43 protein-coding genes and 2 pseudogenes are annotated in these 56,456 nt (G+C 71.8%); 20 read left to right on the top strand and 25 right to left on the bottom strand.

Annotated features, from left to right (window positions below):
* The 4 genes from ACWD68_RS32930 to ACWD68_RS32915 all read left to right on the top strand — a co-directional run.
* Nucleotides 1–1,013, top strand: a 1,013-nt coding sequence (locus ACWD68_RS32930) for an alpha/beta hydrolase (RefSeq protein WP_451810114.1), incomplete at its 5' end; no start/stop codon positions are given.
* 74 nt (nucleotides 1,014–1,087) lie between these two features.
* The gene (locus tag ACWD68_RS32925) at nucleotides 1,088–2,101 is read left to right on the top strand and encodes an NADP-dependent oxidoreductase (RefSeq protein ID WP_451810113.1); all 1,014 of its coding nucleotides are present in this window, start codon (nucleotides 1,088–1,090) and stop codon (nucleotides 2,099–2,101) included.
* A 129-nt stretch (nucleotides 2,102–2,230) separates the two neighbouring features.
* Complete coding sequence (locus tag ACWD68_RS32920) at nucleotides 2,231–2,827, top strand: TetR/AcrR family transcriptional regulator (protein ID WP_451810112.1); 597 nt, start codon at nucleotides 2,231–2,233, stop codon at nucleotides 2,825–2,827.
* A gap of 109 nt (nucleotides 2,828–2,936) precedes the next feature.
* Nucleotides 2,937–3,230 carry a hypothetical protein gene (locus tag ACWD68_RS32915; protein ID WP_451810111.1) on the top strand — a complete coding sequence of 98 codons (294 nt, stop codon included), beginning with the start codon at nucleotides 2,937–2,939 and terminating at the stop codon, nucleotides 3,228–3,230.
* A gap of 26 nt (nucleotides 3,231–3,256) precedes the next feature.
* Here ACWD68_RS32915 and ACWD68_RS32910 read toward each other — a convergent pair.
* Together ACWD68_RS32910 and ACWD68_RS32905 are read right to left on the bottom strand one after the other, a co-directional pair.
* A pseudogene (locus ACWD68_RS32910) lies at nucleotides 3,257–3,637 on the bottom strand (Tn3 family transposase); the annotation flags it as partial.
* Between the two features lie 906 nt (nucleotides 3,638–4,543).
* Nucleotides 4,544–5,947, bottom strand: a complete 1,404-nt coding sequence (locus ACWD68_RS32905) for a condensation domain-containing protein (protein WP_451810110.1) — start codon at nucleotides 5,945–5,947, stop codon at nucleotides 4,544–4,546.
* A gap of 777 nt (nucleotides 5,948–6,724) precedes the next feature.
* Between ACWD68_RS32905 and ACWD68_RS32900 the strand changes: the two genes are divergently transcribed.
* Nucleotides 6,725–7,426 (top strand): chaplin, encoded by a 702-nt coding sequence (locus ACWD68_RS32900; protein WP_451810109.1) that lies wholly within the window; start codon nucleotides 6,725–6,727, stop codon nucleotides 7,424–7,426.
* Nucleotides 7,427–7,828: 402 nt separating this feature from the next.
* Here ACWD68_RS32900 and ACWD68_RS32895 read toward each other — a convergent pair whose 3' ends face one another.
* Genes ACWD68_RS32895 through ACWD68_RS32870 form a run of 6 tightly spaced genes read right to left on the bottom strand, consistent with a single transcriptional unit; the run spans nucleotide 7,829 to nucleotide 14,926 of the window.
* Nucleotides 7,829–8,572: an antibiotic biosynthesis monooxygenase gene (locus ACWD68_RS32895; RefSeq protein WP_451810108.1), complete on the bottom strand. Its 744-nt coding sequence runs from the start codon at nucleotides 8,570–8,572 to the stop codon at nucleotides 7,829–7,831.
* A 50-nt stretch (nucleotides 8,573–8,622) separates the two neighbouring features.
* The gene (locus ACWD68_RS32890; protein WP_451810107.1) at nucleotides 8,623–10,110 is read right to left on the bottom strand and encodes an FAD-dependent monooxygenase; all 1,488 of its coding nucleotides are present in this window, start codon (nucleotides 10,108–10,110) and stop codon (nucleotides 8,623–8,625) included.
* A complete protein-coding gene (locus ACWD68_RS32885; protein WP_451810106.1) occupies nucleotides 10,097–11,308 on the bottom strand; it encodes an FAD-dependent monooxygenase in 1,212 nt (403 codons plus the stop codon). The genes ACWD68_RS32890 and ACWD68_RS32885 overlap by 14 nt, the downstream gene beginning before the upstream one ends.
* Nucleotides 11,305–12,264 carry an aromatase/cyclase gene (locus ACWD68_RS32880; protein WP_451810105.1) on the bottom strand — a complete coding sequence of 320 codons (960 nt, stop codon included), beginning with the start codon at nucleotides 12,262–12,264 and terminating at the stop codon, nucleotides 11,305–11,307. The genes ACWD68_RS32885 and ACWD68_RS32880 overlap by 4 nt, the downstream gene beginning before the upstream one ends.
* Entirely contained in the window at nucleotides 12,261–13,841 is a 1,581-nt protein-coding gene (locus ACWD68_RS32875) for an FAD-dependent monooxygenase (RefSeq protein WP_451810104.1), read from the bottom strand. Before ACWD68_RS32875 ends, ACWD68_RS32880 begins: the two co-directional genes overlap by 4 nt.
* A 56-nt stretch (nucleotides 13,842–13,897) precedes the next feature.
* Nucleotides 13,898–14,926, bottom strand: coding sequence for a methyltransferase (locus tag ACWD68_RS32870; protein ID WP_451810103.1), 1,029 nt, complete (start codon nucleotides 14,924–14,926; stop codon nucleotides 13,898–13,900).
* Nucleotides 14,927–15,258: 332 nt separating this feature from the next.
* Here ACWD68_RS32870 and ACWD68_RS32865 point away from each other — a divergent pair, with 332 nt between their 5' ends.
* Nucleotides 15,259–15,876: a mycothiol-dependent nitroreductase Rv2466c family protein gene (locus tag ACWD68_RS32865; protein ID WP_451810102.1), complete on the top strand. Its 618-nt coding sequence runs from the start codon at nucleotides 15,259–15,261 to the stop codon at nucleotides 15,874–15,876.
* Nucleotides 15,877–15,921: 45 nt separating this feature from the next.
* Here ACWD68_RS32865 and ACWD68_RS32860 read toward each other — a convergent pair whose 3' ends face one another.
* The gene (locus ACWD68_RS32860) at nucleotides 15,922–16,800 is read right to left on the bottom strand and encodes an NmrA/HSCARG family protein (RefSeq protein ID WP_451810101.1); all 879 of its coding nucleotides are present in this window, start codon (nucleotides 16,798–16,800) and stop codon (nucleotides 15,922–15,924) included.
* Nucleotides 16,801–17,194: 394 nt separating this feature from the next.
* Entirely contained in the window at nucleotides 17,195–17,923 is a 729-nt protein-coding gene (locus ACWD68_RS32855; protein WP_451810100.1) for an SDR family oxidoreductase, read from the bottom strand.
* Nucleotides 17,924–18,260: 337 nt separating this feature from the next.
* On the opposite strand from ACWD68_RS32855, the gene ACWD68_RS32850 reads away from it, so the two are divergent.
* The 3 genes from ACWD68_RS32850 (at nucleotide 18,261) to hemG (ending at nucleotide 22,941) form a co-directional block, all read left to right on the top strand.
* Nucleotides 18,261–19,781 (top strand): FAD-dependent monooxygenase, encoded by a 1,521-nt coding sequence (locus ACWD68_RS32850; protein ID WP_451810099.1) that lies wholly within the window; start codon nucleotides 18,261–18,263, stop codon nucleotides 19,779–19,781.
* Nucleotides 19,782–19,792: 11 nt separating this feature from the next.
* Nucleotides 19,793–21,349 carry an FAD-dependent monooxygenase gene (locus ACWD68_RS32845; RefSeq protein WP_451810098.1) on the top strand — a complete coding sequence of 519 codons (1,557 nt, stop codon included), beginning with the start codon at nucleotides 19,793–19,795 and terminating at the stop codon, nucleotides 21,347–21,349.
* Between the two features lie 113 nt (nucleotides 21,350–21,462).
* On the top strand, nucleotides 21,463–22,941 hold the full coding sequence (gene hemG / locus ACWD68_RS32840) for a protoporphyrinogen oxidase (protein ID WP_451810097.1): 1,479 nt from the start codon (nucleotides 21,463–21,465) through the stop codon (nucleotides 22,939–22,941).
* A gap of 112 nt (nucleotides 22,942–23,053) precedes the next feature.
* Here the strand turns inward: hemG and ACWD68_RS32835 are convergent, their stop codons facing one another.
* From ACWD68_RS32835 to ACWD68_RS32825, 3 genes are all read right to left on the bottom strand, one after another.
* The gene (locus ACWD68_RS32835; protein WP_451810096.1) at nucleotides 23,054–24,805 is read right to left on the bottom strand and encodes an FAD-dependent monooxygenase; all 1,752 of its coding nucleotides are present in this window, start codon (nucleotides 24,803–24,805) and stop codon (nucleotides 23,054–23,056) included.
* A 265-nt stretch (nucleotides 24,806–25,070) separates the two neighbouring features.
* Nucleotides 25,071–27,491, bottom strand: a complete 2,421-nt coding sequence (locus ACWD68_RS32830) for an ABC transporter permease (RefSeq protein ID WP_451810095.1) — start codon at nucleotides 27,489–27,491, stop codon at nucleotides 25,071–25,073.
* Nucleotides 27,488–28,180 (bottom strand): ABC transporter ATP-binding protein, encoded by a 693-nt coding sequence (locus tag ACWD68_RS32825; protein WP_451810094.1) that lies wholly within the window; start codon nucleotides 28,178–28,180, stop codon nucleotides 27,488–27,490. Before ACWD68_RS32825 ends, ACWD68_RS32830 begins: the two co-directional genes overlap by 4 nt.
* A gap of 158 nt (nucleotides 28,181–28,338) precedes the next feature.
* On the opposite strand from ACWD68_RS32825, the gene ACWD68_RS32820 reads away from it, so the two are divergent.
* The 3 genes from ACWD68_RS32820 to ACWD68_RS32810 all read left to right on the top strand — a co-directional run bounded on the left by ACWD68_RS32820 (nucleotide 28,339) and on the right by ACWD68_RS32810 (nucleotide 32,185).
* On the top strand, nucleotides 28,339–29,625 hold the full coding sequence (locus ACWD68_RS32820; protein ID WP_451810093.1) for an RNA-guided endonuclease InsQ/TnpB family protein: 1,287 nt from the start codon (nucleotides 28,339–28,341) through the stop codon (nucleotides 29,623–29,625).
* Between the two features lie 167 nt (nucleotides 29,626–29,792).
* Entirely contained in the window at nucleotides 29,793–31,172 is a 1,380-nt protein-coding gene (locus ACWD68_RS32815; protein WP_451810092.1) for a sensor histidine kinase, read from the top strand.
* Nucleotides 31,173–31,489: 317 nt separating this feature from the next.
* A complete protein-coding gene (locus ACWD68_RS32810; protein WP_451810091.1) occupies nucleotides 31,490–32,185 on the top strand; it encodes a response regulator in 696 nt (231 codons plus the stop codon).
* Nucleotides 32,186–32,214: 29 nt separating this feature from the next.
* Here ACWD68_RS32810 and ACWD68_RS32805 read toward each other — a convergent pair whose 3' ends face one another.
* From ACWD68_RS32805 to ACWD68_RS32765, 9 genes are all read right to left on the bottom strand, one after another.
* A complete protein-coding gene (locus ACWD68_RS32805; protein WP_451810090.1) occupies nucleotides 32,215–33,195 on the bottom strand; it encodes an SGNH/GDSL hydrolase family protein in 981 nt (326 codons plus the stop codon).
* A 249-nt stretch (nucleotides 33,196–33,444) separates the two neighbouring features.
* A complete protein-coding gene (locus tag ACWD68_RS32800; protein WP_451810089.1) occupies nucleotides 33,445–33,903 on the bottom strand; it encodes a pyridoxamine 5'-phosphate oxidase family protein in 459 nt (152 codons plus the stop codon).
* On the bottom strand, nucleotides 33,900–35,162 hold the full coding sequence (locus ACWD68_RS32795) for a threonine aldolase family protein (RefSeq protein WP_451810088.1): 1,263 nt from the start codon (nucleotides 35,160–35,162) through the stop codon (nucleotides 33,900–33,902). The genes ACWD68_RS32800 and ACWD68_RS32795 overlap by 4 nt, the downstream gene beginning before the upstream one ends.
* Nucleotides 35,163–35,168: 6 nt before the next feature.
* A complete protein-coding gene (locus ACWD68_RS32790) occupies nucleotides 35,169–36,902 on the bottom strand; it encodes an aldehyde dehydrogenase family protein (RefSeq protein WP_451810087.1) in 1,734 nt (577 codons plus the stop codon).
* A complete protein-coding gene (locus tag ACWD68_RS32785; RefSeq protein ID WP_451810086.1) occupies nucleotides 36,899–37,924 on the bottom strand; it encodes a hypothetical protein in 1,026 nt (341 codons plus the stop codon). The genes ACWD68_RS32790 and ACWD68_RS32785 overlap by 4 nt, the downstream gene beginning before the upstream one ends.
* 13 nt (nucleotides 37,925–37,937) lie before the next feature.
* A complete protein-coding gene (locus ACWD68_RS32780) occupies nucleotides 37,938–39,779 on the bottom strand; it encodes an asparagine synthetase B family protein (protein WP_451810085.1) in 1,842 nt (613 codons plus the stop codon).
* The gene (locus tag ACWD68_RS32775; protein ID WP_451810084.1) at nucleotides 39,767–40,780 is read right to left on the bottom strand and encodes an alpha/beta hydrolase; all 1,014 of its coding nucleotides are present in this window, start codon (nucleotides 40,778–40,780) and stop codon (nucleotides 39,767–39,769) included. Before ACWD68_RS32775 ends, ACWD68_RS32780 begins: the two co-directional genes overlap by 13 nt.
* Nucleotides 40,777–42,183, bottom strand: a complete 1,407-nt coding sequence (locus tag ACWD68_RS32770; RefSeq protein WP_451810083.1) for an MBL fold metallo-hydrolase — start codon at nucleotides 42,181–42,183, stop codon at nucleotides 40,777–40,779. Before ACWD68_RS32770 ends, ACWD68_RS32775 begins: the two co-directional genes overlap by 4 nt.
* Nucleotides 42,183–43,550 (bottom strand): formylglycine-generating enzyme family protein, encoded by a 1,368-nt coding sequence (locus ACWD68_RS32765; protein ID WP_451810082.1) that lies wholly within the window; start codon nucleotides 43,548–43,550, stop codon nucleotides 42,183–42,185. The genes ACWD68_RS32770 and ACWD68_RS32765 overlap by 1 nt, the downstream gene beginning before the upstream one ends.
* A gap of 321 nt (nucleotides 43,551–43,871) precedes the next feature.
* Here ACWD68_RS32765 and ACWD68_RS32760 point away from each other — a divergent pair, with 321 nt between their 5' ends.
* Nucleotides 43,872–44,660 (top strand): phytanoyl-CoA dioxygenase family protein, encoded by a 789-nt coding sequence (locus ACWD68_RS32760; protein WP_451810081.1) that lies wholly within the window; start codon nucleotides 43,872–43,874, stop codon nucleotides 44,658–44,660.
* A gap of 84 nt (nucleotides 44,661–44,744) precedes the next feature.
* Here ACWD68_RS32760 and ACWD68_RS32755 read toward each other — a convergent pair whose 3' ends face one another.
* Nucleotides 44,745–45,986: an ATP-grasp domain-containing protein gene (locus ACWD68_RS32755; RefSeq protein ID WP_451810115.1), complete on the bottom strand. Its 1,242-nt coding sequence runs from the start codon at nucleotides 45,984–45,986 to the stop codon at nucleotides 44,745–44,747.
* 114 nt (nucleotides 45,987–46,100) lie between these two features.
* Between ACWD68_RS32755 and ACWD68_RS32750 the strand changes: the two genes are divergently transcribed.
* Together ACWD68_RS32750 and ACWD68_RS32745 are read left to right on the top strand one after the other, a co-directional pair.
* Entirely contained in the window at nucleotides 46,101–47,414 is a 1,314-nt protein-coding gene (locus ACWD68_RS32750; RefSeq protein WP_451810080.1) for a hypothetical protein, read from the top strand.
* Between the two features lie 75 nt (nucleotides 47,415–47,489).
* Nucleotides 47,490–48,914 (top strand): nucleotide disphospho-sugar-binding domain-containing protein, encoded by a 1,425-nt coding sequence (locus ACWD68_RS32745; RefSeq protein ID WP_451810079.1) that lies wholly within the window; start codon nucleotides 47,490–47,492, stop codon nucleotides 48,912–48,914.
* Nucleotides 48,915–48,988: 74 nt separating this feature from the next.
* Here ACWD68_RS32745 and ACWD68_RS32740 read toward each other — a convergent pair whose 3' ends face one another.
* Complete coding sequence (locus tag ACWD68_RS32740) at nucleotides 48,989–50,542, bottom strand: alpha/beta fold hydrolase (RefSeq protein ID WP_451810078.1); 1,554 nt, start codon at nucleotides 50,540–50,542, stop codon at nucleotides 48,989–48,991.
* A 166-nt stretch (nucleotides 50,543–50,708) separates the two neighbouring features.
* On the opposite strand from ACWD68_RS32740, the gene ACWD68_RS32735 reads away from it, so the two are divergent.
* Nucleotides 50,709–51,062 (top strand): VOC family protein, encoded by a 354-nt coding sequence (locus ACWD68_RS32735; protein ID WP_451810077.1) that lies wholly within the window; start codon nucleotides 50,709–50,711, stop codon nucleotides 51,060–51,062.
* Between the two features lie 66 nt (nucleotides 51,063–51,128).
* On the opposite strand, the gene tnpB is transcribed toward ACWD68_RS32735, so the two are convergent.
* Complete coding sequence (gene tnpB / locus ACWD68_RS32730) at nucleotides 51,129–52,580, bottom strand: IS607 family element RNA-guided endonuclease TnpB (RefSeq protein WP_451810076.1); 1,452 nt, start codon at nucleotides 52,578–52,580, stop codon at nucleotides 51,129–51,131.
* Nucleotides 52,581–52,952: 372 nt separating this feature from the next.
* On the opposite strand from tnpB, the gene rfbB reads away from it, so the two are divergent.
* The 4 genes and pseudogenes from rfbB to ACWD68_RS32710 all read left to right on the top strand — a co-directional run.
* The gene (rfbB, locus tag ACWD68_RS32725) at nucleotides 52,953–53,933 is read left to right on the top strand and encodes a dTDP-glucose 4,6-dehydratase (RefSeq protein ID WP_451810075.1); all 981 of its coding nucleotides are present in this window, start codon (nucleotides 52,953–52,955) and stop codon (nucleotides 53,931–53,933) included.
* A complete protein-coding gene (locus ACWD68_RS32720) occupies nucleotides 53,930–55,318 on the top strand; it encodes an NDP-hexose 2,3-dehydratase family protein (RefSeq protein ID WP_451810074.1) in 1,389 nt (462 codons plus the stop codon). The genes rfbB and ACWD68_RS32720 overlap by 4 nt, the downstream gene beginning before the upstream one ends.
* A 345-nt stretch (nucleotides 55,319–55,663) precedes the next feature.
* A complete protein-coding gene (locus tag ACWD68_RS32715; protein WP_451810073.1) occupies nucleotides 55,664–56,038 on the top strand; it encodes a hypothetical protein in 375 nt (124 codons plus the stop codon).
* 5 nt (nucleotides 56,039–56,043) lie between these two features.
* Nucleotides 56,044–56,238 (top strand): annotated as a pseudogene (locus ACWD68_RS32710) (nucleotidyl transferase AbiEii/AbiGii toxin family protein); the annotation flags it as partial.
* Nucleotides 56,239–56,456: the final 218 nt, after the last annotated feature.

The raw sequence follows: 56,456 nt of genomic DNA, 5'->3' as shown, positions 1-56,456 counted from the left end.
CCCGTATCCGCCTGACCGAGCCCACCTCGACATCCGGTCCGCAAGCGGCCCGGATGCTGCCGCCTGCCCTCCCGAACCTCGATTTTCCGATCAGCCTCACCATGGGAATCAGTACGGAAGCACAGCAGTTCGCGCAGTTCCTCGAAAGCGTGCGCGCGAAGGCGTCGACACCGGGCCTCGATCTGGCCGTCGTCCGCGACATCGCCGACACACACGCTTCGGCATCGACCGAGCCGGAAGGCGTCACCTACGCCGACGTGGACGCCGACGGCGTCCCCGCCCTGTGGGCCATCCCCGAGGGCGCCGACCCCGACAGGGCGCTGCTCCACTTCCATTTCGGCGGATCGGTCGCCGCCTCGATCTCATCGGACCGCAAGGCCGCCGGCCACATCGCCAAGGCGGCCGGAGTCCGCTCACTCGTGGTGGGCTTCCGCCTGGCGCCCGAGCACCCCCACCCGGCGCAGATCGACGACGCCGAGACCGCCTACCGCTGGCTGCTCGCGCAGGGCTACGAGCCGCGGAACATCGGCAGCACCGGCCACTCCATCGGGGGCACCCTGGCGGTCATGCTGCCGCTGCGCCTGCTCGCCAAGGGTGAGGCGACCCCCGGGGCGATCGTCAGCATCTCGCCGTGGACCGACCTCACCATCAGCAACCCGAAGGTCGACGAGAACGAGGAACACGACAAGATGCTCAGCCGGGGCATCCTCGAGCAGTTCCGGGCAGCCTGGCTGCAGGACCCCGCCGTGGACTTCACCGACCCCGACATCAGCATCGTGAACGCCGACCTGACCGGCCTGCCGCCCACGGCCCTCCACTACGGCGAGTACGAGGCGCTTGCCGGCGAGGGTGCCGACTTCGGCCGCCGACTCGCCGACTTCAAGATCATCTCCGAGGTCCGCCCGCTGCCCGAGGGCCAGCACTCGTTCATCCTGGGCGCGGGGCGCGTGCCCGAGGTGGACCGGGCGATCGGGCAGATGGGTCAGTGGCTTCGCTGGCACCTCGGCAGCTGACGTGGAAGCTGCCCGGACATGCGCGTCGTCCGCCGAGTAGGCAACCGAGAAGATCACGCGAAGGGATGGCTGACATGAAGGCATTCGTCGTCGAGAAGTACGGCAGGGACGGCCTGCGCGCCGCAGACGTTCCCGAGCCCACCGTCGGGGACGGCGACGTCCTGGTCCGGGTGAGCGCTGCCAGCATCAACCCGCTGGACAAGATGGTCCGCAACGGGGAGTTCAAACGACTCCTGAAGTACAGGCTTCCGTTCGTGCTCGGCCACGACGTCGCCGGCATCGTGACGCAGGTCGGGTCGGCCGTGCGCAACTTGACAGTCGGCGACGAGGTCTACGCACGTCCCCGCGACCTGCGGATCGGAGGCTTCGCCGAGTTCATTGCGATCGACCAGGACGACGTCTCGCCCAAGCCGGAGTCACTCACCCTCCGCGAGGCGGCCGCGGTGCCCCTGGTGGCCCTGGCCGCCTGGCAGATCCTCGTCGACCGCGCCCACGTGATGCCGGGTCAGAAGGTGCTCATCCACGCCGGTGCCGGTGGCCTCGGATCGACGGTCATCCAGCTCGCCAAGCACCTCGGTGCCACGGTGGCGACGACCACGAACACCCGCACCGAGAAGTTGGTCAGGAGCCTCGGCGCCGACATCGTCGTCGACTACACCAAGGAGGACTTCTCGCAGGTGCTGTCCGGCTACGACCTGGTGCTGGACTCCCTTGGTGGGGCGAACCTCGAGAAGTCGCTGACTGTGCTGAAGCCGGGCGGCCTGGCCATTGGCGTCGCCGGCCCGCCAGACTCCGCCTTCGCCAGGCAACTCGACGCCCCCTCGTTCATGGGCGTGGCCATGAACGCGCTCAGCCGCAAGGTGCGCAAGCAGGCCAAGGCCCTGGGTGTGCGCTATCAGTTCTTCTTCATGCAGGCCAGCGGCGCCCAGCTCCGTCAACTCGGCGCCCTGTACGACAACGGACGGCTCCGCCCGGTCATCGACCGCACTTTCCCCTTCGACCAGACGCTCGAGGCGATGGCGTACGTCGAGCAGGGGCGTACCACGGCCGGAAAGGTCGTGATCTCGATGGTGCCCGGCAACGACTGAATCGGGCTGGCCGCAAAGAAGGCGTGGCGGTGCTCCAGATGCCGATCGCCTACCATTGGAGTGCGTTCGTAATCCAATATGATGACGAAGCCGGCAGGCGACCCTTCCGGCGCACAAAGGAGCGAGCGCGTGGCGCGTTACGGGAAAGAGCACAAACAGGCGACCCGGCAGCGGATCATCGAGACCGCCGGCCGCCGGTTCAAGAAGGACGGTATCGACGGCTCGGGCATCTCGACGCTGATGACGGACGCCGGACTGACCAACGGCGCCTTCTACGCCCACTTCGATTCCAAGGACGACCTCGTGGCCGCCGCGGTCGCGGACCAGTTGCGCGCGCAGTACGCGAACGTCATCGAGCAGGCGGCCCCCGGGATCGCCGGACTCGAGCAGATCGTACGGTGGTATCTGTCGCCCCAGCACCGCGACAGTCCCGACGACGGCTGCCCCTCCGCCGCACTCCTCGATGAGATAGGGCGCCGCGCGGACGAGACCAAGCAGGCGTACACCGACGGCGTGCTCGCCGTCATCGACGGTATCGCCGCTCGCCTGGCGCCTGCCGATCCGCACTCGGTGCGCACGAAGACCCTCAGCGTCTACGCCATGATGGTCGGGACGCTGCAGCTCTCCCGCGCCCTGGCCGACCGGCGACTCTCCGACGAGCTCCTCGAAGAGGGCATCCGCAACGCCCTCACTCTGCTCAGCGCACAACCACCGGGCAGCGGCTGAAGGTGCTGTTCGACGGGGACGAGGTGCCCTCCTACCACTGCCCGGTGCTCTCCCGGGAAGGCGCCGTCTGCCGAGCATCCGCCCGCTGGCCGGGGATGACCGCGGCCGGGTGGAGGTCGAGCCGGTTGCTCTTGTCCAGCTCGAACCTGCCGTAGGGGTTGACGTGGGTCCAGAACAGCGGGGACAGCGCGCGCCGGTCGACCTGCTCGACCGCATCGCTGAAGCAGAACGGGAGGGCTGGCTCGGCGAAGTCGAAGGACTCAAGGTCAGTCTCGCCGGGGCCCGCCAGAAGCTCGCCGAACTCGGCGAACGTGACCGTCGGGCCGCCACCGTGAACCTCGGCATTCCCGCATTCCGCGACATCGCCGGCCGCACCGTCCCAGCCGCAGAGGACCGGACGTGACTGTCAACCACGGGCTCGGCCGCCGATTCCAGAAGTTCAGAGAACACGTGGACCAGGGCGGCCTGCAGCAGGTGCAGGGCCAGCATCGAGATCTCCTGGCTCTCCCGGTCGGCGCCGGTCAGGTTCCCGTCCTTGCCGTAGAACAGGTCGTGGTTGGCGGAGTTCCAGTTCTCCACCACCTGCAGGCCCTCGTGGATCTCCCGCCGCAGCTCCGGGTCGGCCAGGTAGTCGCAGACGAACGCCGTCCGCGCCGCCCGGCCAAGCTCTTCGATCGCCCGGTAGGTCGGGTGTTTCGGGCCGCCGCGGGTGAAGCGTCGCAGCACCTGGTCGGCCTCCGCCGTGCCCAGGCGGAGCGCGGTGGTGTATTGAATCCTCCCCCAGCTGAAGCAGGGGGATTCCTGGCTCACACTGCCTGCGGGTCAGCGACCCAACAGGTCTTCCGCGATCAACACCAGCCGGGTTGAAACCAGCCCGGTTTGATACAGCAAAGCTTGAACGTGCAGGTGCTGTCTTGGCTCTCGATCAGCACGGTGTGCGCGCTTGGTTCTCGCACCGCACGGCGTGCACCCTACCCAATCAGGGGGACGGTGTTTCGCCCTGGAGGCGAAATCCCGCTTCCTGCCCTGCTCCGCAGGAATCCGATTCCTCCCCGGCCCGAAGGCCGAGGCATCCTCGGAGGAACCCGGTGACCATGCCTTGATCGGCAGACGGCCCTCCCCGTTGCCGTTGGTCTCGAAGCCGGGAGGGCCGTTCGGATGCGCCCGGAGGCGCTTTGATCACGGCAGAGGCGAACGCCGTCGATGCCGAACGGCGGCTGGTCGCAGGCGAGTTGGAGTGCTCGGGGTGCGGCGGGACGCTGACGCCGCGGGGATGGGGCCGCGGGGGCTACGAGGGCCGGAGATGGGTCGGCTGGAGGTGCGGCCGCGCCGTTCACGGTGCTCGGCATGCGGGATGACGCATGTGTTTGATTGACAGCTCGATCACCGGACTGTCGCTCTGCTCGGCGTTGACGTGAGCCGGACGGTTTCGCCGAGGCGCTGCGCAACCGGTGACAGCGGGTCGTGGCCGAATCGGGCATGCTTTCGTCGTTGACGAGCTGGTGCCAGTCGAGCCGGTCCTCCAGCCCGTCGCAGCAGCCGGGGAGGAAGGTGACGCCTGTGGACGGGTCGGTGACGCACAGGCCGCCGGCCGCGAAGAGGCTGTCGAAGGTCAGGAGTCCGTGAAGGAACGAGTTGGGAACGAGTCCAGTTCACCGGCCGGACAAGACGGGTGATCGCCGTCGATGCCGGCGTCGTTGCAGCCGACGGTGCGCATCATCGCCCTACGGCGGTTGAAAGGGTTGCAGGGCAAACTGAGACGATCAGCTCTCGGAGCTTCTCGATATACAGGCGTACGTTCTTGGAAGCGATGTCTGTGTCCGGGTGGCGGCATGCGATCCACAGTCCCTCGTGCAGCCGGTTGACCCAGGCGCACACCTGATCGCCGTACGACACACGGAGCAGCCCGTACGCTTTTTGTTCGCTCCAGTAGGCCGAACCAGGAATGAGGCGGGCATCCACATACGAGATGATTGAGTACAAGTCGGGTGACGTGGGGCGGAAGTCCTCGCCCAGGAGGCGTAGTACTCGGGCCAGAGGAATGCGCGCCAACGGCCGATTGGCCTGCAGCTGGGCCCGGACCGAGGCGAGCGCGGCGTCGAAGTCCCGTGCCGCGGGTACTTCGATCGGCGCGCCGCCGACATACCAGCCCACTGAGTCTGACCACACGGACTTCAGTCGGGTGTGGAACGGCACGACCGTGCGGTAGACCGGTTGCCCGCCGAGTTCGTGGACGATCAGACTGGTCGCGGCCAGGACGCCCACCAGGCTGCCGCCGTAGGGCCGGCAATACGTCTCGAACGCGGCGGCCGCGTCCGCATCGACGAGCGGCTCGCGCATGAGCTTTTGGGCGGGCAGAACGTCGCCGGGCTGCAGGCCCAGATCGACAGGGAACTCCGGAAGCCTTCCGTCGCACCGGCCGATGAACTCCCGCCAGCGCGTGACGATCGCGTGGGTGTCGTCGATGGCGTTCGCGTTCGTTCGTTCCTGCTCGCAGAAGTCCACGTAGCTCGCGACCGGTGTAGCGGTGAGGGGCTGCCCTGCGACATGTGCCGTGTACAGCTCCTGCACCTCGTACGGGATGCGCTGCAGCGAGTAGGCGTCGACGTTGGTGTGGTCAAATGCCAGATACACGCTGGTGGAGTCCTCCCGGACGACCGCCGCGTAGATGAGATTGGGCCAGCCGAGAGCATCTGCCGCCTCGTCGAAACGGTCCTGCAGATGTTCGGCCAGCAGATTCGCATCGGTGAAGTCGCCCACCACTTCGCGGTAGAGCGTGACATCGTCCTGGTCGAGAGTGAACCGGTGCATCTCCTCGCCCACCCATCTGAACCCGCTGCGCAGCGTCTCGTGGCGCAGTGTCCAGCCGCGTAGGGCCTGTTCCAGCACGTCGAGGTCGACTTGGCCGGGCAGGTCGAAAGCCGTACCGAGCCAGGTCGGCACGAACAAGCCCCCCTCGCGCACCGACCGCGCCGTTCTGATGTGTGACTCCTGGATGTACGCCGGCGGCCGCGGATCCGTCGGCAGCAGCGTCGCGGCCGCGACGGTCGCAGGGCTGAACCTCCACTCCACAAGCCGTCCAGGCCGGACCTCGCAGCGCTGAATATCAGAAATTCGCACAGTGGCGTCTCCTTGTCGGAAAACACAGGCTTGATCAACGTGGAGTCGTGTGCGAGCGCCGCCTGCCGTGTCGCCTGCAAATCAGCAGAAGGTGTGGCGCGTCGAACGGTGAAGCGACCCATCCATCGCCCCGCACTCAACGGCCGTTCATGCGCCTGCCTGTAGGGACGGCCGCGATGCCAGGGACGAGATGTCACTGTCCGGCGCTGCGCCTGACTACCCGAACCGCTTTGCGGGCGGCACACCATGACGCACGCCTGGGACGTCCGCGTCCCGGCCGGCCAGTCCCGGTTGGTGACGGGCGTCGGTGTGCATCCTCCCCTTCGCCTTCCTCCCCGGCGTCGACGCGGTCGCCCGACACGTCGCGGAACGACGCCGCCGGCCCGACAGGCCCGAGCCGAAGCCCAGCTCCAGGGGCAGGTGCTCCCACTCGATGCCGGTGTGCGGCGCGCAGAGGATCCCGCAACAGCGCCTGCCAATCCGGGATCCGGTGTCTGGCCCCGACCGGCTTGGGACCTGGCTTGCCGCGGCAACGGCTCGACGAGCGATCACAGTTCGTCCGAGAGATCTCCACGGCCGCGGGTGCCTGTTCGCCACGACCGCCATGACAAGAGCAACGAGCAACCAGACCGACAGTCACATGATCGACGGTATCTGTCGGGACCTCTTAGCCCAGCACAGCGACTTGGAAGGCGGCACGCCATAACCCTGTTGCTCTTCCAGCGTTTGCAGATGTGCGGGTGAGTACCCGCAGTGATGTTAGGAAGGTAAAGATCTATGAGACGGGCTACTCGAAACCGTGTGCTCGCCGTTGCCGCCGCATCCGGCGCAATGGCCGTGGCTCTTCCCGCGTCCGTCGTCTTCGCAGCCGACGGTGCTGACGCCGGGGCTACGGCGGCCGGTTCGCCCGGGGTGCTCTCCGGGAACACCATCCAGGTTCCGTTGTCCGGCGCGGTGAACCTCTGCGGCAACACGGTGGACGTCGTGGGGCTGCTCAACCCGGCCGTGGGCAACGTGTGCAAAAACAAGGACAGGGCCAAGGCCGACGGTGCGAAAACCGATGGCGGATCGGACGCGTCGGGCGAAGCCTCGGCTGACGGACGCGTCACGGACTCGCCCGGGCTGGTCTCAGGCAACGGTCTGCAGCTCCCGATCGATCTGCCGGTGAACGTTTCCGGGAACAGTGTCAACGCGGTCGGCGTGGGTAACCCAGCGTTCGGCAACCACTCGGTCAACGGCGGTGACCACTCTCACCCTCACGTTCCCCGGACAACTCCGGCCCCCGCGCCCTCGGCCCCGGAGCCCCCAGTGTCGCGACCCCCGGCCCCCCGGCATCAGGCCGTTCCGGACACCCCCGACACGGCGACGTCCACGCTGGCCCACACAGGAGCGGATCTGGCTGCCCCGGCCCTCGCCGGCGGCGCCGTGTCCCTCTTTGCGGGTGCGGTCTTGTACCGCCGTTTCCGCCCAGGTCGCTGACCTGACCCGGATGCCCGTACAGCCGTTACTCGAGTCTCAGCGACTATCAGTAATCCGGTCGTTGAGGTCCTCGACCACGACCGTGCCGTCATCGCCACCACCGTCCCGCACCGGATGGGCCGGCGAACCGGTGCGTGTCCTGGACCTCACTGTCTGACCGCTGCAACCAGCACTGCGGCTGCGCCGGTGTGCCGGCGCAGCCGCAGTGCTGGTTGCGGCGGTGGCACGCCGCGTGTATCGGCGTCCGCCGCCGCGCCGAAGGGGACCGCACTCCCCCGTCGGCGACAGGCCCGGATCCTTGCCCGCTGCCGTTGGGGACGGCCTCGAAGAGGAGTGCTGTCCCCTCCCGGCAGTCCGCCCGATGCTGCCTGTCCGGCCCCGTGCGTGCGGTGCCTGCGGCGGTCAGACCGTCACGGGCTGCGAGGCGGAGCGGGTGTGGACGGGGCGGTAGCTGTTCCAGTCGGCACTCGTGATCAGGGAGTTGCGCCGGTCCTGGAAGCCGCGGCGTGCGGAGGACCACTGGGTGTCGGCCGCGGTGCGGAAGGCGTCGTAGGAGTCCTTGCCGTCCCACTGGGAGTAGACGACGACGAAGTCGTTGTCCGCGCCGACGGTGGCCAGGGTGCCCTCGCCGCCCTCCAGGTTGCGGGAGCGGATGCCGCGCAGCACGCTCTGCGAGCGGTAGCCGGGCACGTCCACGAGCCAGTTGTGGGCGTCTGCCAGGGTGGCGGTGAGGGCGCCCTGCTCGGCGGGGTCCACGCCGAGGATCTCGATGACCGTGTAGTCGTCGCGCTCGGGTGAGACCTCGGTGACGCCGCCCAGCGCGGGGTGGCGCCGGCTGGAGTCGACCTCGGTCTGCATCAGGCGGACGAAGGTGGTGATCTCGCGGAAGACCGGGACGGTGTGGTGCTTGAACTCGCTGTCGTTGTAGCGCGTCTCCAGGTCCTGCATGCCGCGCCACTGGATGAAGTTCGCGGTTCCGGGGTTCTGTTCGCCGCGGTGCACCGTGCTGGAGATCCAGCCGGGGAACGCCGCGGTGTCGACGATCGCCTTCATCTCCTTGACGAGGGTGTCGACCCGGGCGCGGGTGTCGGTCTTGAACAGGTTGAGGACGGTCAGGTGCCCGTCTTCGGGGTTGATGAACGGCATGGCTCCTCCTGGGTTTTGGTTGAGTGCCCGCGCCGGCGGGGCGTCGTGTCCTAGCGGGGGTCGCGGGGCGCGCCGAAGAGGCGGTTCAGGGCGTCCGTGAGACCGTCCGTCCCGGATCCGGCGGTGCCGATCCAGGCGATGTAGCCGTCCGGGCGGACCAGCAGCGCCTGGGCGTCGGCGAGTTCGCCTTCCGGCCGGATGGGTGCGACGACGACGTCGATACGGTCCGTCCACGGCTCGGCGGCGGCGTTCAGTGCGCTGTCGCCGCGCAGGTCCAGGACGAAGCCGCGGCCGCCGTGCAGGAGTCCGTAGGCGCTCACCGTGCCGGAGGGGCCGGCGGTGAGCGTCAGGTCGGGCAGGCGCCGGCCGAGCAGCGGGTGGCCGGCGCCGGGGGTGTCGTAGGTGATGTCGAGGCCGGTGACCATGCCGACCAGGAGCTTTCGGACGTCCTCGTAGGCCAGCAGTTCGGCGAAGACCGACCGCATCGGGTCCATCTCGGGGCCGCCGAGGTAGAGGCTGCGCTGGGAGAGCGTGTTGGCCAGGATGCGGGCGGCGACGGGGTGGCGCTCGGAGTGGTAGGTGTCGAGCAGGCCGTCGGGGGCGGTGCCGTGGATCTCGGCGGCGAGTTTCCAGCCGAGGTTGACGGCGTCGCCCACGCCCGCGCTGATGCCCTGCGCGCCGATCGGCATGTGGATGTGCGCGGCGTCCCCGGCGAGGAAGACGCGGCCCCTGCGGTACTCGGCGGCCTGGCGGCTGGAGTCGGTGAAGTAGCTCAGCCACTGCGGGTTGCCGCTGTGGATGTCGTCGCCGGTGACGCGCTTGAAGGCGTCGGCCACCTCCTGGAAGGTGGGGGGCTGCGCGGTCGGCCGTACGCCCGCGCCGCGCTCGAAGACGACGACGCGGGTGGTGTTGGGGCCGACGGGCAGCACGACGACCATGCCCGCGTCGCCGAGTTCGCCGGTCGGGCGCAGCCGTACCTTCACGTCGGTGACGTCGGCCATCAGCATCTCGATGGTGGCCTCGTAGCCGGGGAAGTCGATGCCCGACAGGGTGCGCACGGCGCTGCGGGCGCCGTCGCAGCCCACGATGTAGGCGGCGCGCAGGGTGCGTTCGCCCTCGGGTGTGTCCGCGCGGACCTCGACGCCGTCGTCGCCGGCGGTCAGTGCGGTCAGTTCCCAGCCGCGGCGGACCTCGGCGCCCAGGCCGCCGGCCCACGCGTGCAGGATCGCTTCGGTGAAGGCCTGCGGCACGCCTCGCACGCCGAAGTTGCCGCCCGGCACGACGGTGTAGTCCAGCGGCATGCCGCCGAAGTGCCCGACGGGGATGACGCCCAGGTCGCCGAAGTGTTCCAGCAGCCCGCGCTGGCCGAACTCCTCCATGGTCCTGGCGGAGAAGCCCAGTGCGCGTGACTGGCGCATCGGCTCGGTCAGCCGCTCCAGTACGACGGCCTCGACGCCTGCCAGGCGCAGTTCGCCCGCGAGCATGAGCCCGGTGGGCCCCGCCCCCACGATGATCACGTCTGTGTCAAAGTCCTGCATTGCCTTTCCTGCCTCCCATGCGTACCTGCAAAAACGGGTGGTCGAGGTTGCTCGCCACCGCCGTCAGATGGGTGCGGACCCCCTCGAGGGCGATCAGTTCGGACAAGACCGTGCGCAGCGGTCCGGCCTCGGGGCCGGCGAACATCAGCTGTTCCTGGGCCGCGACGTGGTCGAGCACCCGGGCCGCCACGGGATGCCGCTGGTCGTGGTAGGTGTCCAGGAGGCCGGGGGCGGCCCGGCCGTGCACGGTCTCGGCGAGTTTTTGGCCGAGGTCGACCGCGTCCTGCAGTCCGGTGTTCAGGGCCTGGCCGCCGACGGGCGGATGCCAGTGGGCGGCGTCGCCGGCCAGCAGGATCCGGCCGCGCCGGTAGGTGTCGGCCTGTCCCTTGGCGTCGTCGAAGGCGTCCAGCCACACGGGGGTGCCGTCGTGGATGTCCTCTCCGGTCACCCGCTTCCAGGTGGCGGCGACCTCCCCGAACCCGGGGGGCCCGGAGTGCCCGGGGTGCTCGGGGTGCTCGGGGTGCTCGGCCGGTGCGTCGCCGAAGGCGTGCACCATGACCCGGGTGACGCCGTCGCGGGTGGCCGCCACCGCGAAGCCGGCGTCGAGGCGTTCGAAGCGGCGGTCGCGGATGCGCAGTCCCGTCACATCGGCGCGCAGCAGCCGTCTCGTCGCGGGGGTGGCGGTCACGGGGAAGCGGGCCAGCCGGCGCACCGTGCTGTGCGCGCCGTCGCAGCCCACCACGTAGGCGGCCCGCAGCAGCCGGCGCCCGCCGGGGCCCTGGACGGTGCACCGGACGTGGTCGGGGCGGTCGGTGAGTGCGGTCAGTTCGTGCGCGCGCAGCAGGGACGCGCCCAGGGCCGCCGCGCGTTCGCCCAGAGCGGCCTCGGTGCGGTACTGGGGCAGCTTCCAGTGGCCCGCGTACGGGCTGTCGACGGCGGACAGAGTGAAGCCGAGGCCGCCGAAGTGGCTGCGTGGTTCGTGCGCGGCTTCGGCGAGCAGCGCCGAGAAGCCGCGCTCGTGCAGCAGTTCGGCGCTCAGCGTGGTGAGCTGGCTCGCCCGGGATTCGGTCATGGGGCGGGCCAGGCGTTCCACGACGGTCACCGGGACCTGGGCCCGGCGCAGTTCGCAGGCGAGCAGCAGGCCGACGGGGCCCGCGCCGACGACGACGACCGGCGCGGTGGCCCGGGAGGAGGTCACGGCCGGGCGGGTTCGCCGGCCAGGCCCTCGGCGTAGGCCTTCGCCAGGCGCAGGGTGGCCAGGCTGTTGCCGCTCAGGGCGGTGCGGACGAAGTCGCGCGCGCCGTCGAGGGTCGCGTCCGCGCCGAGCACCTTGGTGATGTTGCCGGTGTTGATCCGTACGGTGTGCCGCGATGTCACCGACACCCCGCCGCCGTCGCGGTCCTCGATGAGCCAGCGCCCGGTGTGCAGGGTCATCAGGGCGGGCAGCACGATCTGCTTGTACACGATGGCCGTCGCGGCCTTGCACACGCGCACGGACCGGCTGGTGTGGGTGCTGCCGTCCTTGGTGCGGGTGTCCATCTCCAGGATCTGCAGTCCGGGCTCGTCCTCCTGCAGATGCACCCGGGCCACGTGCGGCAGCCGCTCCTGCCACAGCTGGGCCTCGTTGAGGAAGGCGTAGACGTCCTTGCCGCTGCCCTCGATGGTGACGGTGTCGTCGAAGGTGAGCAGGTCGTCGGGGCCGGTGGCCTCGGCGGCGGTCTTCAGCGCCTGCAGTTCCAGGGCGCTGTTGCGGTCCACCGCCGCGCTGATCCAGTCGAGGTCGGCCACGTCGTCGGTCGCCGCGTGGAAGTCGTGCAGCAGCCGTACCCGGCACGAGGCGTCGGAGCGGGGCTCCACCACCCAGGTGCCGCCCATGCCGCCGACCGGGTGCTGCGAGTGCTCCTGACGGAACGTCACGCTCATGTGGTCCGGGTCGTGCACGCGCCGGGAGGTCCAGGTCTTGGCGGCGTTGTTCGCCGTCGCCCACAGCCGGATCAGCTCCGTGTCGCCGTCATGTTCGACGACCTCGGCGTGCACGGTCGGGGGGAAGGTCTCGGGCCACCGGCCGACGTCCGTGATCAGCGCGTACACCGATGCGGCGGGGGCGAGGACGTCGATCTCGTGTTCCGTTTCACGTACCGCGTTCTCGGTCACGTGGTGCTCTCCTCTCGGGTGGCGGAGTCTTGGGCCGGCTCTCCGAACCAGCGCCGCAGCGCGGCCTGCAGGCCGCCTCCGTCCGGTGCGGTCCAGGCGATGTAGCCGTCGGGGCGGACGAGCACCGATTCGGTCGCGGCGCCGTCCTCCTCCGGTCCGGCGGGGAAGTGCTTCACCCGGACCAGGTCGACGCGGTCGGACCAGCCGGCGGCGGTCCGGGCGGTGTCGCCGGAGGCGTCGGCGGTGATCAGGACGCCGCGGGCCGGGTGCAGCAGACGGGCGATCCGGTCCTGGCCGCCGTCGGCGAGTTCCAGCGCGCGGTCGGCCATCCGGGCGCCGAGCAGCGGGTGCGCGGGCCGGCCCGGGGCCGTACCGGTGCCGGGGCCGACGGGGCCGGTGCCGACGGGGCCGGGTCGGATGCCGGTGTCGCTGTCGGTGCCGTCGGGGTCGTAGCGGATGTCGAGTCCGCTGACCAGGCCGGACAGGTGCCGGGCCACCGCCGGGATCGCGATGATCTCCGCCATCACGGTGCGCAGCGGTGCGACCGACCGGCCGGTGAGGTTGAGCGTTCCCTGGGCGAGCGTGGTGCGCAGGACCCGCGCCGCCACCGGGTGGCGTTCGGCGTGGTAGGTGTCGAGCAGGCCCTCGGGGGCGTGGCCCCGGAGGGTCGCCGCCAGCTTCCAGCCGAGGTTGAAGGCGTCCTGCACGCCGATGCTCAGCCCCTGCCCGCCGGCGGGCAGGTGGATGTGGGCGGCGTCGCCGGCCAGCAGCACCCGGCCGCGCCGGTACTCGGTGGCCTGGCGGGTGGCGTCGGTGAAGGCGCTGACCCAGCGTGCCTCGCCGTGGTGGATCGAGTCGCCGGTCAGCCGCTGCCAGGCGTCCGCGACCTGAGGGAAGGTCACCTCGCGGCCGCGGTCGGGCGGTGTCCCGTTCTCGCAGACGATGATGCGGGTGTAGCCCTGCTCCAGCGGCGCCGCCATGACCATGCCGTTGGGCAGCAGTTCACCGATCATCCGCGGCTTGATGTCGCAGCCCTTGACGTCCGCCAGGTACATCTCGCGGGTGGCGTCCGAGCCGGCGAACTCGAAACCGGCCAGGCGCCGCACGGTGCTGCGCCCGCCGTCGCAGCCCACCAGGTAGCGGGCGGTGCACCGCTCGGCTCCGTGCGGGCCCCGCACGGTCGCGGTGACGTGGTCGCCGGTGTCGCTCAGGGCGGTGAGTTCGTGACCGCGGCGTATCGTCACGCCCAGTTCCAGCGCCCAGGTCTCGAGCATTTCCTCGATCTTGTACTGGGGGGCGCCGCGCACGCCGAAGTGCGAGCCCTCCAGCACCCCGTAGTCGATCGGGATGCCGCCGAAGTGGCCCTGCCGGGTGATCTCGATGTTCTCCAGGCGGCCGAGAATGCCGCGCTGGTGGAACGCCTCGGTGGCCCGTGCCGTGAAGCCGATGCCGCGCGACTCCCAGCTCCGCTCGGCGCGCTGCTCGAAGACGGTGACGTCGGCGCCGCCGAGGCGGAGTTCGGCCGCGAGCGTCAGTCCCGCAGGACCCGCCCCGATGACTATGACCTCGGTATCCATGGTTCCTGTCCTTGAGCCTCGGCTTCTGCGATGGGGACCGGCTGTGCCCGCCGGGATCAGACCGGGATCGCCTCGATGATCGAGATCGGCGCGCTGGTGGGGACGGCCCTGGTGACCTGGAAGCCGGCCTTGGCGAACAGCTCGGTGTACTGGGCGAGCGTGCGGTCCTGGGCCCCGAGCATCAGCATCAGCCACAGGTCGATGGTGTGGCCGAGGTGTTTCTCGTTGTTCTCGGGAAGCACGTACTCGATGACCAGGAGCTTGCCGCCGGGGGCGATCGCCTCCCGCGCGTTGCGCAGCGCGGTGACGGCGTCGGCCTCGGAGAAGTCGTGGATGATGTGCTTGAACAGGTAGGCGTCGCCGCCGGCGGGCAGCTTGCCGAGGTAGCCGCCGTGCTCGATGCTCAGCCGGTCCGCGACCCCCGCCGCTTCGAAGAGCGCGGGCGAGTCGACGGTGGCGACCTCGGAGTCGTACAGCACGCCCTTGACGTCCGGCGCCTGCTGCAGGATGCCCGCCAGGAGATTGCCGCGGCCGGCGATGACGTCCACGACCGTGGTGAAGGCGGAGAAGTCGTAGGCGGCCAGGATCGGGTCGGTCTCCGACTCCGAGAGCTCACCGAACGCCTTGAAGAACACGGCCGCGTACTCGGGGGTCGCGTGGAAGAAGTCCAGCGCGCCCATCCCGCGCAGCTTGGGCAGGTTGGGCTCGCCGCTCTCCACGGTGGCCAGCAAGTGGCCCCACTCCTCGTGCAGCAGGGGGTGGCTCATCAGCAGGGCGAACCCACGCATCGAGTCCGGCGCGTCCTCACGGAGCCTGTCGGACAGCGCCGTGTGCTCGTAGCGGCCGTCGCCGCGTACCGCGAAGACCCCGTGCCCGGACAGCGCCCGCAGGATCCGGTGGGTCGCCTTCGGGTCGGATCCGACCCGCTGGGCGATCTCCTCGGCGGACAGCGGTCCGTCGGCGAGGACGTCCGCAATACCGAGCCTGGCCGCGACGGAAATCGCCTGGGTGATCACAGCACCCTGAATGAGATTGAGCAGCTCGTACGAATCGGACTGGTCACGGACCTCGGGCAATGCGGACATGGATTTCCTTTCAGAGCACCCTTTTCACGGGTTCCAGACGATAGGTCGGCGCTTCCGCGACCCGCAACTCCGGAATTACCGGAATTCCCTCGAACGTTCAACCAGGGAATTTGAGCGGTTGAACAGCACAATTCCACCGCCGCTCCACCGGCATTCCGGCCCGCCCTTGTCAGGTTGTTCCGGCCCGCCATGGAAACCGCGAGGGATCCGGATGGCGGACCCGGCACCGGCCGCGGCATCGCGGCGGGCCCCGGTGTCCGCGCGGGCGACGCACGCCCGCACCGGCCGCGGACCGACGGCCGCGATCCCACCGCCACTTCGAGGAGGCCCCGTTGCGGCACGACAGCCCGACTCCCGTGGACTTCTGGTTCGACCCGACCTGCCCCTGGGCGTGGCTGACCTCCCGCTGGATTCTCGAGGTCGCCCGGCACCGGCCGCTGGAGCTGCGCTGGCACCTGATGAGCCTGACCGTGCTCAACGAGGGGCGTGCCGACCTGCCCGAGCGCTGGCACCGGGACCTGGCCCTGCGGATGGAGCCGGTGCGGGTGTGCGCCGCCGCCGGGCAGGTGTACGGCCCCGAGGTACTGGGCCGGCTGTACACCGAACTCGGCACCCGCTTCCACCTGGAGAAGGCGCCCAAGGAGCGGTCCGTCTACGCGGCGGCCCTGGCCGCCGCCGGCCTCGATACGGGCCTGGCCGACGCGGCCGGGTCCGAGGAGTTCGACGGCGCGGTGCGCGCCTCGCACCGCGACGGCATCGGCCGGGTGGGCACCGATGTGGGCACCCCGGTCGTCGCGGTGCACGATGTGGCGTTCTTCGGCCCGGTGGTGACACCGGCCCCGCGCGGCGAGGCCGCGGTGAAGCTCTGGGACGGGGTCCTCGCCGTGGCCGGGACCGAAGGGTTCTTCGAGCTCAAGCGCACCCGCACCCGGGATCCGATCTTCACCTGAGCCCCGCGGTCGGCCCGCCCGGCCCGGTCAGCGGGCTCAGCCCGGTCAGCGGGGTGACGTGGCCAGGGGTGCGGTCCAGTTGTCGCTCAGCCAGGTCTCCAGGGAGACCAGGGCGGGCCTGCCCCGGCGCAGTTCGGCCAGGTCGGCGTGGTAGCCGTCGCGCTCGAACCAGTCGAACATGTTGGCCAGGTCGGGGCGGGCCGCGCGCAGCGGCTCGATGGGCAGCTGCCGGAAGCGGGTCGGGACGCCGGAGGCGGCCTCGAACGCCGCGGCCATCTGCGGTCCGGTCAGGACGTCCCCGGCGATCTCGACGGTCCGGCCGAGCCAGGCGTCCGGGTTCTCGAAGGCGTCCGCGGCGAACACGCCGATGTCGCTGGTCGCGATGAGCTGCACCGGGGTCCTGGGGTCCAGCCACAGGCCCAGGACGAGTTCGTCGTCCACCGGGCGGGGGGCGATGTCCAGGAGGATGTCGTGGAACATGACCGGCCGCAGCACGGTCGTCGGCAGGTCGAGCGTGGACAGGTACCGCTCGATCCTCAGCTTGCTCTCGAAGTGCGGGACGCGGGTGTCGCGGTCCGCGCCGCCGACCGAGCTGTAGACGAAGTGCCGCACCCCGGCCCGGACGGCGGCGTCGGCCACCGCCCTGCCCTGCCGCTCCTCGGCCTCGACGCCGCCGGGGCCGCGGAAGGTCTGGACGCTGAACACCCCGTGGACACCCTGCATCGCCGCGAGCAGCGACGCCTCGTCGTCCAGGTCGCCGCGGACGAGGACCGCGCCCGCCTCCTCGATCGCCCGCGCCTGTTCCTTGCCCGGGTCGCGGACCAGGGCGTGCACGGTGTGTCCGCGCCGCAGCAGTTCGCGGGCAACCGCCCCGCCCTGCCGGCCGGTACCGCCCAGCACCAGGATCGTTCCTTCAACCGCCACTGCCTGCCTCCGTGTCTTGTGCCGCGCCGGGGACCGGCCCGGCTTCGGTGATCCGTTGTGATGGCCGCGGACGGCCGTTGATCCCCCGGGGATCAGGCCGCCGGGACCGAACTCGCCCGCGGCGGCGTGCCGCGGAAGCCGGCGCCATGGTGTCGGCCGGCCCCGCCGTCCCTCCTGGGCGCGGCGGGAAGAACGGGTGCCGGCTCCTCGGTGACGGGGCGGGCCGGCGCCGCGAGCGGCAGCGCGTGACCTGCCCGACCCGCACGCGAGTCCGGGCGCGGGGCGGTGACCGTGGCTGGGTGTGGGGCCGTCACCCGGTGCGTGGCCGCGCCCGGGGCCGGGGCCGTGACCGGGGCCGTGACCGGGGCCGGCTTCGCCGCCCGTGCGTTGCGCGCTACCACGGCAGGGGTCCGTCGTCCGCCAGGCAGGCGCCCGACGGGCCCGTCTCGTCCAGCAGGGCGAGCCGGACCACGATCGCGGCCCCTTCGGCGGGGGTCCGGGAACCGCGGTGGTGGTTGATGTCGGTGGCCACCACTCCGGGCAGGGCCGCGTTGACCTTGACGGGGGTGTCCCGCAGCTCCTTCGCGTACGCGAGGGTGAGGGCGTTCAGCGCGGTCTTCGAGGACTGGTAGGCGATCATGTTGACGCCCGCCAGCGGGGAGCCCGGATCCGCATGCAGGGTCAACGACCCCACGTGGCTGGAGAGGTTGACGATGCGTCCGGCCGGGGAGCGGCGCAGCAGCGGCAGCATCGCGTGGATCACGGTGACCACGCCGAAGACGTTGGTCTCGTAGACCTCCCGCAGGTCGGCGGCCCTCGCCTCGCCGGGCGTGCCGGTGAAGCCGCCCGCGACGCCGGCGTTGTTGACCAGGATGTCCAGGCGCCCGTACCGGCGTTCGATCGTGCGGGCGGCCTCGGCCACACTGTCCGGGTCCCGCACGTCGATGCGCAGCGGTGTCGCGGTGATGCCGTCGGCGGCCAGCGCGTCGGCGGCCTGCTTGCCGAGCACCTCGTCCCGCGCACCGACGATGACGACGATCCCCTGCTCACCGAGCTGTCGCGCGGTGGCGTATCCGATGCCCTTGTTGGCACCCGTGATGAGCGCGATCTTCTCGACCGTCACGTCCTAACTTCCTTTCTCGGGGGTTCCGCCTGTCCGCGCCGGCGACGGTGTGCCGCGCGGTGTCCGGGAGGCCGGGCGGCATGTTTCGAGAATCTGAATTACGCGCGGCATGCACCGTAGTGAGAAGCGGAACGCGAAGGCATCTCCGATATTGCTGTCGCAGGGACTCCGTGTCCAAAGTGTTCACTGCCGTGTTCAAGCACGCCGATTCCGCAGTCGAACACTGAACCGGTGCCGGTGAATTCAGTTCATTGCGGTCGGACATTGCGCTGGGTAGCTTCACCATGGCCAACTATTGCCATAGTGCAGAGGCCTCAAAACAATGAAAACAACTGACGTGATAGTGGTCGGTGCGGGTCCTGTCGGCCTGATGCTGGCCGGAGAACTCCGCCTGGGCGGAGCGGACGTGAGCGTCTGGGACAAACTGCCCGCCCCGAGCGGGGACTCCCGTGCCCTCGGCTTCAACCGGCGGGCCGCCGAGTCGCTGGGACAGCGCGGGCTGCTCCCCCGCCTCGGCGCGTTCCGGTGGGGCCCGATGGGGCACTTCGGCGGGGTCCGCTTCGACCTCGGCATGCTCGACGAGGACCACAGCGGAGTGCTGGGCCTCTCGCAGGCCCGCACCGAGGAGGCGCTGGCCTCTTGGCTCGAGGAGCTCGGCGTCCCGGTGCGCCGCGGCCGCGAGGTGACCGGGCTGCGCGAGAGCGCCGAGGGCGTGGTGGTGCGCTTCGACGGTCCTGGCGGACCGGGCGAGGAGAGCGCCGCGTACGTGGTCGGCTGCGACGGCGCGGGCAGCACCGTCCGTGCGCTGGCCGGGATCCCGGCCGTCGGCTGGGAGGCCACCCGGGGCATGTACACCGCGGAGATCACCGGTGCCGCGCCGCGCCCCCGGCCCATCGGCGAGCGTCTCGCGGGCGGCAGCATGGTGGTGTGCACCCCGCTGGGCGAGGGCCGCTGCCGCATCGTCATCCACGACCCGGCGCTGCCCGCCCGCCCGGACCCCGGGGCGCTGACGTTCGCCGAGGTCGCCGGCGCGTGGCGGCGGCTGACCGGCGAGTCGATCGATGACGCCGAGCCCCAGTGGCTGTGGGCGTGCGGCAACTCCGCCGCGCTGGCGAAGGAGTACCGGCGCGGCCGGGTGCTGCTGGCGGGCGACGCCGCGCACGAGATCCCGCCGCTGGCCGCGTGGGGGCTCAGCGCCGGACTGCAGGACGCGGCCAACCTCGGCTGGAAGCTGGCGGCGACCGTCAGGGGCCGGGCCCCCGAGGGCCTGCTCGACACCTACCACGCCGAACGCCACCCCGTCGGAGGCGAGTTGATCCGCAACGCCCGGGCGGCGTCGAAGATCTACCTCGGTGAGGACGCCCTGGACCCGGTCCGTGAGGTCATGGGCGAACTGCTGGCCCACAAGGGAGCCGCCGAGCAGGCCGCCGGGATCGTCAGCGGTCTCGGCATCCGCTACGACCTCGCCAAGGGCGAGCACCCACTGCTCGGCCGGCGCATGCCACCCGAGACCGAACTCACCCTGCCCGACGGCACCCGCACCCGCGTCGCCGACCTCCTGCACACCGCCCACGGCCTGCTCATCACCACCAGCGGCAGCGGCAGCGGCGCGGTGGCCCTCCCCCACCGGCTCCCCGACCGGGTCGACGTCATCACCGGAACCTGGACCACCACCGACGACCCCACCCCCACCCCCGACACCGTCCTCGACGCGGTCCTCATCCGCCCCGACGGCTACGTCGCCTGGACCTCCCCCGGCACCACCGACGACCTCACCCAGGCCCTCGACCGCTGGTTCACCACCAGCCCCAGGCCTCCGGCCCGCGGACGGGTCACCGCCTGCGGTATCGACCGCTGAGGAGCACACAGATGACCAGGGATGTGATCGTCGTCGGCGCGGGCCCGGTCGGGCTGATGCTGGCGGGCGAACTCAAGCTCGGCGGCGTGGACGTCGTCGTCCACGAGCGGCTAGCCGCCCCGGCGCGGGAGTCGCGCGGCGCGAGCTTCACCAAACGCACCGCCGAATGTTTCGACCAGCGGGGCCTGCTCGGCCGGCTCGGCGAGACCGAGCCCGCCGACAGCCACTTCGGCGGGGTGCCGATCGATCTGGGCCTGCTGGCGGAGGACCACTACGGGCACCGGGGGATCTCCCAGTTCCGCACCGAGCGGATGCTGGAGGACTGGGTGGACGAACTCGGCGTGCCCGTCCTGCGCGGCAGCGAGGTGACCGGCTTCAGCGAGAGCCCCGAGGGCGTCGTGGTCTCCTTCGAGGGCCCGGACGGACCCGGCGAGGAGAGCGCCGCCTATCTGGTCGGCTGCGACGGCGGGCGCAGCTTCGTCCGCAAGCTGGCCGGGATCGGCTTTCCCGGCTCCGAGGGCCGGCGCGGCTTCCTGACGGCCGACGTCACCGGGATCGACACCCGCAAGCGGCGTATCGGCGAGAACCTGCCGGGCGGCAGCATGGTCATGGCGATGGACCTGGAGAACGGGGTGACCCGGGTCGTCGTCCACGAAGCCGGCACGCCGCCGCGTGACCGTGACTCCCTGACCTACGACGATCTCGCCGACGCCTGGCAGCGGCTCACCGGGGAGGACATCCACCACGGGCGGTGCCGCTGGATCAGCTGCTTCACCGACGCCTCGCGGGCCGCCGACCGGTACCGGCACGGCCGGGTGTTCCTGGCGGGCGACGCCGCGCACGTGCAGCCTCCGGCCATGGCGCAGGGACTGAGCGTGGGCGTGCAGGACGCGGTGAACCTCGGCTGGAAGCTGGCGGCGGCGGTCAGGGGGCGGGCTCCCGAGGGCCTGCTCGACAGCTACCACGGTGAACGCCGGCCCGTCGGCGCGCAGTTGGCGCGCAACGCGCGGGCGGCGATCGAGCTGCGGCTCACCGGCGAGGACATGGACCCGGTCCGTGAGGTGATGGGTGAGCTGGTCGCCCACCGGGACGCCGCCGGCCACCTGGCCGGGATGCTGAGCAACCTCGGTATCCGCTACGACCTCGCCAAGGGCGAGCACCCGCTGCTCGGCCGGCGCATGCCGCCCGAGACCGAACTCACCCTGGCCGACGGCACCCGCACCCGCGTCGCCGACCTCCTGCACACCGCCCACGGCCTGCTCATCATCACCACCACCAGCGGCAGCGGCAGCGGCAGCGGCAGCGGCAGCGGCAGCGGCAGCGGCAGCGGCAGCGGCAGCGGCAGCGGCACGATAGCCCTCCCCCACCGTCTCCCCGACCGGGTCGACGTCATCACCGGAACCTGGACCACCACCGACGACCCCACCCCCGACACCGTCCTCGACGCGGTCCTCATCCGCCCCGACGGCTACGTCGCCTGGACCTCCCCCGGCACCACCGACGACCTCACCCAGGCCCTCGACCGCTGGTTCACCACCAGCCCCGAACCCGGGGCCGGCACGCCCTAGGAGCTCTCGACCGGGGGTCCAAGGCCCCCGGCCAGACTGCCAAAACCTGCTCCGACGCCGGGCGCCGGCGCCGGGACGGCCTCGACGACACTAACCATGAAGGATCTGGTGGAATGGCTGGCACCGAACGGGATCAGGCGAGTGGAAAGCCCCATGTGGTCATCATCGGGGGTGGTATCGCGGGACTGGCGGCGGCGTTCTATCTGCGCAACGAGCCGGTCCGGGTGACGGTCCTGGAGGGATCGTCACGGATCGGCGGGAAGCTGTCGGTCTCCGAGGTGGCGGGCGTCGCGGTCGACGAGGGCGCCGAATCGCTGTACGCCAACCGCCGCAAGACCACCGGGCTGGTCAAGGAGACCGGGCTCGGCGAGCAGATCATGTCGGCGGGCGTCACCGCGTCGGCGATCTGGACCCGGGGCCGGATCCGGCAGCAGCCGGACCGTCAGTTCATGGGCGTGCCCTGCGACCTGGACGGCCTGGCCCGTTCCGGCGTGCTGTCCGCGGCGGGGCTCGACCGGGCCCGCCAGGACCTGGTGCTCGCGCCGTCCGAGCGGGACGGCGACGTCTCGGTCGCGGCCCATGTCGCGGGAAGGCTCGGCCAGGAGGTCGTGGACCGCCTCGTCGACCCGTTCCTCGCCGGGGTGTTCTCCGGCCGCGCCGAGGACCTGTCGTTCGAGGCCACGCTGACCCCGCTGGCCAAGGCCTCCCGCACGCACGTCTCGCTCGCGGACGCGGCGGGCTCGCTGACGCCCCCGCTCGCGCCGGGGGAAAAGCCGCCGCCGGTCAGCGTGGCGACCCTGGACGGCGGGTTCGGTTCGCTGCCCCCCGCGCTCGTGCGGGAGGTACTGGCCGCCGCGCCGGACGCGTCCGTACGCACCGGGGCGGGCGTGCGCACGCTCACCCGCACCGCCGGCGGCTGGCGGCTGACCGTGGGCCCGGTCACCGGCCCGGAGCACATCGACGCGGACGCCGTCGTCGTCGCCGTCCCGGCCGGCCCCGCGAGCAGCCTTCTCGCCGGCATCTCCGGAACCGCCCCGGCCGTCTCGGCGCTGGCCCAGGTCCCGTACGCGAGCGTGGCGATGGTCACGCTCGCCTACCCGCGCGCGGCGTTCCCCGGCGGGCTCTCGGGCCGCGGATACGCCGCCTACCGGGTGCCGGCGGTGGAGAAGAAGGCCGTCAAGGAGGTCACCTTCACCACCGTGAAGTGGCCGCACCTGGCGGGCGAGGTGGAGATCGTGCGCTGCTCGCTCGGGCGTTTCGGCGAGGAGCACCTGCTGCTGCGCGACGACGCCGATCTCGTCGCGCTGGCGACGGCCGAACTCGCCGAGGCCACCGGGGTGACCGGTGTCCCGGTGGCGAGCAGGGTGAGCCGCTGGCCCGACGCCCTGCCGCAGTACACCGTCGGTCATCTGGAGCGGGTGCGGCGGATCCGTGAGGCGGTGGCGGCCCAGCCCGGACTCGCGGTGTGCGGCGCCCTGTACGAGGGGGTGGGCGCCGGGGTGTGCATGGCCACCGCGCGCAAGGCCGCCGACCAGGTCCTGGCCTGGCTGAGGTCGGACGCCGCCGCGCGGTCCGTCGCGGCCGGAGTCTGAGCCGGTCCGCAGCGCAGGTCCGCCCGCAGGCGGGCTGTGTCGAGAGCGCAGAAAAGAGGGGGGCCGTGCCCGGCGATCGGGCACGGCCCCCCTGTTCGGGATTCCGGCGTGTTCAACGGTCCAGGACGGCGGCGAACACCTCGGTGAGGATCTGCTCCGGGTCCTCGCCGGCACCCGTGGCGCGCCAGGCGACGTGCTGGTCGGGGCGCACCAGGAGCGCGCCGGCGTCGCTGATCTCCCCGACGGCCTCCCATCCGCCGTCCACGTCGGCGAACTCGGCGCCGTCACCGATGCGGGCCGTGACGACGGGGACGGAGAACTTCTGCGCCGCCTTCGCGGCCGCCTCGCACCACGGTGCGCCCTGCGGGCCGGTGATCAGTGTGAAGCCGGTCGGGGTGGTGAGGTCGAGCGTGGACAGGCGTTCGCCGTCCCGGGTGATCCAGGCGTGCGGCAGCCGGTGCCCGGGGCGGGACGTGGGCCGGTGCACATCGCGCATGGGCACGCGTGCCGGCGGCTCGCTGCCGTCGGGGACGATCGCGCCCTGCTCGTAGGCGAAGCCGACCTCCATGTCGAGCGACTGGCATCCGCCGCGGTGGGTGTGGAACATCTCCAGGGCGCGGGTCCGCACGGTGTCGCCGAGCGGGGACGGGTCGAAGTAGGCCTTCAGCCGCTGTCCGCGGCGCCCGGCGGGGATGTTGTGGCCCACCCCGATGGCGTCCATGAGCGCCTGGTGGTGGACGGCGGCGGAGGTCGCCCAGTCGACGTTCTCCCGGCCCACGGGCCGGCGTTCGGCCTCGTAGGTGTCGATCAGGCTGTCGGGGGCGCGGCCGCTGAGCACCGCGGCCAGCTTCCACGCGAGGTTGTGGACGTCCTGGATGCCGGTGTTGAGGCCGAGTCCGACGGCGGGCGGCTGGCGGTGCGCGGCGTCACCGGCTATCAGGACCCGGCCGACCCGGTAGCGGTCGGCGAGGTGCGCGTGCACGATCCAGTCCGTCACCTTGTGCACGCTCACCTCCAGGTCCGGCAGGCCCAGGAGTTCACGGATGCGGGGGATGACCGTCTCGGTGTCCCAGCGGCCGGGCGGGCCGGGGGCGAAGTGCAGGCCCCACTGCTCGCAGGCCTTGCCCCAGCTCGGTCCCATCTCGATGAGGTTGCTGGACAGGTCGGGGTCCTCGGGGCTGAGGAAGTGCGTGATGAGGGTGCCTTCCTCCCACCACTGGGACAGATCGGCGGAGAAGTACGCGGTGGTGGTGTTGACCAGCGAGGGCGGTCCCTGCATCTGGATGCCGACCGCGGGCCCGACCATGCGGCCGCCGTCGGCGCCGATGAGGTACTGCGCCTTGACGGTGGTGGTCTCACCGGTCTCGGTGTCGCGGATCTCGGCCAGGACGTGGTCGCCCTCGTCGGAGAACGTGGTCACCTCGTGGTGGAACAGGACGCGGCCGGGGCCGCGCTGTTCCGCGTGGCGGCGCAGGATCGGCTCCAGCCACATCTGCGGCAGCTTGGCGGGCAGGACGGGCCCGACCGCCGCGTAGCTCTCGCGCAGTTCTCCGCCGCCGAAGGCATCCATCTCATGGATCAGACGGCGGTCCATCGGCCCGTCGCCCGCGAGCGTGGTCTGCCAGCGCACCTTGCCGAACAGTTCCAGCGGCGCCGCCTCGGCGAACACGTCGTCGGCGATGCCGTGCCGGCGGAAGATCTCCATCGTGCGCTGGTTGAGATAGTGCGCCTTCGGAATCCTCGATGTGTCCGGGTGCCGTTCCACCAGCAGATGATCGACGCCCTGGTCGGACAGGAAGACGGAGGCGGACAGGCCGCATCCGCCGCCGCCCACGATCAGGACCGGAACCTCGATGGCTCCCATATTCGCCCCTCCAGAATTGACAGACGCCTTGCCTGTCGCAGCCTGTCAAAGCGCTCTTCAGCGCCGGTCAAGAACGACTGGACCTCGCCGCCGCCGGGTCGCGTCATTCCGGGTCCGCGGCCACCCGCCACGGCACCCTGCCGCGTGCCGCGTGCCGTGTGCCGTGTGCCGTGTGCCGTGTGCCGTGTGCCGTGTGCCGTGTGCCACCGGCGCCGTGGTGCCCGCCGCGTCCCGGCGGGCACCGCACGGCGCCGAGCGCCGTCGGTCACTCCGTGCGCAATGCCGTGGCCGTACGGACCTTGGCCGCCCAGCCCGCCGGGGCCGTCGCGCCCAGCAGGGCGACGAGCACCCCGGCCAGGCCCAGCAGCGCCAACTGCGAGGTGTCGTACACGTCGAGGACCGACGGCGGCAGGCGGGTGCCCGCGGCCTCTCCCATGACCGGCAGCACGTAGCCGTGCAGTGCGAACCCGGCCGGGACGCCGATCAGAGCGCCGACCACGCCGATCCCGGCCACCGACGCGAGCACGAGCCCCACCGTCTGGCGCGGGGACATGCCGAGCGCCTTGCACACTCCCAGGTCGTGGACGCGTTCGCGGGTGTCCAGGACCACGGAGTTGAGCACTCCGAGGCCCGCCACGGAAACCAGCATCAGGGTGAGAAGGCCGGCCATCGCCTCCAGCACGAGGATCAGGTTCTCCCCCTTCGGGTCGAAGTCGGCGATGGCGTCTGCACCCAGCGGCTCGATCACCTCGCCGAGTTCGCGGGCGTAGTCGGCCGGGGAGACCCCCGGCTTCACCTCGATGAGGAAGACCCCGGGCTTCACCGAGGCGAAGCTGTCGAGATCCGCGTGGACCCGCATGCCGTCGTCCGACGTGTCGAAGGCCTCGCCGACGATCCGCAGGCGCACGGTCTCCTTCTTGAAGGTCACCCGTACAAAGTCGCCGATCCTGGTGCCCGTCCTCTCCAGGAAGCGGGTGGGCACCACGACCTGGCCCCGCCCCTCGATCCAGTGGCCGGCGATCATCTCGTAGCCGCCGGGGCGTGAATCACCCTGGTAGAGGCCGGCCCGGACGGTGCCGGAGATCCCGGACACCGTGGCGTCCCCCTGCGCCATGCCGTAGTACGAGGCGGTGCCGGGCTGAGCGGCGATCGCGGCACGCACCGCCTCCGGATCGGCCGACGCCTGCTCCTGGTCCGCCCCCGGGGCGGCGGACGTTCCCTCGGTGCCGGCCGAGGGCTGCGCGGGCTTCTTCTCCACCCGCTGCCCGGAATCCGAGCCGGGTCCGCCACTGATTGCGGTGACATCGGCGCGGCTCTCGGGATCCTGCGCGCCGGCCACCGCGTTGAGGGACTGCGTCAGTCCCACCGCGAACGTCGCGGCCACCGTCCCGAAGGTCACCGCGAGCACCATCGCGACGGCACGCACAGGGTGCGCGAAGGGACTCGCGAGGCCGTACGTCACCGGCCTGGGCAGCGGCAGCCGTCCGGCCGCCCGGTGCGCCCACTGGCCGCGCGCGGAGCGCGGCGCCCTGCCGACGGCGATCGCCTCGACCGTACGCAGCCTCCCGGCCCGCAGCGCGGGCACCAGCGCCGCGATCCCGACCACGAGCAGCGCACAGGCCGGCACCACGACATCCACCCACCAGGCCACCGAGAGCGACACCGTGCCGTACACGGACTCGGTGTCCGCGAGCAGCGGCACGGCCAGCAGGTTGCCCAGGACGACACCCAGCGCGATACCCGCCCCGGCCGGGATCAACGCCTGGGCCACATAGGCCCGTACGACCTCGCCCGGGGTGAATCCGATGGCCTTGAGGATGCCGATGCGGCGCAGACCTGTGCCGACGGCGCCGCTGATCACACTGCCGACGATGATCACCGACATCACGATGCCGAGCACGCCGAACGCGAACAGGAACGGGATCGTGGCCGCCGCGCCCTGATCGGCGGCACGCTTGGTGTCCAGCCAGGACTGGGTACCGGCCAGCGCCCCGGAGGGCAGTGCGGCGGCGAGCTTCTTCCGGTCGTCCGCGATCTGCGACTTCGTCCCCGCGGAGTCGAAGCGGTAGAGCATCTGGCTCGTGAGGCCGCTGTCCCCGGTCGCCAGCGACCTGACCTGAGCGGGAATCGCCCAGACGTCGGCGCTCGCGCCGGCCGACAGCGCGAAGCCGACGACGGTCAGCGTCCGCGCGTCCGTAGCGTCGGAACTCATCAGTGTCGAACCGAGCTTGAGGAACTGGCCGGAGAACGAGGCGGACAGCACGATCTCACCGGACGTGCGAGCCCACCGGCCCGACTTCAGCTCCAGTTCGTCCACGTCGCCGCCGGGAGCGGACCGTCCCACCAACGTCAGCGCGGGCAGGTGTCCGCCGTCCCGGCCCACCGGGCTGATCGTCGTGGCCGGGAAGGGCCCCGCGCCCGCCGTGACCCCGTCCAGGCGGCGGGTGCCCGCCAGCTGAGCCGCGCTCACCCGGTCCGGGTCGAACTCCGCGGTCAGGTGCGCGCCGTGCTGCTGCGCGAAGGCACGGTCGAAGGGAGCGTTCGTGGCGACCATGAGGGACCCGGCGACCACGGCCGAGGCCACCGCCATCATCGTGGCCACGACGATCACCAGCGTCTGGACGCGTCGTCTGCCGACCCCGGAACGCACGACCCGCCCCAGCGCGCCGCCGCCGAACCGGCTCATCGGACGGGCTCCGCGTGCGTGTCGACGGCGACGCGGCCGTCCACCAGATGGATCGTGCGGTGCGCGCACGCCCGGGCCAGCTCCAGGTCGTGCGTGACCAGGACGACGGTCTGGCCGCCGCGGTGCAGATCCACGAGCAGCTCCCGTACCTCCTGCCCCGACGCGGTGTCCAGCGCGCCGGTCGGCTCGTCGGCGAGCAGCAGGGCGGGCCTGTTCACCAGGGCCCGTGCCACCGCGACCCGTTGGCGTTCGCCGCCGGACAGCCGCCCCGGGTAGGCGCGGGCGTGCTTCTGGATTCCCAGCACCTCCATCAGCTCCCCGGCACGGGACGCCGCGGCCCGGCGGGCGGTCCCGGTCAGCTGGGCGGGAAGCTGGATGTTGTCGGCGACGGTGAGGTCGTCGAGCAGATTGAAGAACTGGAAGACCATGCCGATCCGTTCGCGGCGGAACCGGGCCAGCGCGTGCTCGCTCAGCCGGTCGATGCGCTGCCCGGCCACGGTCACGGTGCCCTCGCTCGGCCGGTCCAGACCAGCGACGAGGTTGAGCAGCGTGGATTTGCCGCTGCCGGAGGGACCCGTCACGGCCAGGGCCTCGCCCTGGGCCACACGGAGGTCGACCGGTCCCAGCGCCGCGGCGTCGGCGCCGCCGTACCGCTTGGCCACGCCCTCCAGTTCGATCACCTGAGTCATCGGGATTCCTCCGTGGATACCCCGGCCTTGAGGCCGGGGAGGAAATGGACTCCTGCGGAGCAGGGCAGGGAGAGCCGGATCGCCGTCAGGGCGATTCGGTGTTTGCCGACCTTCGGCCGACGCCCGCAGCTCGCACAGGAACTGACAGAATGTGGGGCATGGCGCAGCAGGTGAAGCGGGCGTTCAAGTACCGCTTCTATCCGACAGACGAGCAGGCTGCGGAGCTGTCGCGTACGTTCGGCTGCGTCCGCCTCGTCTACAACCGGGCGCTGGAGGAACGCACCCGCGCCTGGTGTGGCGAGCAGCGCCGCGTCTCCTACGTCCAGTCCTCCGCCGCACTGACCGAGTGGAAGAAGACCGAGGAACTCGCCTTCCTGAACGAGGTGTCCTGCGTCCCGCTGCAACAGGCACTGCGCCACCTTCAGACGGCGTTCGGGAACTTCTTCGCCAAGCGGGCCAAGTACCCGCGGTACAAGAGCCGGAAGAAGTCCCGTGCGAGCGCGGAGTACACCCGCTCCGCCTTCAAGTGGTGTGACGGGCGCCTGACGTTGGCGAAGATGACGGCGCCGCTGGACATCCGCTGGTCGCGCCCGTTCCCAAAGAGGGCGGAGCCGACCACGGTGACCGTCTCCCGCGACAGCGCGGGGCGTTGGTTCGTGTCCCTGTTGTGCGTGGGCACCATCGCCCCTGCCCCGGCCACGGACGCGGCGGTCGGTATCGATGCCGGGATCACGTCGCTGGTGACCCTGTCCACCGGGGAGAAGGTCACCAACCCCAGGCACGAGCGCCGCGAGCGGACCCGGCTCGCGAAGGCTCAGCGGGAACTGTCCCGCAAGGCCAAGGGCTCGAACAACCGAGAGAAGGCCCGCCGGAAGGTTGCCAAGGTCCACGCTCAGATCACCGACCGCCGCCGCGACTTCCTGCACAAACTCAGCACTCGTCTCGTCCGTGAGAACCAAACGGTCGTGATTGAGGACCTCAGCGTCCGCAACCTGCTCAAGAACGGCAAGCTCGCGCGCGCCGTCTCGGACGCGTCGTGGACGGAACTGCGCTCCATGCTGGAGTACAAGTGCGCCTGGTACGGGCGCGAACTCGTGGTGATCGACCGCTGGTTCCCCAGCTCGAAGCTGTGCGGTGCCTGCGGCACAGTCCGTGAGAAGCTGCCGCTGAACCTCCGCGCGTGGACGTGCGACTGCGGCACCGTCCATGACCGTGACGTGAACGCGGCACGCAACATCCTGGCCGCCGGGCTGGCGGCGTCTGCCTGTGGAGATGGTGTAAGACCTCAACGGGAGTCCTCTCGGACGGGGCGGTCGTCGGTGAAGCAGGAAACCCAGCGGGCGACCGCTGGAATCCCCCGCCGTCAAGCGGGAGAGGAAGTCAAGGGTGTGTCCGTCCTTCGTGCGTGGTGGTCGGGAGGCCGATGCCCTGTGCAGGCCCGGTGAACGTACGGGCGGACGCCGGCGCGGCGCGTCGGCCGCGGCACCGACATCGGGCCCTCCCCGCGAAGGACCCGGCGGCGGGGTCATCCCCGAGGAGTACTCCTGGCGGGCAGGGGCCCCGGGCGCGCAGGCGGACGCGGACCCGTGCCGCGGGGCCACACAATGTGCGGATGGAGACGGAGGCGCCGTACGGGCGGCCGCGTGACGCGCCGTGGGCGGGCGCATGGCGGGAGCGGGCCGGCGACGTGCTGCGGCCGGGGACGTGGTGGGCGCACGTCCGCGCCGTGCTGCGGCCGGAGGGTGAGCCCGCCCCGCTGTCCCGGCGGGCGGTGCGCGTGGACGTGGTGCTGGCACTCGTGCTGACCGTCGTCGCGCTGGTCGTGGCGGCGCGCTACCCCGGGGACGGGCCTGTACGGATCAGCTCCAAAGTCGTGTCCGAGAGCCGGGGCGCGCTCCCGTACCCGGAGCGGCCCGCGGCCCCCGGCCCGGAGGCCATGTACAACCCGCGGTCCTCCGCGCCCTGGGTCCTGGTCGTGCTGTCGGCGCTGCCGCTCGTGGCCAGGCGCAGGTATCCGCTGCTCGCGTTCGGGGTGGTGGCCGCCGCCGCGCTGGCCATAGGTGACAGCGTCTCCTGGATCAACGTGCTGACCTGCAGTATCGGCGCGTACGGGGCCGTCGCGCACAGCCGCTACCGGACACGGGCGATGGCCGCGCTGATCGTCGCCGCGGTCCTGGCGGGTGTCGCGTTCCGGGACTCGGACCCCGTGCTCCCCGGCTGGTCCAGCCCCGCCGTCGTGCTCCTGGTCGTCGGGGTGCTGGCCAGCCTCGTCCGCTTCGGGCGCCTGCGGCTGGAGGCCAGCCGCAAACGCTTCACGGACCTCCAGCAGACCCAGGAGAAGGCCATGCGCCGGGCCGTCGAGGAGGAGCGCGCCCGGATAGCCGCCGAACTGCACGACGTCGTCACCCACAATGTGAGCGTGATGGTCATTCAGGCGGGCGCGGCGCGCAAGGTGATGGACGCGGCCCCCGAGCGGTCCAAGCAAGCCCTGCTGGCGGTGGAGGCCGGCGGCCGCGCCGCCATGGCCGAACTCCGTCATGTGATGGGCCTGCTCGCGGGCCCGGACGCGGGCGCCGACAGCCCCGCCGACGGCCTGGAACCGCAGCCCGGCCTCGGACAGCTCGACGCCCTCGCCGACAGGGTGCGGGCCGCCGGGACCCCGGTGGGCCTGACGGTGTCGCTGCCTCCCGGGCCGCTGCCGCCCGGGGTGGAACTCACCGCGTACCGCGTCGTCCAGGAGGCGCTCACCAACACGATCAAGCACGCGGCGGGCGCCGGTGCGGCGGTGGCGATCGGCTTCACCGGCTCCTGGCTTCAGATCGAGGTGACCGACACGGGAGCCGTCCGGGACTCGCCCGCGGTGGACGGCAACGGCCGCGGACTGATCGGGCTGCGCGAGCGGCTCGCGGTCTACGGCGGCGAGCTCACCGCCGGGCCCACCCTCACCGGCGGATACCGGGTCACGGCCCGGGTCCCGTGGGAGACGGTTTGAATCCTCCCCCAGCCAAAGGCAGGGGGATTCCTGGCTCACACTGCCTGCGGGTCAGCGACCCGGCAGGTCTTCCGCGATCAACACCAGCCGGGTTGAAACCAGCCCGGTTCGACACAGCAAAGCGTGGAGGTGCAGGTGCTGTCTTGGCTCTCGATCAGCACGGTGTGCGCGCTTGGTTCTCGCACCGCACGGCGTGCACCGTGCCCAATCAGGGGGACGGTGTTTCGCCCTGGAGGCGAAATCCCGTTTCCTGCCCTGCTCCGCAGGAATCCGATTCCTCCCCGGCCCGAAGGCCGAGGCATCCTCGGAGGAACCCGGTGAACGGGCCCGCTCTGCGCGCCGTCATCGCGGACGACCAGGCCCTGGTGCGTACGGGTTTCGGGATGATCCTCGCCGCCGACGGCATCGAGGTGACGGCCGAGGCGGCGGACGGGGCCGAGGCGGTCGACGCCGTCAGGCGCACCCGGCCCGACGTCGTCCTCATGGACATCCGGATGCCGCGGATGGACGGCATCGAGGCCACCCGGCGCATTCTCGGCAGCGGAGCCGACGGCTGCGACGGCACCCGGGTCATCATCCTGACCACGTACGACCTCGACCACTACGTGTACGCGGCGCTCACCGCCGGAGCGAGCGGCTTCCTGCTCAAGGACGTCACCCCCGAGCACCTCGTGGCCGCCGTGCGCCTGGTGCGCTCCGGCGACGCGCTGCTCGCGCCCACGATCACCCGCAGGCTGATCGAGCGGTTCGCGCACCGCCAGGAGTCCCCGCGCACCGGCCTCCACCGTGACCTGTCCGGGCTGACCCCGCGCGAACTGGAGGTGCTGCGCCTGCTGGCGACCGGCCTCAGCAACGCCGAACTCGCGGACCGCCTCTTCCTCAGCCCGACCACGGTCAAGACGCACGTCGGCCGCATCCTGTCGAAACTCGACCTGAGGGACCGCGTGCAGGCCGTCGTCCTCGCCTACGAGAGCGGCCTGATCTCCCCGCAGGGACCGCCCGGCACCGACTGACGGGCGCGGCCGGGAGCTTGGTCGCGAGGTCAGAGCGGTGCCGAGGCGACCGCGCGGGTGATGGCGCGCGCGATGCGCAGGATCCCGGGGGAACGGACCGGGCAGGGCCTGGGCTTCGACGTGGTGGGGGCCAGGCAAAAGTGGAGGGGGTCGTCGTCGCGGTGGAGCGCGGTACGGCCGCTGCCGGGCCGGGTGCAGTAGGGGGTGTGCTCGCGCTCGTACGCCGTGCAGGGCAGGTACTGGGTCCAGGCATAGCGGTCCGAGGCGGGGCTCACCGCTTTCCCGGCGTCGGCGAGCAGCGCGCCGGACGCCCGTGCCTGTCGCTCGTAGACCGTGTTGACGCGCCGGACCCGTTCGGGGGTGATCGGGTCCGGGCCCTGGAGCACCCACACGACCTTCGTCCCGCCGGCCCCCGCGATCTGGTCCGCCAGCCTGCCCGCGTCGGCGGCGTAGCGGGCCAGGTAGGTGTCGTGCGCCCTGTCGTACGTGATGCCGTCCATGCATGGCGTGTAGCCCCACGCGTTGCCCCAGAACTGGAGCACCACGAAGTCGGGCCGCAGGGAGCGCACCAGCGCCGCCGCCTTGTCCTTCGGCGGGACGAGGGAGTCCTCGTGCGTGCCCTCCAGGTAGTCGCAGAGCGTCGTGCCCGAGTACGGGGCGCTGGTGTAGCGCGCGCCCAGTTCGCCGCGCAGGAGCCCGCCCAGCACCTTCTGGTTCTCCGTCGCGAGGGAGTCTCCGAGGTAGAGGACGGTGGGACGCCTCGCGGGCGCCCGGTCGCCGGTCGCGGGCCCCGTTCCGGTCGGTGGCGCGGTTCCTGAGGGGGACGCGGTTGCTCCCGGTGACGAGAGGGAGGACCCGTCGCCCGGTCCGCCGGGGCGCCGGTGTGTGGTGGAGGACATCTCGGGCACCGGGTGTCCGGGCGGTGCGGCATCGGGCACGGAGGACGGATCACCGCACCCGCCGAGCACGAGGAGGCACATCGCCGCCACGGCCGTCCACGGTCTGCGCATGCGGCAACTCCCGTCCCCGGCACGGAAATGCGGCCCCCAGACAAGCACAGGGGGACATGAGGGGGAAGGTGCGTTCGAGCCGAGAGGCGACCGCAGGGGCGCGGCCCGGCCGCCCGGCCGCCGCCTGTCAGGAGTCCCTTCCGCAGCGCCGGCCGCCCGCCGCACCGCGGCGAGCACACGGATCCGTGCCGGCCTCGGGCGTCCGCCGGTCGCCGAACGCGGCGGAGTCGCGCCGGGGGTGGCGGGGGGTCAGTCGAGCCAGGCGCCGTCGCGCATGAGGGTGCGTCCCGCCAGCTCGTTCGCCTCCCGCCAGGCCTGGGTGCGGCGCGGCCGGATCCGGAAGTACTGGTAGGGCGCGTCGGTCTCCTGGCGCGGGTCGAAGCCGGTCTTGGCCGCGAACGCGTCGGCCGTCTTGTCGCCGAGGTCGGCGATGTCCACCGGCTCCGCGACGCCGTCGACGATCACGACGTCGCGTGTCGGGCCGAGGCCCAGGCGCACCTGGGCGTCGGCCAGCAGGTTGCGGCCGGTGACCGAGGTCCGTGGTGTCGAGACGAGGAACGCGGTCCCGTCCCAGAGGTAGGAGAGCGGGACGAGGTGGACGCCGCCGGAGGCGCCCGCTGTCGCGACCCACAGGTCGACGTCGTTCTCCAGCCTGGCGCGGGTGTCGCGCAGTCGCTCCTGCAGTCCACGCGGTGGCACGTCCGTCATGTTTCCTCCAGCGGTGTCAAGGAGAGCTCCCCTCCGGGGAGTTCTTCGTCGGTTGTCGGCCGGGTGCGGGCGGTCGTGGCTGCCACGGCCGCCAGGGCGCCGACGGCTTCGCGCACACCGATCATGTCGTGTGCGCGGTGCGTCACGAAGCGCACGTGATGGTTGGGCAGCGGCAGGACGCGCACGTTGTGGCCGGCCAGGCGTGCGGCGCACTCCTGCGCGCTCAGCCCGGCGAGGCGTGCCATGACCATGTTGGTCGGCCGGGGCGGGCGCATCACCGTCACGCCGGGCAGCGCGGCGAGGCCGTCGGCGAGCGCGGCGGCCCTTCGGTGGTCGGCGGCCAGGTCGGGCAGGCGGTCGAGCGCGATCAGCGCGGGCGCGGCGACAACTCCCGCCTGGTGCAGGGAGCCGCCCAGCCATCCCCTCAGCTCGCGGGCGTACGCGGTGTACGCGGACGTCCCGCACAGCAGGGCGCCGGCCGGCGCGCCGAGCCCTTTGGTGACCGAGAAGGCGATGCTGTCCGCGGGTCCGGCGAGCTGGGCGGGTGGGACGTCGAGGGCCACGGCCGCGTTCGCGAGGCGGGCGCCGTCGAGGTGGACGTGCGCGCCGTGGCGGTGGGCCAGCGCGGCCACCGAGCGCGTCGCCGCGGCGTCCAGGGCGTTGCCGGCGTGCATCATGCTCGTGTTCTCCAGACAGACCACGGTCGGCCGGCCTGCCGGGGCGGACAGCAGCGCGGCCAGGGCGTCGAGGTCGGGCAGGCCGTCGAAGTGCTGGGCCACCGGCACCAGTTCGATGCGGCCGAAGCGGCGCAGTCCGGCCGATTCGAGGAACGCCATGTGGGTGCCGGCGCCGGCGATCAGGCGCGGCGGCGGGGATCCGGGGCCGAACGCGGCGAGCGGGGCGAGCAGGTTCGCCATCGTGCCGGTGGGGGTGAGCAGGGCGGCCTCGGTGCCGAGCAGCTGGGCCGCCTTCTGTTCGAGGAGGGCGACGGTGGGGTCGTCGCCGTACACGTCGTCGCCGACCTGGGCCCGGGCCATCGCCGCGCGCATCCGTGCGTCCGGCACGGTGCGGGTGTCGCTGCGGAAGTCCAGCCGCGGGCAGGAAGCGGGCTGCGGAGAAGCGGACTGCGGGGCGGAGGGCTGCGGGGAGGTGGACTGCGGGACGGTGGGCTGCGGGGCGGCGGGCTGCGGGGCGGCGGGCTGCGAGGCGGTGGGCTGCGGGGAGGCGGTGGGCTGCGGGGAGGCGGTGGGCCGGGGCATCGTGGGCTACCGTCCCGGCCGGTGGGCCACCCAGACGGCGCGGGGCCGGGTGTAGCCCTCCACCGCGTGGATGCCCAGTTCGCGGCCGTAGCCGGACTGGCCCATGCCCGAGACGCTGACCGTCTCCTCGGTGTCGCCCCAGGTGTTGACCCACACCATGCCGGCGCGCAGGGCCCGGCCGAAGTGCTCGGCCCGGTCGGCGTCGGAGGTCCAGACGGAGGCCGACAGGCCGTAGGCGGTGTCGTGGGCGAGGTCCAGGGCCCGGGCGTCGGTGTCGAACGCCGCGACGGACAGCACCGGGGCGAAGAGCTCCTCGCGCCAGGCGCGGGTGTCGAAGGGGGCGCCGTCCACGATGACCGGGTGGACGTAGAACCCGCCGTCGAGATCGTTTCGGACCTCGCGGCGGCCGGGCGGGAGGATCACCCGGGCGCCCCGTTCCGCCGCTTCGTGGACCGCCTCGGCCGCGCGGTCGGCGGCGGCCCGGCTGATCAGCGGGCCGAGATCGGTGCGGGGGTCCTCGGGCGGGCCGGTCCGCAGGGCGCCGGCCAGTTCGGCGACGCGGGTGACGAACTCCTCGTGCACGGCCCGGTCGACGATCAGGCGGGTCCCGGCCACGCACATCTGGCCGGTGTTGCCGGTGAAGCCGGCGACGACCGCCCGTGCGGCCGCGTCCAGGTCGGCGTCACGGAAGACCACGACGGGGCTCTTGCCGCCCAGTTCCAGGGAGACGGGCTTGAGGCCGTCCGCGCAGCGCCGGGCGACCTCGCGGCCCGCCGCCGTCGAGCCGGTGAAGGAGACCATGCCGACGTCCGGCTGCCCGCAGAGCAGCCGGCCCGTGTCGGCGCCGCCGTAGACAGCGCCGAGCACGCCGGGGGGAAGCAGGCCGTCGGCGCTTTCGACGAGGCGGCGGATCGAGAGCGGGGTCTCGGGTGCCGGTTTGACGACCACCGTGTTGCCGTACGCGAGGGCCGCGGCGATCTTCCAGACGGCCAGCAGGAGCGGGTAGTTGTTCGGGCAGATCGCCGCGCACACCCCCACCGGCACCCGGTCGGTGTAGGTGCGCATGCCGGGGCCGGCCGGGTGGGTCTCCCCCACCGGGTACCGGGCCGCCGTGGCGAACCAGTCGACGACGTCGGCGGCGAAGTCCACCTCGGCGGCGGCGCGGGCCGTGGGCTTGCCCGCGTTGCCGCGTTCCAGCGCCGCGAGGTGGTCGCGGTCCTCGCGCAGCAGGCCGGCGAGTTCGCGCAGCAGCGCGGAGCGGCGGGCCGCGGAGGTGTCGGCCCAGACCGTGCGGAACGCGGTGTCCGCGCGGGCCACGGCGTCGGCGACGCCGGGCCCGTCGGTGTCGGGCACCCGGGTCAGGACGCGGCCGGTGGCGGGGTCCAGGACGGGCCGTCCCGCCGGACGGCCGGTGTCCGGCGGGCCGGTGACGGCAGGAGCGGTGACAGCAGAAGCGGTGACAGCAGAAGCGGTGACAGCAGGAGCGGTGACGGCAGAAGCGGTGACGGCAGAAGCGGTGACGGCAGGAGCGGTGACGGCAGGAGCGGTGACGACGGAACCGGCGTCGGCTGAACCGGACTTGGCTGCAACGGCGTTGGGGCCGACAGGCGCTGAACCGGCGTCGGCGGCGTCGGCTGAACCGGCCCTGGCTGCAACGGCGTTGGGGCCGACAGACGCTGAACCGGCGTCGGCGGGGCCGGTGGTGGCTGAACCGGCGGCGGCATGGTTCGTCGTGGTCATCCCAGCACCTCCGCGTTGCCGGCCAGGCGCAGTTCGGCGTCGATCCGGGTGAGCAGGGCGAGGAACGCCTCGCGTCCCAGGTCTGTGCCCGCGCTGGACAGGAGCCTGAGGTCGTAGCCGTCGGGATGCTGCCACCAGGCGTCGCAGGCCCCGAACTCGGCGCTGAGGTAGCCGAGGTGGACCGGGCGTCCGCCGAGGTCGCGGATCTCGTCGGTGGCGGGGTGCTTGTCGCGCCGCGGCGGGAACCGAAGGCGTCCGCCGCCGGTGCGCTGGGCGGTCAGGCGCAGTTCGCCGCCGGCCGGCGAGGCGTAGACGACGTCCAGTTCGCGGACGGCTGCGCCGTCGCCGAAGACGGCGGCGCTGTCGGCGTGGAAGGGGCCGGCGGCGAGGGGGATTCCCTGTTTGCCGAGGAAGGCGGTGAGCTCGGCCGAGGCGATCCACCGGCCCTCGTGCGCCCGGCCGCGCCGCTGGAAGGCGAAGACGCCGGTGGGCACCGCCACCATGTCGGCCGGGTGGCGGGCCCAGTAGCTGAGTTCGGAGAACGGGGTGGCCAGGATCCGGGGCAGTGCCTCGGGCACGGCGGGGCGCAGCGCGGCGAACAGCGCGATGATCTCGTCGTCGGTGAACTCGCCGTCCAGTACGGAGAGTTCGACGGTGGTACGGGCCATCCGGGCGCTGCCGGCCCGGTGGCCCAGGTAGTCGGTGCCGAGCCAGAGCACCCGGTCCCCGCCGATCTCGTGGGGGCGGGTCTGGCTGCCCCACAGGCAGGGGTGGTCGGCGGCGGGGAAGGCCCAGTCGTAGAGGAACTGCTTGAGGCGCAGCCGGCGTCCGCCGCCGAGGATCTCGGTGCGGTAGCCGGAGGGGTTGGCGTCGCTCCAGGGGCTGCGGCCGGCGGCGTCGACGCGTCCGGGGGGTGCCTCGCGGCGCAGGGTGCCGGTGCGGGTGTGGCAGCCCTCGGGCAGTTGGGCGGGCTGCCACAGCACGAAGGTGCACCAGTTCTGGGCGCGGGTCTCGTCGGTCACCGGGGGGACGGGGTCAAGGTCGGCCGCGTGGTGCAGGACCTGCGGGCGCCACCGGGGGACGGAAGGGCTCACTGTGACTCCTCGGGTGGGTTCTGAGTTCCGTGAGGTGGTCGGTCCAGGCGGAGGCCGATGCCAGGAACATCCATTCGCCGACGCCCAGTTCGGCGCGGAGGGCGGCCGGGGGTGCGGGCAGGCCGAAGGGGGTGCCGAGTTGGCCGGCGAGTTCGGTCAGCCGTCGGGTGTATCCGGGGTCGGCGGGGCTGGGGAAGCCCTGTTTGCGGCGTGCGCGCACCGAGTCGGGCAGCAGGTCGGCGAGTGCTGCTTTGAGGAGTCCTTTGTGGGTGCCGGGCTGGTTGGTGTCCTTGAGGTGTTCGGGGCAGCGGAAGGCCAGTTCGGTCAGGGTGACGTCCTGGAAGACGGGCCGGTCCTCCAGGGTGAAGGTGGCTGAGGTGGCGTCCACCATGTCGTTGACGTAGACCAGGAAGCGGCGCATCAGGTGGTGCCGGCCGCGTTTGAGGGGGGATGCGGTCTTGAGCGCCCGGTATTCGTCCAGGGTGCGTTCCCACACCCGGTCGGTCACCGCGCTCATGTCGACGTCGAGTTCGTGGGCCATCCAGCTGATGAGGCGGGCCCAGACGGGGCGTTCGTCGGCGTGCAGGCGGTGGGTGAGGTAGTGGCGTCCGTGGATGAAGGTGGGGGCGTAGGGGTCGACGACGGGGAAGTAGCGGCCGTCCTGGTATCCCCAGAGTTCGTCGGCTCCGTGTCCGGAGTAGACGACGACGTTCTTGTCGTCGGCGATGGTGCGGTAGAGGTGGTGCATCGCCAGTTCGGCGCCGTGCAGCAGGGGCCGCATCAGCCGGGTGGGCAGGACGGGCACCAGGGCGGCGGTGCTGTCGCTGTCGAGGTCGCAGACGGTCAGCGGGACGCCGAGTCGGCCGGCGACCTCGGTGGCGTAGGAGACGTCGTCGCCGGAGCCGCCGATGCCGTCCTGGTAGCGCAGTACGTATCCGTCCAGGGGCACGCCCTCTTTGGTCAGGGCGGCGGCGATCGCGGTGCTGTCGACGCCGCCGCTGAGGACCGCGGCGCGGGGGACGTCGGAGACGGACCGTTGCCGGACGGCCCGGTCGAAGGCGGCCCTGATCTCCTCGGGCCGGATCGGGTCGTCGACCGCGGCGGGTTTCCAGTAGCGGTGGGTGCTGGTGCGGGGGCGGTCCAGGAGGAGGTATTCGGCGGGCTGCAGGGATCGGATGCCGCGCAGCCAGGTGTGGTCGTCGGCGGCGTCCATGCGGATCCAGGAGCGCAGGAGGAACTCTTCGGGGTCCACCTCGGGGGTCACCAGGCCGGTGCGCAGCAGGACGCCCTGTTCCGAGGCGAACAGCAGGGCGCCTTCGGTGACGGTGTAGAAGAGCGGTTTGACGCCGAAGTGGTCGCGGGCCAGGACCACGCGGCCGGTGGTGGTGTCGTGCCAGGCGAGGGCGAACATGCCGTCCAGCGGGCGCAGTGCGGCCCCGGGGTCGTCCTGGCGGCAGATCTGCTGGAGCACGAACTCGGTGTCGCAGGTGGTGCGGCGCGGCCACAGGGGTGGTGCGGGTGAACGGGAGCCGTAGACCTCGCCGTTGTGGACCAGCACGATGCGGCCGGTGGGGTCGGTCATCGGCTGGTCGCCGGCCTCGGTGCGGTCGCGGACCGCCAGGCGGGTCGCGCACAGCATGACGGTGCCGCACGCGGAGACGTAGGGGGCGCAGGCGGCCTCGCCGCGGTGTGCCATGGCCGCGGTCATGGTCCGGCCCAGGGCGTCCAGCCATGCGGCGTCGCGCCGTCCGTCCAGGCTGATGTAGCCCGCTATGCCGCACACGAGTCGTTCTCCGGTTCCTGCCCGTGGCGCCATGTCTGCCACAGGTGGGCGAGCGCGTCGGTGAAGACGTGCTCGATGCCGTGGTGGCCGCCCGCGTGTTCCTGGTAGACGTGGGGGACGTGGTGGGTGTCGAGGGCCGCGTGCAGTGCGCGGGCTCCCCAGTGCATGCCGTATTCGTCGCGTTCGCCGACGCCGAGGTGGAGCAGGCCCAGTGCGGTGAGCGGGGCGGTGTGGGCGGGCAGCATCCGGACGGGGTCGTGGGTGAGCCAGCGCTGCCAGACCCGGTCGCGGAACACTCCGGTGACGGGGTCGCAGGGCAGGGCGTCCTGGGGGGTGGTGCGGGGCTGGTCGGCGTAGCACATGCCCATGGCGATGAGGCTCATCGCCACCATGAAGGGTCCGTCGTGCGGGCCGCTGTCGCGGCGGGCCAGCAGGGCGTCGACGCCGCCGGCCGCCCGGATGGTGTCGAGGGTGGCGGGGAGCAGCGGCAGATAGCTGTGTTCGAACCCGGCGTCGGGCGAGCAGGCGATCACCGCCCCGAACAGCGGGGAGGTCATGCCCGCGACGAGGGCGCCGTAGCCGCCGCTGGATTTGCCGCCGACGGCGCGCCAGGCGGGCTGGGGGCGGGTCGCGAAGCGGCGGTCCACTTCGCGGACGGTCTCGGCGAGGTAGGTGGCGTAGCGGCCCGAGGCGGCGGAGTCGAGGTACTGCGAGCCGCCGTAGGCGGTGGTGCAGTCGGGTACGACGAGCAGGGCGGGCGGCACCCGGCCGTCGGTCATCGCCTGGTGCAGGCGGTCGGCGACGGACGGGCCGAAGGCCAGGGCGCGGTTGCCGAGGCCGGGGTGGGCGCCGAATCCGGGCAGCCAGTAGATGACCGGGTAGCGGCGCACGCCGTCGTATCCGGGCGGCAGGTGCACCTCGATGCGGCGGCGGTGCGGGTCGCCCAGCGGGTTGCCGCGCAGGCAGGTGCTCTCGTGGTCGAGTACGACGGTGCCGTTCACGGGGTGTTCGCCTCCCGCAGTGCGCGGTCCATGTGGCGTGTGTAGAAGGACGGGTGGTGGAAGACCGCGGAGAGCAGGACGCCGTCGCTGGCCCACAGGCCGAAGGAGCTGCCGAACAGCAGGTCGGCGTCGAGCAGGGCCTCAAGGGTGCTCGCCGCCGTCTCGGTCCAGCCCTCGGCGCCGGCCAGGTGGGCGCGGGCCGGGCCCTGGCCGAGGCGGGTCACCCGGTCGGCGACCGGGTCGAGGAGGAAGGCGGTCTCGGTGCCGTGGTCCTCGTACAGGGAGATGACGTGGCGTCCGGAGCCGTGGTCCAGGGCGCGGTACCAGTAGTCGGTGGCCACCAGGCGGTCCAGGAGTTCGCGCAGCAGGTCGGGGCAGCTGCGGCTCTGGCGGCCGTGGCGGTCGGTGGCGGCGTCGAACGGCGGTACGGGGGTGGCCGGGTCGAGGGTGACCTCGGCGTAGAGCTGGTCGAAGTCGTAGGCGGCGGGCGGGCGGGGTCCGTCGGTCAGGGCGGCCTTGCCGCCGGCGGCCTCCAGGACCTGGCCCGGGCCCCACAGCAGGCCGTCGCGGCCCAGTTCGTCCAGCCGGCCAAGGGCCTGGACGGGGGTGAAGGGGAACATCGTCTTGTTGCACCAGGAGTAGTCGCGTTCGCCGTCGCCGCTGACGCGCCAGCCGAAGGAGGAGGGCACGGTCACGGCGGCGGGGATCGCCTGGACGTAGCGGTCGAAGTTCGCCGCGGCGCGGGCGCGGACCGCGTCCGGGTCGGACAGGGGGCGGCGTTCGGTCAGCACGCCGGGCGGCGAGACGCTGTGCGCGGGCACGAGTACGGCGTCCAGGCGCGGTGCGTCCTCCTCCTGGAAGGCGGCGGCGGTCCGCTCGTGCAGCAGGGCGTCGCCGCACAGCATGACGGCGGCGTCGGCGGTCTGCACCAGCACGCTCATCTCGGGGAACGGCACGGCCGAGGGGAAGGTCCGCAGGGTCGCCGCGCCCAGGGTGAGCGTGTCGCCCGGTGTCACCGGGTGCAGGTGCTCGAAGCCCAGGCGGCGCAGGGTCCAGGCGATCGCCTGGTGTCCGAGGCCGGAGGCGGTCAGCCGGGGCGGCACGGGGCCGGCGGGGTAGATGCAGGTGACGGCGGAGCTCTGGCGGGGGCTGTCGTCGAAGTCCACGTCAGCGCCGTCGGCCAGCTGCCGCAGGGAGGGGAAGTGGTGGTGGTCGAAGTGGTGGTGGCTGAGGACCACGTAGTCGACACCGTCGTCGAGGACCTGGCGGACCAGGTCGTGGGGCAGCGGCGGGTGATGTTCCCAGAAGCGGTCCAGGCGCTGGGTGAGCCACGGGTCGAACAGGATCCGCTCGCTGCCGGTCTCGACGAGGACCGCGGCGTGGCCCAGCGAGGTCAGGCGCATCAGGTGCTCGTCTCGTACACGCAGCGGAAGCCGACCTCGTTGTGCCGGTCGGTGATCAGGTCCTTGCCGCGGTAGAAGGTGGTCAGGCAGGTGGGCGGCGAGGTCCAGGTGCCGCCGCGCAGGACGTGGAAGGCGTCCTTGCGGTTCATGAAGTCCAGCGGGTGGCGTCCCTGGAAGAAGGGGTCCATGTCCTGGCCGGTGTAGAAGTTGGTGCGGGTCAGTTCCCACACGTTGCCGGACATCTGCAGGACGCCGTAGGGGCTGGCGCCCTGCGGGAGGGCGTCGGCGGGCAGCACCGGGTGGTCGGGGTTGGTGCCCTGTTCGACGGTGAGCAGCAGGGCTTCGAGGGAGTCGAGGTCGCTCACCTGCTCGCCGAAGGACCGCTCGACGTAGTTCACCCGTGCGGGGTCCCAGTCCTGGCCCCAGGGGTAGCGGCGGCCGTCGACGCCGCGGGCGGCCTTCTCCCACTGGACCTCGCTGGGCAGGGCGCCGCCGGCCCACTTCGCGAAGGCGTAGGCGTCGTACCAGTCGAGGCCGACGACCGGCAGGCCGGGCGCGTTGAAGCGGGCGTCGTGCCCGTGCGCGGGGCGGTGGGAGCGTTCCAGGGGCTGGTCGGGGTGGTCGAACTCGCCGGAGTCGCCGACCTCTTCGAGGAACTGGCGGTAGCGGGCGTTGGTGACGGTGGTGCGGTCGATGAGGAAGGCGGGCACGTCCAGGGCGCGCAGGGTGCTGTCGTCCTGGGCCATGCGGAAGGCGTCGGGCTTTTCGTCGGCGCCGATGATCGCCGGGCCGGCGGGTACCGGGATCACGTCGGTGTGCCGGCGGGGGCGGCTGCGCGCGGCAGCGATCCGGGTCCGCATGTCGGTGAAGTACTCGTCCTCCAGGCGGCGCAGTTCGGCGGGGTCGCGGGTGCCGAAGACGGCGATGAGGGCGCGTTTGGTCAGCGCCGCGCCGCAGCCGACGGGCTTGCGCGCCCAGTCGGGCCGGGTGAAGTTGCTGGGCCAGCCGGAGATGCGGATGAGGTCGGGGACGGCGGCGGCGATCCGGTACTGGGTGATGACTTTGAGGGCGGTGAAGGCGACCCAGTCGACCGTGTCGTGGGTCGCGGCGGCCACGGCGCTGCCCGCGGCGGAATCGTCCGCGTGGTGGGCGGCCAGCAGCCGCACCGCGCCGGCGCGCACCGGCCACTCGGGGTGGGCGGCCACCAGGCTCGCCAGCAGCGGCACCCCGTCGGCGGTCCGTGCCTTCTGCCCGGCCAGGTCGACGACGCGTTCCACCGAGGCCCAGTAGCGGTCGTCGGTGGAGTCGTCGATCACCAGCAGGTCGGCGGGAAGGTCGATGACGTGGGAAACGCGATTGCCTACCATTTCTGCCTCTCTCGGGACGACGTGCCGCCCGTACGGAAATTGAATTCCGTACGGGCGGCACGTATTTCGCTGTCAGAGGATTACCACTTGCTGGTCTCCTCGTCCGCGTCACGGGTCTCCATAAAGGTGCGGTCGCTCATATTCCACTCCTTCCGCAAATAGCTTGTGATGTGGCCGAGCGGCCTCATGGCCCGAGAGGATACGCAGGGCGCCGAAGGGGTGGCAACGAACCGTTTTCCGGCTCGGCTTGAACATGAACGCCCTGTGATACATACGGGTAAATTCGCGGGCGATCCGATGTCAAGAGAGGGAGGACGAGAAATGGTGGAGACCGATTCCGGGGGAATACGGGAGAACGGATTCGTGCGGCTTCCGGGGCTCGCAGCCGGTGACGCGCTGGTGCGGCTGCGGCGGGCGGTGGGCGCGCTGGAGGACCTCACCCGCGACCGCGCCGTCTCGGGCGGGGACTTCGTCCTGGAGGCGCCCGGCATCGGCGGCTGGGCGGCCTGGCAGCAGGGGGAGCGCGCACTTGCGGGGGTGCTGCGGTCGGCGGACCGGATCCATGTGCACGTCCCCGAGTTCGAGGCCGTGCAGCGCTCGCTCGACCTGGCCGGCGGGGCGGTCGCCCGGGCCGCCGGCGCCCCGGGCACGCTGGTCAACTCCTTCCTGTGGGCCAAGCCGCCGGTGGTGGGCTCGGCCAAGCCCTGGCACCAGGACATGGCGTTCGCGCCGCCCGGCTTCGACGCCGGCGAGCACGGCATCGTGACGGTGTGGGTGGCGCTCGAGCCGGCCACCGTCCGCAACGGCTGCCTGGAGTTCCTGCCCGGCTCGCACCTGCTCGGGCTGCTCCCGCACACCGGGGACAGCGAGCGCCTGCCGGGCGAGCCGCCGCTTCGGCGGGCGCGGGAGCCGCAGGTCGCCGACGAGCATCTGCCGCGCACGGCCGTGGTCGCCATGCCGCTGGAGCCGGGCTCGGCCGTCCTGTTCGACGGGCTGGTGCTGCACCGCTCGGCGCCCAACACGACGGCGGCGCAGCCGCGCACCGCGGTCAGCTTCGTCTACCGGGTGCCGCGGCCGGCGTGGTCGCGGCCGGTGGCGGCCGGCGCCTGACCGCGGCGTTCAACTGCCGCCGGGCGGCGGTCGAACACCGCGGTCAGGACCCGGGCGCGCGGCCGGGGACGCAGGCCGGTGGGGTCAGGAGCCGGGCGCGTGGTCGAGGACGTAGAAGCCGGTGCCGTCCAGGTGGCGGATCGTGTTCAGGTCGCGCTGGACGACCTCCTCGAGGTCGTGCAGCAGCGTCACGATGACCGGGTAGGTGAGGTCGTCGACGGTGCGGACGATGTCCTGGCCCGGTTTGACCGGGGTCACCAGGGCGTGGAAGCTCTCCAGCCGCTGGATCTCCTCGATGCCCCGGTAGTGGCTGAGCACGCCCCGCACCGGTGAGACCATGCCGGCGATCGCGCAGTGGCGGCGCAGGGTGTACGGGTGCTGGGCGCGGGCGTGGAACCGTTCGGGACGCAGGTACGCCTCGACGGTCCACTCCAGCTGCGAGGCGCCGATGCCCAGGCCGGCGCTGGCCGGGATGCCGCCGCCGGCGATCCGGGCGCCGACCTCCACCAGGCACGGCCCGGCGGGGGTCATCCTGATCTCCACGTGCGCGGGGCCGTGGCGGATGCCGAGGGCGTCCAGGACCTGGAAGGCGTAGTGGGTCAGCGGGGCCGCGGCCCGGTCGCCGGAGTCGGTCAGCGCGAGGGCGTCGCACAGGTCCAGGACGCCGTTGGCGCTGACGCGGCTGGTGCGCCAGATGTCGCAGACATGGTGGCGGCCGTCGCGGCTGACGGTGTTGACCATGTACTCGGTGCCGGGGAGGTACTCCTGCGCCACGGCCCCGTCGTTGGCGCGGGAGAAGACGTCGTCGGTGCCGGCCAGCGAGGTGAAGGCGGCGGCCGACTCCTCGGGTGTGTCGCAGAAGAAGACGCCCTGGCTGCCGGCGCTGCGCAGCGGTTTGACCACGACGCGTCCGCCCAGTTCGCGGTGCCAGGCGGCCAGTTCGCCGGCGTCGGTGGCGCGCAGCTGGCGGGCCGCGCGCAGCCCGGCGGCACGCACGGTCTCGACCATGACGTGTTTGTCGCGTCGTGCGGTGCTCAGGGCGGTTCCGTTGCCGGGCAGGCCGAGCCGTTCGGCGAGCAGGTCGGCGAGTTCCACCCCGGACTCGCCGCCCGAGACCACCGCGAGGGGCGTGAACGCGGCGAGGGCGGTGAGGGTGGCCGCCACGTCGCCGTCGTGGACGATGTCGGCGATGAAGTCGTCACGGACGTAGGGCGCCGACCGGTAGACGAGCGGAACGTCGCGTGTGCTTTGCACACGGACGACCGAACATCCTTTTTTCCTGAATTCAAGAACGAGTGAACGGACGGCGGCGTAGGCGTCGACCATCACAATGCACGGGCTGTTCCCGGTGGTTGCTGTCATATGTTCACGATAGGCAGCGGCCTTCGTCGCCGAAATGTGTTCAGCTCTGGCATCCTCCGGCTTCTGGAGGGGCTTGTGATGACATTGACCTTGTTTCCGGCGGTGCGCCGTTCGCCGAATTTCACTCCCGTATTGCTGTTCGTCAACGCGTGCGGGAGTTTCCTGCTTCTGGTGAGTCTGTCCACGCGGGTGGGGTCGGCCACCGGGTCGGGGCTGCTGGCCGGGGCGGTGCTGAGCGCACCGTGGCTGCCCGCGCTGCTGCTGGCGCATCCGCTCAACTCGCTGCTGCGCCGGCACGCCCCCGAGCACCTGGTGCGGGCGGCCGAGGCGGCGAGTCTGGTGCTGACGCTGGCCGCCCTCGCGGCGCCGGGCCACGCGCTGGCGGCCGTGGCCACCGTCCTGGTCCTGGCCCGCGGGTTCTGCGAGGCGCTCACCCGCTCGGCGACCTCCCTCGCGCTGCGCGCCGCCGTCGACCCCGGGCGGCTGGAGCGCGCCAACACCCTCGCGGAGATCGGCAAGCTGACGGGGGTCAGTCTCGGTGCGGCGCTGGCGGGGCCGGCCGCCTCGATCCTGCCGCTGCGGGGTCTGGTCGCGGTGAACGCGGTGCTGCTGGCGCTGTCCGCGCTGCTCGCCTGGGCGCTGCCGTCGCCTGCCGGGACCACCCGCGCGGACACCACCGCCGGCACTGACCGCACAGGCGGCACGGACGGCGAGGCTGCCGGGGGTGCCGGGGGTGCCGGGGGTGCCGGGGGTGCCGGGGGTGCCGGGGGTGCCGGGGGTGCCGGGGGTGCCGGGCAGTATGCGGAGGGCGGGCGGCTGCGGGTCACCGACCCGGTGCTGCGCAGGCTGTTCGCCCGGTTCCTGCTGGTGGCGTTCTGGCAGGGGTTCCACACCGTGGCCGTCACCGTGATCCCGCTGCAGGTGCTGGGCGGCGGGACCCGGCTGGTGGGCGTCTTCGTCGCCGTCTCCTCGGTCGCCGTCTTCGCCGGGTCGCTGACCGCCCTGCCCGCCCAGCGCCACCTCGGGCAGCTGCCCTCGGCCGCGTGGGCACTGGCACCGATGCCGTTCCTGGCCACCGCGGTGCTGGCCGGGCGCACCGCGCCGACGCTGGTGCTGTACGCGCTGTTCCTGGTCCTGTTCGAGGTCGCCTACGTCCACTTCAACAACCGGCTGCTGGCGGCGGCCACGACCGAGCAGCTGCCGGCGGTGGTGACGCTGCGGGCCACACTGCTGCCGCTGGGCGTGGTGGTGTCCATCCTGCTCACCGGCGCACTGTGCGACCTGGCGGGACCCTTGCCGACGGCCCTGGCAGTCACGGCCGTCTCCGTCCTGGTGACCGCCGCGACCAGCACCAGTGGGCAAACCTGGAGAAGCCCCGTACGGGATACGTGATCAGGATGGCAGGGGCGTCGATGCGTGCGCCGGCGCACACCACCCCCCTCGCCCCTGACCCGAAGGAGATCCGCCGTGCGGGTTCTCATCGTGCCGTTCCCCTTCAAGACACACCTGTTCAACCTGGTTCCGCTGGCGTGGTCGCTGCAGACGGCCGGGCACGAGGTGCGGGTGGCCGGCTGGCCCGACCTCCTGGACGCCGTCGCCGGTGCCGGACTGACGGGCCTGGGCGTGGGACCCGGTGAGAGCCCGCAGCTGCGCAGACGGCGCGACGAGCGGCGCCAGGCGGCGGCCGCCGCCGCCCCGTCCGGCGCGCGGAAGTCCGCGCAGGACGGGCTCGGCCCGCTGTTCGAGCTGGGGCCCGACCGTGCGCGGCTGGACTGGGAGCAGGTCACCTCGGTGATGGACGACCTGGTGCTGCCGCAGGCCCGGCGGTCCAACGACTCGATGATGGAGGAACTGGTCGCCTTCGCCCGCACCTGGCGGCCCGATCTGGTGCTGTGGGGGGCGAAGGCGTTCGCGGGCGCGGTGGCCGCCGCAGCGGTCGGGGCCGCGCACGCCCGGGTGCTGTACTCCGTCGACGTCTACTCCCGTATGCGGGAGGACTTCCTGCACGCGCAGGCACTGCAGCCGCCGCACGACCGCGCCGACCGGCTCGGCGACTGGCTGGCGGGCTGGGCCCAGAAGTACGGCTGCGCGTTCTCCGAGGAGCTGGTGAACGGGCAGTTCACCATCGACCCGCTGCCCCGGGCGTTCCGCCCCGACGAGCGGCCGACGACGCTGCCCATGCAGTGCGTCCCCTACAACGGGCCGGCCGTGGTGCCGCGGTGGATCGCCGAACCGCCGCGGGCGCCGCGGGTCCTCATGACCTTCGGGGACGCGGTCAACGACGGTCCGGTGCGCCAGCTGCTGCCCGTCGAACGCATCCAGGAGATCCTCGACTCGGCGGCCGGCCTGGAGATGGAACTGATCCTGACCCTGCCGCGGGAGTCCCGGCACCGGCTGCACCGGGTGCCGGCCAACACCCGCCTGGTGGAGTCCGTGCCACTGGCCGACGTCCTGCCGACCTGCGCGGCCATGGTGCATCACGGCGGCACCTGGTCGTTCGGCTGCGCCCTGCGCTACGGCGTGCCGCAGCTGCTGGTCAGCCGGGCGTTCGACGTCCCGCTCAAACTCCGCTGCCTGGAACGCTCGGGGGCGGGACTGGCCATGAAGCCCGCCGAGGCGGACGGGCCGCGGGTGCGGGCCGCGCTGGACCGGCTGCTCCACGACCAGGGGCTGCGGGCGAACGCCCAGCGGCTGAGCCAGGAGGTACTGGCCATGCCCTCCCCCAACGAGATGACACGGACCCTGGAGGACCTGGTCGCCGCCCACCGGGCCGGCACGGCGCCCGCGGACGTGCTGCGGGCCAGGACGAGCGAGGTGTCCGCGCAGCTGCCGGCGTCCGGGGCGGTGCCCGCACAGGTGCCGGCGTCCGGGCCGGTGCCCGCCGTGCGCTGAGCCGCGACGGCGGCCAAGGCGGAAGCGGCCCCGCACCCTTCAACGGTGCGGGGCCGCCGTCCGGTTCAGGCGGTTCAGGACGCCGGGACCGGGTCCGGGGAGGCCTGGCAGGTCGCGTCGATGCCCTTCTTGGAGGCAGGACGGGTGCCGTCGCGCAGGTAGTCGCCGACGAAGGTGTTCAGGCAGGCGTTGTTGTTCGCCGACAGGGCCGCGCCGACGTTGTGGCCGCCCTGCTCCAGCACGAGGCGGGAGTTGGGGAACAGCTTGTGCGTGCGCACCGCGCCGGTCGTGCCGTGCGCGGTGTCGAACTCCGGCTGCACCAGCAGGACGTTCACCGAGGGGTCACCGACCTTCTGCGGAGTCTGCGCGGGCACCGGCCAGAACGCGCACGGTGCGTTGTACCAGGCGTTGGTCCAGGTCAGGAAGTGGTTCCCGGCGGCGTACTGGCGGGAGTAATCCTTGTGCCAGCGGCTCCAGTTGCGCGGCTGGGAGGCGTCGGTGCACTGGACCGCGTTGGTCATCGCGTGCCGGTTCTGGTGCGGGAAGCCCGGGTCGGAGTAGTTGGCCCGCAGCGAGGCGGGGTCCTGGCGCACCACCCAGTCGGAGAGCACCTTGGCCCGGGAGAGCCAGGTCCAGCTGCGGTAGACGACCGGCTCGAAGACGTCGGCCCACTCGGACGGGCCGATCTTGCCGTCGAGGGGGGCGGCGGCGAGTGCGTTCTGGCCCCGGTAGTAGTTCGCCTCGACGTCGGCGGCGGTGGTGCCCAGGTGGTAGACGGCGTCGTACTTGGCGACCCAGGTGAAGAAGATCCGGGCGTTCGTCTCGGACGTCTCGTTCTTGGCGAGGTTGTTCTTGTACCACTTGCCGTTGGGCCGGGTCACGCTGTCCAGGATCATCCGCTTGACCCGGTGCGGGTAGATCGAGGCGTAGACCGAGCCGAGGTAGGTGCCCCAGTCGGTGCCGAAGTAGGTGATCTTCTCCTGGCCGAGGGCGATCCGCATCCGGTCGAGGTCGCGGGCGGCGTCCTTGGTGGTGAGGTGGTCGAGGACGTCGCCGTAGGTGTCGCCGCAGCTCTGGGCGTAGGCGCGGGCCCGCTCGGCCCATTCCTGTTCGGCGGCAGGCGTGGCGGGCACGGGGTCGGGCTGCGCGTGGCCGGGGTAGACGTAGCTGCTGTCGCAGACCACGGACGGTTCGCTGGCGCCGACGCCGCGCGGGTCGAAGCCGATCCAGTCGTAGGCGGCGCCGACGTCCTTGGCCAGCCCGGTGGTGCCCTGGGCGTAGCGGGTGGGCAGGTCGCGGCCGATGCCGCCGGGCCACTGGCCGCGGTTGAGGATGACGACGCCCTGGTACTGGCTGTCGGGGGCGGTGTGGACGGCCCGGGTCAGCGCGAGGCTGATCTTCCTGCCGCCGGGGTCGGCGTAGTCGAGCGGTACCTGGACCGTGCCGCATTGCAGGCCCTTGAGCAGGCTGCCGAGGACCGGGTCGGTGTCGGGACACGGCGACCAGGCGATGGTCCCGGCGTCCGCTGCGGCCGGCCGGGCCGCTTCCTTGGCCGCCGCGGCCGGGACGACGGCCGGCCCCAGCAGGCCGGCCACGGCCACCGCGGTGACCCATGCGAGCTTTTTCACGTGATTTCCCCTCCTGGATTCAGCGCGCTCGCAGCCTGGCAAGGGCCCGTCCACTTCTGGTCAAGAGTGGCTGGAAACCCGCTGGAGTGATCAGGTGCGGAGATGCATCGCGGCCGCGGATTTTCCTAGCATGGGGTCACGAAATCCCAACCCCCCAGGAGTGGAAATGGCTGACTCGGCCATTCAGGGAATCAAGACCGTCCTGCATCCGGTGAAGGACGTGGCCGCGGCGAAGAAGGTGTACGCCGCCCTGCTCGGCATCGAGCCGCAGACCGACTCGGAGTTCTATGTCGGCTTCGACCTCGCGGGCCAGCACATCGGGCTGGTGCCGGCGGGAGCGCAGGACATCACCTCGCCGGTCGCCTACTGGCACGTCCCCGACATCGAGGCGAAGCTGGCCGAGGTGACCGCCGCGGGGGCCACGGTCAAGAGCCCCGCCGCCGACGTCGGCGGCGGCCGGCTGGTGGCCACCGTCACCGACCTCGACGGCAACGTTCTGGGGCTGCTGCAGGACAGCTGACGCCGTTGCTGTGAGCCTAAGAGACTCTCAGCCTTCCGGGTATTTCTGCCCGGAAGGTCCGTCACATCACCAAAGCGTGAGGGCTTCGATGTGAGGACGGTCTCTCGTTTCTGCCTGCTGCTGTTGCGGCAGAGTTGCGCCACCTGCCCGCCCCCGCCCGGCTTTGCGTCCGGGCGGGGTGGTGCGGGTCTTCCGGTCAGCTCCACGAGGCTTCAACGCCTTGACGGCGTCCGGGTCTCCGGCCATTCCGGTACCCGTTACTGCGGCTGCCGCGAGCGCGGCGAGGTTACGTGCGGCGTTGGCGTCCCGGTCGAGGACCAGGCCGCAGGCGTCGCAGTGGTAGGTCCGGATGTGCAGCGGCAGTTTGGCTTTCACCACGCCGCACCCGGAGCAGGTCTTGGAGGAGGGGAACCAGCGGTCGGCGGCCACGATGCGGCAGCCGTTGCGGCGGGTCTTGTAGGTGAGCTGTCGGCGGATCTCGCTGAATGCGGCGTCGGCGATATGCCGGGCCAGGCGCCGGTTGCGGAGCATCCCGGCAATGTTGAGGTCTTCGACCACCACGGTGCCGTACTCGGCCGCCACGGCACTGGTCAGCTTGTGCAGGGCGTCTTCCCGGAGGTTCGCGACGCGGTAGTGCACCCTGCTGCGTGCCTTGTTGGCCTTCTCCCACCGGCGGGACGGCTGCTGTCCGGTACGGCGGTCCGGGCCCCGGCGTCGGGACACGGTACGGGAGACGCGGCGCAGCTTTTTCAATGCGGCATCGAGGTGTCGCGGGTTGGACACCTCGCGGATCTCGCCGGTGCTGTCGGCCATGACCGCCAGGGTCTTGATGCCGAGGTCGATGCCGACCGCGACGCCCGGGCGGGCGACGCGCACCAGGTCGCGCTTCACCTCGGCGTGGAAGGAGACGAACCAGCGGCCGCGTTCGTGGCGGACGGTGGCTGCCAGGATGCGGGCGGTCCCCGCCTGCAGGCGGCCGAGGAGTTTGACCGAAGGCTCATGGACACGGATCGTGCCCAGGCGTGGCAGCGTGACGTGCCGGCCGTCGGTCTCGACGCGGATAGTGCCGGTGGTGAACCGGCAGGACAGACGCGCCTTTCGCTTCGACTTGAACCGCGGCATCCCCAGCGCGCGCCCCTTGCGCTTGCCCTGCTTCGACTTCGCGTAGTTGTCGAACGCGGCGGCGGCGTTCGCCAGACCGGTGTTGTACGCCTCCTTGGAGTTCTCCTGCCACCAAGCGGCGAACCTCTGGTCAGTGTGTTTGGCCTCGTTGAACGCCTTGCGCAGCGTAGGTAGCGACCAGGGCCGCCACGGCGTCAGGTCTGTCTCAACGATGCCGTACGACGCCTCAGCGCGGCGCTGCCACCACGCCGCCTCGACCCAGCCGACAGCCCAGTTGTATGCGACCCGCGCCGCACCGCAGTGCGACCGGAGCGCCTGCTCCTGACCGACGTTCGGGTCCAGCGCGAACCGAAACGCCTGCGCCACGAAACCAGGCTGCACCTGGAACTTCTTCACTCGGCGGCCTCACCGGTCACCACGGCCACCGTACGGGCAGCCCGCCGCCCGCTCCCCACTCAGGAGGCTTCACACGACCAAGATACCCACTGCCATGGGCTGAGATTCACTGATGACTCGCATCAGGTTGTTAGCTCCCCTCGAGTCCGTTTCGAGGGGGCTTTTAGGCGCGCGGCCTAGCCTCGCCGGACGGGACTGGGTCACAGGCGGTCCCCTCCCCGGGACGGGGGCCGCGCAGGGCACAAGGACCGGCGGTCCGAGGACGACCGGGAATCAGGCAGTTCTCCAGCGTGGACCGAGTGGTATCCGTCCCCTCGCCGAAAAGGGAAAAGGCATGCTTCGAGCGCGGAATTCCGACTGCGATGTGGTCGTATGAGAATCCTCGTCACCGGCGGAGCCGGGTTCATCGGCTCGCACTATGTACGGACCCTGCTCGAGGGGGGTTATCCGGGTTTCGAGGACGCGCACGTCACGGTCGTGGACCTGCTGACGTACGCGGGAAACCGCGACAACCTGCCCGCCTCCCATCCGCGGCTCACCTTCGTACGGGGGGACATCCTCGACCGGGACCTGCTGGGCGGTGTCCTGGCCGGCCAGGACGCGGTGGTGCACTTCGCGGCCGAGAGCCACGTGGACCGTTCGATCGCCGGCGCCGCCGCGTTCGTACGCACCAATGTGGAGGGCACCCAGGCGCTGCTGGAGGCGTGTCTGGCGGCCGGTGTCGGGCGGGTGGTGCACGTCTCGACGGACGAGGTGTACGGGTCCATCGAGGAGGGGGTGTGGACGGAAGGGTCCCCGCTGCTGCCCAACTCCCCCTACGCCGCCTCCAAGGCGGCCTCCGACCTCGTCGCGCTGGCCTACTTCCGCACCCATGGCCTGGACGTCTCGGTCACCCGCTGCTCCAACAACTACGGCCCCTACCAGCATCCGGAGAAGTTCATCCCGCTCGCCGTCACCCAGCTCCTGGAAGGACGGCCCGTCCCCGTGTACGGCGACGGCGGGCAGGTCCGCGAGTGGCTGCACGTGGACGACCACTGCCGGGCCGTGCACCGGGTGCTGACCCGGGGCAGGGCCGGCGAGGTCTACAACATCGGCGCCGGCACCGCGCTGGCGAACCTGGCGCTGGCCCACCGGATCGCCGAACTGTGCGGGGCGGGGCCGGACATGATCCGCCACGTCACCGACCGCAAGGGCCACGACCGGCGCTACGCGCTGGACCAGGGCAGGATCGAGCGGGAGCTCGGCCACCGGCCGCTCACCGCCTTCGACGCCGGCCTGGCGCAGACCGTCGCCTGGTACCGGGACAACCCGCAGTGGTGGAAGCCGGCCAAGGACACGGGCGGCGGGCGATGAGCGCACCGGCGCGGCTGGTCCCCCGGTCCCGGACCGCGACCGCCGAGCGGCTGGCCCGGTCGGCGGCGACGGCCGACGGCGTCCACATCGCGACGTCCGAGGTGCCGCTGTGGCTGGAGCGGGTGCGCCGCTCCGCGGGGGCGACGGTGCGGCGCATCCCGTTCGCCGGGCTCGACCACTGGTCGTTCGCGCCGGACACCGGCGACCTGCGGCACCGGTCGGGACGGTTCTTCACCATCGAGGGCCTGCACGTGGTGCGGCCCGGCGCCCAGTGGCAGCAGCCGATCATCGTGCAGCCGGAGATCGGCATCCTGGGCATCCTGGCCAAGGAGTTCGACGGCGTCCTGCACTTCCTCATGCAGGCGAAGATGGAACCCGGCAACCCCAACCTGGTGCAGCTCTCCCCCACCGTGCAGGCCACCCGCAGCAACTACACCAAGGCCCACGGCGGAGCGGCGGTGAAGTACCTGGAGCACTTCGTCGAGCCGGACCGCGAGCGGGTGGTCACCGACGTCCTGCAGTCCGAGCACGGCGCCTGGTTCTACCGCAAACGCAACCGCAACATGATCGTCGAGACGGACGGCGACGTCCCCGCCGACGACGCGTTCCGCTGGCTCACCCTGGGCCAGATCAGCCGGCTGCTGCGGCTGGACAACATCGTGAACATGGACGCGCGCACCGTGCTGGCGAGCGCTCCGGCGGCCGCCGCGGAGCCGTGGGCGCTGTCCTCCGACGCGGGCCTGCTGGCCTGGTTCACCGCGGAGCGGGCCCGGCAGGACGTGAGCGTGCGCCGTATGCCGCTGCGCGAGGTCGCCGGGTGGCAGAGCGACGAGCACTCCATCAGCCGGGCCGACGGCCGGTTCTTCAAGGTGGTGGCGGTGTCGGTCGAGGGTGCGGGCCGGGAGGTGGCCGGCTGGACCCAGCCGATCATCGAACCGGTGGAGCGGGGCGTCGTCGCCTTCGCCCACCGCGTGTTCGACGGCGTCGCGCACGTCCTGGTGCACGCGCGCGTGGAGGGCGGCTTCCTCGACACCGCCGAGCTCGCGCCGACCGTGCAGTGCGCTCCGGCGAACTACCCCCCTTCGGCGCCCGGGCACCGCCCGCCGTTTCTCGACCTGATGCTCGACGTGCCCGAGGACCGGATCCGCTACTCGGCCGTCCACTCCGAGGAGGGCGGCCGGTTCCTCGACGCCGAGAGCCGCTATCTGATCGTCGACACCGACGAGGCCACCACGCCCGCGCAGCCGCCCCCGGGATACCACTGGGTCACCCCCGGCCAGCTGAACTGGCTCGCCGGGCACAGCCGTTACGTCAACGTGCAGGCCAGAACACTGCTCGCCGTCCTCAACACCGGGGCAGCCGGCCCGCCCCCACGGACCGCCTGAGCCCTGCTCCTTCAGCGCACGGCCCGCCCCGGTTCGACGGGTTCCGTACGAGCCGGCGCGGGTCCCGTTTCCCCGGGTTCTGTACGAGCCGGTCCCCCGGCGCGAATACAACTCACCCGGCACGGCGGCGCGCCTGGCGGGTGGCCATGTCGGTGGTGCCGTGGCGCTGCGTTCGGGACAATCGAGCCGGTCAAGAAGGCGGTGCTGTGGACGTTCGGACCGCTGGGGGCGCAACCCTCCCGAAGGCGCGCGGCTCTGCGGGTTCTGTTGACCGTGGCGGACGGTGTCGTTTCACTGACGCCGCGCCGCGCGACACGCCGAGCCCGGGCCCGCCATAATGAGCGTATGGCCGCCAGCCCACAGTCCCATGCGTCCGGGAAGGACGCGGAGGACCTCGCGCTGTACCGGGAGAAGTTCCGGCGTCGTCTACCAGAGTCGCTGGACGAGTTGCGCGGTCCCACCCGGGGGGTCGTAGAGCTGCCACTGCACGTGGCCTGGTCCGGAATGACCTTGTACGACATGTCCAAGCCGCGACAGCGCATGGGCCTGTACCGCACCGTCCTTCACGAGGGTTTGAGCGAGGACCTGTCCCGCTACCTCAATCAGAACCTGCTCCTCCAGATGTGGCCGGTGCTGCGCACCCTCGTCGGACGCACTGTGCGTACCGTCTGGGAAGACGCGTTCCCTGAGCTTGCCGCACGCACTCGGGCAGCCGTATGACGGACATGCCGGAGCTGCACGCACGGCTCCTGGCGGATGTGATCGCTCTCGGTTCTGCGTACCAGCTGGTCCTCACCGGCGGGTACGCGGTGCGGGCTCATCGCCTGGTCAGCCGTCCCAGCCAGGATCTCGATGTCGCCACGGAGAACCCGGCACCGATGGCCGATATCGCTGCCACGCTCCGCGCCGGCCTGGAGCGCTGGAGATCGCCCCGCTGTCCGCCCGTTTCACCGGGTTCCTTCGAGGATGCCTTGGCCTTCAGGCCGGGGGGAATCGGACTCCTGCGGAGCAGGGCAGGAAGCGGGATTTCGCCCCCAGGGCGGAACACCATCCCCCTGATTGGGTAAGGTGCACGCCGTGCGGTGCGAGAACCAAGCGCGCACACCGTGCTGATCGAGAGCCAAGACAGCACATGCAC

It is taken from the genome of Streptomyces sp. NPDC005141, assembly GCF_053599975.1.
Note: the sequence above shows the minus strand (reverse complement) of the source record. Positions and strands in the feature narration are given on the sequence as shown.

Bases quoted from the DNA above. Each gene is read 5' to 3' on its own strand.
- ACWD68_RS32720 (WP_451810074.1), top strand. From the start codon at position 53,930: ATGAGCGCACCGGCGCGGCTGGTCCCCCGGTCCCGGACCGCGACCGCC.
- ACWD68_RS32750 (WP_451810080.1), top strand. From the start codon at position 46,101: ATGACATTGACCTTGTTTCCGGCGGTGCGCCGTTCGCCGAATTTCACT.
- rfbB (WP_451810075.1), top strand. From the start codon at position 52,953: ATGAGAATCCTCGTCACCGGCGGAGCCGGGTTCATCGGCTCGCACTAT.
- ACWD68_RS32900 (WP_451810109.1), top strand. From the start codon at position 6,725: ATGAGACGGGCTACTCGAAACCGTGTGCTCGCCGTTGCCGCCGCATCC.
- hemG (WP_451810097.1), top strand. From the start codon at position 21,463: ATGGCTGGCACCGAACGGGATCAGGCGAGTGGAAAGCCCCATGTGGTC.
- ACWD68_RS32830 (WP_451810095.1), bottom strand. From the start codon at position 27,491: ATGAGCCGGTTCGGCGGCGGCGCGCTGGGGCGGGTCGTGCGTTCCGGG.
- ACWD68_RS32795 (WP_451810088.1), bottom strand. From the start codon at position 35,162: ATGCCCCGGCCCACCGCCTCCCCGCAGCCCACCGCCTCCCCGCAGCCC.
- ACWD68_RS32805 (WP_451810090.1), bottom strand. From the start codon at position 33,195: ATGCGCAGACCGTGGACGGCCGTGGCGGCGATGTGCCTCCTCGTGCTC.
- ACWD68_RS32835 (WP_451810096.1), bottom strand. From the start codon at position 24,805: ATGGGAGCCATCGAGGTTCCGGTCCTGATCGTGGGCGGCGGCGGATGC.
- ACWD68_RS32790 (WP_451810087.1), bottom strand. From the start codon at position 36,902: ATGACCACGACGAACCATGCCGCCGCCGGTTCAGCCACCACCGGCCCC.
- ACWD68_RS32815 (WP_451810092.1), top strand. From the start codon at position 29,793: ATGGAGACGGAGGCGCCGTACGGGCGGCCGCGTGACGCGCCGTGGGCG.
- ACWD68_RS32845 (WP_451810098.1), top strand. From the start codon at position 19,793: ATGACCAGGGATGTGATCGTCGTCGGCGCGGGCCCGGTCGGGCTGATG.
- ACWD68_RS32890 (WP_451810107.1), bottom strand. From the start codon at position 10,110: ATGCAGGACTTTGACACAGACGTGATCATCGTGGGGGCGGGGCCCACC.
- ACWD68_RS32825 (WP_451810094.1), bottom strand. From the start codon at position 28,180: ATGACTCAGGTGATCGAACTGGAGGGCGTGGCCAAGCGGTACGGCGGC.
- ACWD68_RS32800 (WP_451810089.1), bottom strand. From the start codon at position 33,903: ATGACGGACGTGCCACCGCGTGGACTGCAGGAGCGACTGCGCGACACC.
- ACWD68_RS32925 (WP_451810113.1), top strand. From the start codon at position 1,088: ATGAAGGCATTCGTCGTCGAGAAGTACGGCAGGGACGGCCTGCGCGCC.
- ACWD68_RS32870 (WP_451810103.1), bottom strand. From the start codon at position 14,926: ATGTCCGCATTGCCCGAGGTCCGTGACCAGTCCGATTCGTACGAGCTG.
- ACWD68_RS32820 (WP_451810093.1), top strand. From the start codon at position 28,339: ATGGCGCAGCAGGTGAAGCGGGCGTTCAAGTACCGCTTCTATCCGACA.
- ACWD68_RS32760 (WP_451810081.1), top strand. From the start codon at position 43,872: ATGGTGGAGACCGATTCCGGGGGAATACGGGAGAACGGATTCGTGCGG.
- ACWD68_RS32715 (WP_451810073.1), top strand. From the start codon at position 55,664: ATGGCCGCCAGCCCACAGTCCCATGCGTCCGGGAAGGACGCGGAGGAC.
- ACWD68_RS32755 (WP_451810115.1), bottom strand. From the start codon at position 45,986: ATGGTCGACGCCTACGCCGCCGTCCGTTCACTCGTTCTTGAATTCAGG.
- ACWD68_RS32765 (WP_451810082.1), bottom strand. From the start codon at position 43,550: ATGGTAGGCAATCGCGTTTCCCACGTCATCGACCTTCCCGCCGACCTG.
- ACWD68_RS32895 (WP_451810108.1), bottom strand. From the start codon at position 8,572: ATGCCGTTCATCAACCCCGAAGACGGGCACCTGACCGTCCTCAACCTG.
- ACWD68_RS32770 (WP_451810083.1), bottom strand. From the start codon at position 42,183: ATGCGCCTGACCTCGCTGGGCCACGCCGCGGTCCTCGTCGAGACCGGC.
- ACWD68_RS32735 (WP_451810077.1), top strand. From the start codon at position 50,709: ATGGCTGACTCGGCCATTCAGGGAATCAAGACCGTCCTGCATCCGGTG.
- ACWD68_RS32875 (WP_451810104.1), bottom strand. From the start codon at position 13,841: ATGGATACCGAGGTCATAGTCATCGGGGCGGGTCCTGCGGGACTGACG.